Origin of the sequence: Halomonas cibimaris (assembly GCF_039537045.1) — a bacterium.
Classification (GTDB): Bacteria; Pseudomonadota; Gammaproteobacteria; order Pseudomonadales; family Halomonadaceae; genus Vreelandella; species Vreelandella cibimaris.
In genome coordinates this window covers 56,278-112,762 of sequence record NZ_BAAAZT010000075.1, presented here as the reverse complement: position 1 = coordinate 112,762, position 56,485 = coordinate 56,278, and the positions used below count along the sequence as shown (strand labels likewise).

The window sequence follows — 56,485 nt, the reverse complement described above, 5'->3', positions numbered from 1 at the left end:
CGCCGGCAGCAGCGCGTCTATGCGCTTGCCCAGCCCCGGGGCCGGCTCGCCGTCAAAGAAGTGTTCGGCGGCGGCGTTGAACAGCAAAATACGGCGGTGGCGATCGCACAGCAGCAGCGGCGTGTGCAGGGTTTGCAGCAGCGCTTCCAGCCGCTGGCGGGTGCCGGCGGCTTCCCGGGCGCCTTCGCTGCGGGCATCGGCCAGGCGCGTGCGGTCGGCCTGCCAGCTTTCCTGCACGCGGGCAAGATCCGGCCCCAGTCCGGCCAGCCAGCCTTCCGGCGGGCGCTTTTCGTGTGCATCCGGGCTGGCGACCAGCCGTGCCAGCTGCGCCTGAAGATGGCGCAGCGGCGTGAACAGCATACGTTCGAGCACCAGCCCGGCGAGCAGAAGGGTCGCCCCGCCGGAGAAACACCCCAGCCACAGCACGGCGCGTGCCCAGCCGTCGGCGCCCAGCCGGGTGTCCAGCCAGGCGGCAAACAGCGCGCCGCCGGCCAGGCTGCCGCCGCTGAGCACAAGCCACAGGCCCACCAGCCGCTGGCGGCGGGGCAGCCCGCGGCGCTCACGGCGTGTCATGATCGGTCTCCGCCAGCAGGGCGCTGACCTTGTCGACCAGCGCGCGGGTGGAAAACGGCTTGGTGATGTAGTCGTCGGCGCCCAGCGCCATGCCTTTTTCCCGCTCGACCTCGCGGCCGTGGGCGGTGAGCATGATGATCGGCAGCGCGCGGGTGGCGTCGTTGCCGCGCAGCCGCTCCAGCACGTCAAAGCCGCTGATGCCGGGCAGGCTGATGTCGAGCAGCACCAGGTCCGGCGGGGCGGTATCAACGTGTTCAAGGGCGCTTTCACCGTCGCCGGCGGTGGTGACCGTAAATCCGGCCTGCTGGATTAGAAATTCAAGCGAAAGCAGGATGTTGGGTTCGTCGTCTACCACCAGTACCTTAGCCTGTGCCATGGCGTTCTCCCGCGGCGTTGTTGTGGCGTTGTTGCAGCGCTATAGAGCGGCAGTGCCGTATTGGCAGTCTAGGCACCGGATGCGCCGACGGCCAAGGCGACCTTGGCCGAATGCCGGGGGTAGCTATACCGCCAACAAGGGCGAAGGCGGCGGGTGTGGGGCAAGGCTGAGCGGCGTTACAGCTCGGTTTTTTCGGGGTAGTCGCAAAGATCTTCGATAAGGCAGCTGCCGCAGCGGGGCTTGCGTGCGATACAGGTATAGCGGCCGTGCAAAATCAGCCAGTGGTGGGCGTCGCGCTTGAACGCGCGCGGCACGTGGCGCAAAAGCTTGTGCTCGACTTCTACCACGTTTTTGCCCGGGGCCAGCCCGGTGCGGTTGGCAACGCGAAAGATATGCGTATCCACGGCGATGGTGGGCATGCCAAACGCCGTGTTGAGGATGACGTTGGCGGTTTTGCGCCCGACCCCGGGCAGCGCTTCCAGGGCTTTGCGCGTGCGCGGGACCTCGCCTGCGTGCTTTTCCACCAGCAGGCGGCAGGTTTTCATCAGGTTTTCGGCCTTGGTGTTGTAAAGGCCGATGGTTTTGATGTGCGCTTTCAAGTCGTCAACGCCCAGATCGATGATTGCCTGGGGCGTGTTGGCCGCGGGAAACAGCCTGGCCGTGGCCTTGTTGACGCTCACGTCGGTGGCCTGGGCGGAGAGCAGCACCGCGGTGAGCAGTTCAAACGGCGTGGTCCAGTTGAGCTCGGTTTGCGGGTGCGGGTTTGCCGCTTGCAGCCGGGCAAAGATCTCGTAGCGCTTCTGCGCGTTCATGGCGTCTTCTCTGATTCGTCGGCGGCGTTGTCCAGTGCTTTTCGCGCGTCAGCCAGCAGGCGCTCGGCTTTGGGCAGCTGCGCTCGGGCGGTGGCTTCGGCATTTGCGTCTTGGCGGCGCACGGCGCTGTCGCGCTGCTGCTGCACGCGCCTGAGCGCCTGCTCGGCGGCGCGCACGGCAAGCTTTTTCTGGCGCAGCGCGGCCGCTTGGCCGTCGCTTGCTGAACCAGCTTGCGGGGTGCGGCGCTTTTGCAGGCGCCGCCGGCGCTTTTCCTGACGCTTTTCTCGGGCTTCGCGCTCAAGGCGTGCCTGGCGCGCGCGGTGGCGCATCCGCCCCAGCTCGGCGCGGCGCTCCAGAAAGGTGTGCTGCTCGGCTTCGCTTGTGGCCGCCTGCCAGCCGGGGTGGGCCACCATGTCGATGCAGTCTACCGGGCAGGGTGCTACGCACAGCTCGCAGCCGGTGCACTCGTCGGTAATCACCGTGTGCATGCGCTTGGCCGCGCCGAGAATGGCATCCACCGGGCAGGCCTGAATACATTTGGTGCAGCCAATGCATTCGTCCTCGCGGATGACGGCGGCCAGCGGCGGCTGGGCCGGTTCGGCAAGCGTCTGGGGCGGCTGGCCGGTCAGCTCGATAAGCCGTTCAAGGGTGGCCTCGCCGCCGGGCGGGCAGCGGTTGACCGGCTCGCCCTCGGCGATGGCGCGGGCGTAGGGCAAGCAGCCGTCAAAGCCGCACTTGCCGCACTGGGTCTGGGGCAGCAGGGCATCGACGGCTTCGATCAGCGAGGCGTTGCGACTCATGGGGCAGCCACTCAGGTCACGCGCTGGCCGGGCTCGGCGCCGTCGTCCGGCGAGAGCAGGTAGATGCCGGCGTCGTTGGCGGACGCCAGCACCATGCCTTCGGAGACGCCAAAGCGCATCTTGCGCGGTGCCAGGTTGGCTACCATGATCGTCAGCCGGCCCTCCAGCGCTTCCGGGGCGTAGGACGAGCGGATGCCGGAGAACACGTTGCGCGTCTCGCCGCCCAGATCCAGGGTCAGCTGCAGGAGCTTGTCGGCGCCTTTGACGTAGGAAGCGCGGGCAATGCGGGCAATGCGCAGATCGACCCTGGTGAAGTCGTCAAAGCTGATTTCCTCGGCGATGGGGTCGTCCACCAGCGGGCCTTTGGGGGCGTCCTTGAGCTTTTGCTCGGCGGCGATGTCTTCTTTTGACGCCTCGATCATCGCATCGATCCTGTCGCGTTCAACGCGGGTCATCAGCGGTTTGAACTTGTTGATGGCATGCTCGGTCAGCACTTCGTGGCGGCTTGCCCAGCTCAGGGTGTCGAGCTTGAGGAACGCCTGGGCCTGCTCGGCCATGGCCGGCACGACCGGGGCGAGATAGACCATCAGCTGGCGGAACAGATTGATGCCCACCGAGCAGATGTCGAGCACTTCCTGTTCGCGGCCGTCCTGCTTGGCCAGCACCCAGGGCTCGGCCTCGGCGATGTAGGTGTTGGCCTCGTCGGCCAGCTCCATCACCCGGCGCATGGCGCGGCCGAATTCGCGGGTTTCGTAGTGTTCGGCGATGTCGTCGCCGGCTTCGATAAAGCGCGCCACCATGGCGGGTTCGGCGCAGTGCGCGGAAAGCGTGCCGCCGCCGAGCTTTTTGACAAAGCCGGCGCAGCGGCTGGCGATGTTGACCACCTTGCCCACCAGATCCGAGTTCACTCGGGCGGCGAAGTCGTCCAGGTTGAGGTCGAGGTCATCAATGCGCGAAGTCAGCTTGGCGGCAAAATAGTAGCGCAGGTATTCCGGATTGAGGTGGTCGGCGTAGGTGGCCGCCTTGATAAAGGTACCCCGAGACTTGGACATCTTGGCGCCGTCCACGGTAACAAAGCCGTGGCAGTTCACTGCGGTGGGCGTGCGAAAGCCTGCGCCGTGAAGCATGGCCGGCCAGAACAGCGCGTGGAAATAGACAATGTCCTTGCCGATGAAGTGGTACACCTCGGCGTCGGAGTCCGGCTTCCAGTAGCTGTCGAAATCCAGCCCTTCGCGCTCGCAAAGGTTTTTGAAACTCGCCAGGTAGCCGATGGGCGCGTCCAGCCAGACGTAGAAATACTTGCCCGGGGCGTCGGGAATTTCGAAGCCGAAGTAGGGCGCATCCCGGGAGATGTCCCACTCGTTGAAGCCGTCCTCGAACCACTCCATGAGCTTGTTGCGAATCTGCGGCTGGACGCGATCGTCGTTGATCCAGCGCTGCATGAAATCGGCAAAGTCCGGCAGTTTGAAAAAGTAGTGGGTCGAGCCTCTGACCTCGGGCGTCGCGCCGGAGATCGCCGACACCGGGTCGATCAGCTCTGCCGGGGTGTAGGTCGCGCCGCAGGCTTCGCAGTTATCGCCGTACTGATCGTCGGCGTGGCACTTGGGGCAGGTGCCCTTGATAAAGCGGTCGGCGAGAAACAGGCCGCGCTCGGGGTCATACATCTGCTCGATATCGCGGGTGGCGATGTGGCCGGCGTCGCGCAGGCGCGTGTAGATCAGCTCGCTGAACGCGCGGTTTTCTGCCGAGTGGGTGGAGTAGTAGTTGTCAAACGCCACGCCGAACCGGGCAAAGTCTTGCTGGTGATCCCGAGAGACGCGCGCAATCAGCGCTTCCGGTGTAATGCCTTCCTGCTCGGCGCGCAGCATGATCGCGGTGCCGTGGGCGTCGTCGGCGCAGACGTAATGGCACTGCTGGCCGCGGCTTTTCTGAAAGCGTACCCAGATATCGGTCTGGATATACTCAAGCAGGTGGCCCAGGTGGATATCACCGTTGGCGTAGGGGAGCGCGCTGGTAACCAGAATCTGGCGCGTGGCGGTGTTAGGCATGGGAAATGAAGCTTCCGTTAACGTCAGGCTAGGGAAAGGAAAAAGCGCCGGCACTACGCCGCAGCGCGGCGGTGCCCGGGGCTGGCGCGCAGCCCGCCGGTGGCCGGATCAGTAAAGCGCCTGCTCTTCGAGTACAACTTCGCGCAGCAAGGCGAGAAACAACCGGTCGGCCTCGGAGTGCTCGGCGGGATCTTCCGGGATATGCACGCTGGTGGTGTCGGAGATTTCGTTGGCGACGCGCGCCATGCTCTCGGCGCCGCCGCCGTTGTCGAGCTCGCGGCGGGCAACGGCCAGCGACTGCTCAAGAATGTTGGGATCTTGTAACAGCTTGCGGATAAAGCCCTGCAGCTCGTTGATAATGCGTGTTTTCTGAATTTCTGAAGCGGACATGAGTCGTCTCCTCGATACACCGTGCCTTGATATGCCGTGTCTTGCACATGCCCCGCGGGCCGGGCCGCAGGGCGCTGTGACCATAGCATTTTTTGCCCTGCCACGCAGGGCGCAAGCGGCTAGCGCGTAAGCCGGCCGGCCTTGTGCTTGACCGGGTTGGCGTACTGCGCCAGCCAGTAGGGGCGCAGCTCTTCCGGCACCTCAGCGAGCCGCTTGGCGAAGCGCTCGCGGTCGGCTGTGGTAATGGCCGTGTGCGAGACCAGCTCCGGCGCCTCGCCCAGGGCTTCAAGGGCCAGGTAGTGGGTGGGAAAAAGCCGGTAGCCGCCGATGACCTGGCGGTCGATCTCGGCGGCGACTTCCTCAGCGCTGCCGGCGTCGGCCCCCAGCGGTGTGCCAAAGTTCAGCTGCACACGGCCCTTGTCGCCGGTGATGCCGGCTACGATGGAGGCGATATCTTCAAACTCGCTTTTAGCGTAGCCGCCCTGGGTGTCCAGATCAAAAAGCTCGCGCGCTTTTTGCACGTCGCAAGGGTCGAGTTCGTAGCTGATGGCGACCGGCACAATGCGCAGCTCAGCAATGGCCTCGCCGGTGCTGGCCTGTTTGTCGGCGCGCCGCCGGGCCATGGTCAGCATCTTGATGATGGCCGGGCCGGTGAGGTCAACGCCGTTTTTGGCGCGGCCTTCGCGCTGGGCCATCCAGATCGAGTGGTTGTCCGCGGTGATCGAGTGGCGAATGTAGTCCGAAAGGTTCTGGTAGGCGGCCAGCATGGCGCGCTTGCCTCGGGCGCTGCGCGGCACGATAAAGCTTTTGTTGAGCCGCATCAGGTCGGTGACGTAGGGCTTTTTCAGCAGGTTGTCGCCGATGGCGATGCGCACGGTGTTGCGCCCGGCCTGGTAGAGCGCGTAGTTGACAAACGCCGGGTCGAGCGAAATATCCCGATGGTTGCCGATGAACAGATACGCGGTGTGCGGGTCCAGCTGCTCAAGGCCGACGACGTTAAAGGCATCGGTGCTGCTTTGAATCATGCGGTTCATATAGCCGGCGATGCGCTGCTGAAAGGCGCGCACGTCGCGTACGCCCTGCACTTCGCGCCTTACCGCGCGGTTGGCCAGCAGGCGCGCCAGCGGCGGGGCGAGCTTGGCAAGCCTGGGCAGACGAAACTGCGTCAGCGCGTTGAGCAGCTCGTTGTCCCGGGCCAGGCGCTGGAGTACGGCCTCGACCTCGGCATCGGTATAGGGGCGAATATCCGCCCAGGGGTCGGAAGCGGCGTGAGAAGGTGCTGTGTGATGCGTCATGGGTTCCGTTCCGTCGGCGGTAGGGCAAAGGTAGTGCGGCAGCGGTAGACGAAAGCTTGTGTAGACGAAAGCCTGTGCGCCGGTGTCAGGCGGCGTCGCCGGTGCGCGCTTCGCCGCCCAGCCATTCGAGCAGGCGCGCGGTATCATCGGCAAGCGCCTGGGCCATGAGGATGAAGTCGGTTTCCAGCCGCGCCAGGGCGTCGTCGCCGTCGTCGGCGTGGTCGGCTTCTTCGATCAGCGCATCGCCAAAGCGCAGGGATTTCAGCGCCAGCTCATCGGTGAGCACGAAATTCAGCCGGCCGTCGATGCCCAGCGCCAGCTTGCTGGCTTGGCGGCCGCTTTCCAGAAGCTGCTGCATGTCGTCGCCGTCCAGGTCCACCTGACGGGCGCGCAGTACGCCGTCGTCGCCCTTGGCCTTGAGTTCGACCTGATCGCCCAGGCGCATATCGGCCGGACGGCTGCCGGGGTCGCCGAGCCATTCGGTCATGGCGCGAATGGGCAGGGTCTGCGCGCTCAGCGGGGTCACTTTCAAGCTGCCCAGCGTTTCGCGCAACAGATCCAGCACTTCTTCGGCCCGGGGCCGAGAGGCCGCGTTGATGCCTAAAAGCCCGCCGCGGCTGTCCCACCACAGGTCGATTTTCTGGCGTCGGATAAAGGCCTGGGGCAGCAGCGCTTCGGTGATTTCTTCTTTCAGCGCCGTCTTTTCCTGGCGTGTGACGCGGCGGCTTTCGGCCTGCTCGATGTCGGCTATGCGCTCCTCGACTTCTTCGCGCACCACGGCTGCCGGCAGCAGGCGCTCCTGGCGCAGCGCCGAGAGCAGCCGGTGGCCCTGAATGTCGTGGACGTACTGGCCGTTGCCGGCGCGGCCGGCCGGCGGTGTCCAGCCCAGCCGCCGGGCGTCGGCGCTGCCCAGCGCCACGGCGGCGTGGTCGCCAAGCACTTCGTCAAGCGCGGTGTGATCGATCTCGGGGGCGCCGTGCACGCGGTAGAGCAGCAGGTTTTTAAACCACATGTCGCCTGTCCTTGTGAGAACTGCGGGGGAGAAAAGGCGCACATTATGGCGAAAGCGCCTCCTTCCTGCCAGCCTGTCCCGGGTATTCGCACGATAATCCGGCGTGGTATCGCGGCCGGCGGCATGCGCCACGGCAGGCATCAAGGCGGCAGGCGCCATGAGCAAACTGCTGTCACGCACGGTCTTGCGGCTGCCCTTGGGCCGCCGGCAATGGTATGATGGGCAGATATTTGCGCGCCGTTGTCCGCTGTGCGTGCACGTCGTTAATTCGCCGTGCTGTACGCATAGCGCCAAGTAACGCAGTGCTCAACCACGCAGTGCAAAGGATCTGACTTTCATGGGTGACATCGCCAGAGACATTCTGCCCGTTAACATTGAAGACGAGCTTAAGCAGTCGTATCTCGACTATGCGATGAGCGTCATTATCGGTCGCGCGCTGCCCGACGTGCGCGACGGCCTAAAGCCCGTGCATCGGCGGGTGCTGTTCGCCATGCACGAGCTTGGCAACGACTGGAACAAGGCGTACAAGAAATCGGCGCGCGTGGTCGGCGATGTTATCGGTAAATATCACCCCCACGGCGACAGCGCGGTGTACGACACCATCGTGCGCATGGCCCAGGATTTTTCCATGCGCCACGTACTGGTGGACGGCCAGGGCAACTTCGGCTCCATTGACGGCGACAACGCCGCCGCCATGCGCTACACCGAGGTGCGCATGGCCAGGCTCTCCCACGAGCTGTTGGCCGATCTGGAAAAAGACACCGTCGACTGGGTCGACAACTACGACGGCACCGAGCGCATTCCTGACGTGCTGCCCACCCGGCTGCCCAATCTGCTGGTCAACGGCTCCTCGGGCATCGCGGTGGGCATGGCGACCAACATTCCGCCGCACAACATGAACGAAGTCATCGACGCTTGCCTGGCGCTGATCGACGACTATACGCTTTCCATCGACGACCTGATGGACTACGTGCCGGGGCCGGATTTCCCCACCGGCGGCATCATCAACGGCCGTGCGGGCATTCTTGACGCCTACCGCACCGGCCGCGGGCGGGTGTACGTGCGCGCGCGCCACACCATCGAGCACGACGACAAGACCGGCCGCGATCACATCATCGTCACCGAGCTTCCCTACCAGGTGAACAAGGCCCGGCTGATCGAGAAAATCGCCGAGCTGGTCAAGGAAAAGCGCATTGAGGGCATCGCTGAGCTTCGCGACGAGTCCGACAAGGACGGGCTGCGCGTGGTGATCGAGGCCAAGCGCGGCGAGTCCGGCGAGGTGCTGGTCAACAATCTTTTCGCCCAGACCCAGCTGCAAAACGTCTTTGGCATCAACATGGTGGCGCTGGAGAACGGCCAGCCCTATACGCTCAATCTCAAAGAGCTGCTGGAAGCCTTTGTTCGCCACCGCCGCGAAGTGGTCACCCGGCGCACGCTGTTTGAACTCAGAAAAGCCCGGGAGCGCGGCCATATCCTCGAAGGCCTGACCGTTGCTATCTCCAACATTGACGCGGTTATCGAGCTGATCAAGGCCTCGCCCAACGCCGCCGCCGCCCGAGAAAAGCTGATTGACGCCACCTGGCTGCCGGGTCAGGTCATCGATATGCTTGAACGCGCCGGGGCTACTTCGTGCAAGCCCGAGGATCTCGACGAAGGCTACGGCCTGAATCCGACGGCGAGCGCCTACCGGCTGTCACCGCCTCAGGCGCAGGCCATTCTGGAGCTGCGCCTGCACCGGCTGACCGGGCTGGAAACCGAAAAGCTGCTCGCCGAGTACGCCACCATTCTTGAGCGCATCGCCGAGCTTTCCGCGATTCTAGCCTCGCCGGACCGGCTGATGGAGGTGATCCGCGAAGAGCTGGTCGCCGTGCGCGACCAGTACGGCGACGCACGCCGCACCGATATTCAGGCCAGCCATCTGGATCTGTCCATCGAGGATTTGATCGCCGAGGAAGACATGGTGGTTACCGTGTCGCGCTCGGGCTACGCCAAGACCCAGCCGCTGTCGGACTATCAGGCCCAGCACCGCGGCGGGCGCGGCAAGTCCGCCACGGCGATGAAGGACGAAGACGTCATCGAGCACCTGCTGGTGGCCTCGACCCACGACACCGTGCTTTTGTTCTCCAACCGCGGCAAGGTCTACTGGCTCAAGGTCTACGAAATGCCCAACGCCAGCCGCGGCTCCCGGGGCAAGCCTTTGGTCAACCTGCTGCCGCTGGACGAGGGCGAGTCGATCAACGCCATCATGCCGGTGCGCGACTACGACGCCAGCCACTACATCTTTTTTGCCACCGCCAAAGGCACAGTCAAGCGCGTAAGCCTTGAGCAGTTCTCCCGGCCGCGCAGCGTAGGGCTGATCGCCATCGAGCTGGAAGACGACGACCGCCTGGTGGGGGCCAAGATTACCTCCGGCACCGACCACGCCATGCTGCTGTCGTCCAACGGCAAGGCGATTCGTTTCGAGGAGCGCGACGTTCGCGCCATGGGCCGTACCGCCCGGGGCGTGCGCGGCATGCGCCTGCAAGACGGCGCCGAGGTCATCAGCCTGATCATTCCCCAGCACCAGCAGATCGACGCCGAGGACGAGGGCGCCGACGCCGAGGCCGGCGAAGAGGCGCCGTCGCCGATCTACATCCTCACCGCCAGCGAGAACGGCTACGGCAAGCGCACCTCGCTTGGCGAATTCCCGCTGCGCGGGCGCGGCGGCCAGGGCGTGATCGCCATGCAGACAAGCGAACGCAACGGCGCGCTGGTGGCCGGCATGCAGGTCTACGACAGCGATGAAATGATGCTGATCACCGACCGCGGCACCCTGGTGCGCACCCGCGTTGACGAAGTTTCCACCACCTCGCGCAACACCCAGGGCGTGATGCTGATCCGCCTGGGCAAAGACGAGCACCTGGTCAAAACCGTGCGCGTGGACGAGCCGGGCGCACAGGACGATGAAAACGCAGACGACGAAGACGATAACGCGGCCGCCATTGACCCGGTGACAGAGAACGAGACAGGCCGCGCGATGCCCGACACAGCAGGCGAGGAGAGCAGCGATGAGCCGTAAGCATAACTTTTGCGCCGGCCCGGCGGCGCTGCCCACGAAGGTGCTGGAACGCGCCCGGGATGAAATGCTCGACTACCGCGGCTACGGCCTTTCCACCATGGAAATGAGCCATAGAAGCCCCGAGTTCACGGCCATTGCCGAACGCGCCGAGGCCGATCTGCGCACGCTGTTAAGCGTGCCGGATAACTACAAGGTGCTGTTTTTGCAGGGCGGGGCCACGCTGCAGTTCTCCATGCTGCCCATGAATCTTCTGGGCCGCGGCGGGCGTGCCAACTTTATTCAGACCGGCATCTGGAGCACCAAGGCGCTGACGGAGGCGCAGCGTTTGGGTGCGGACTGGCACGTCGCGGCCAACACCGAAGCCGAGGGCAACGTCGCCGTGCCGCGCCCGGATGCGCTGGATATGAGCGACGACGCCGCCTATCTGCACTACGCTGCCAACGAAACCATCGGCGGGCTGGCGTTTGACTACGTACCCCGGGGGCGCCGCCCGGACGGCGTCGAGGTGCCGGTGGTGTGCGATATGTCGTCGAGCATTCTTTCCGAGCCGCTGGACGTGTCGCAGTTCGGCGTGATTTACGCCGGCGCGCAGAAAAACATCGGCCCGGCGGGGCTGACGCTTGTTATCGTGCGCGACGACCTGCTGGAGCAGGCCCAGGCGATCATGCCCACCCCGATGCGCTACAGCGTCGTCGCCAAGGCCGGCTCCATGCTCAATACGCCGCCTACCTACGCCTGGTATCTGGCCGGGCTGGTTTTTGACTGGCTGAAAAACGACGTGGGCGGGCTGGCCGCCATGCACGCCATCAATCAGCGCAAGGCCGAAAAGCTCTACGCCGCCATTGATCAAAGCGCGTTCTACGCCAACCCCATCGCGCCGGCCAACCGCTCGCGGATGAACGTGCCTTTTACCCTGGCGGATGCGCGGCTGGACGGCGAATTTCTGCGCGAGGCCGACGCCGCCGGGCTGTTGAACCTGAAAGGCCATCGCAGCGTGGGCGGTATGCGGGCCAGCCTGTACAACGCGGTGCCTGAAGCTGCCGTGGACGCGCTGACCGCGTTCATGGCCGATTTTGAACAACGAAAAGGCTAACCACCATGTCATCTGATGCGTCAGCCAGGCTGGACGCGCTGCGAGAGCGCATCGACCAGCTCGACTGCGATATTCTCCACCTGATCAGCGAACGCGCTCAGTGCGCCCAGGAAGTGGCCGAGGTCAAGCTTGCAGAAGACCCCGCTACGCTATTTTATCGTCCCGAGCGTGAAGCCCAGGTGCTGCGCCGCATCATGGCGATGAACAAAGGGCCGCTGTCCGACGAGGAAATGGCGCGGCTTTTCCGCGAAGTCATGTCGGCCTGCCTGGCGCTGGAGCAGCCGGTCAAGGTGGCGTATCTGGGCCCCGAGGGCACCTTTACCCAGCAGGCCGCGCTCAAGCACTTCGGCGAAAGCGCGGTGAGCCTGCCCATGGCGGCGATCGACGAGGTGTTCCGCGAAGTCGAGGCCGGCGCGGTGCACTACGGCGTGGTGCCGGTGGAAAACTCCACCGAGGGCGTGGTCAACCATACCCTGGATACGTTTCTGGAGTCGTCGATCCATATCTGCGGCGAGGTGGTGCTGCGCATTCACCACCACCTGCTGGTGGGGGAAAACACCCGCCGCGACAAGATCTCGCGGATCTACTCCCATCCCCAGTCGTTTGCCCAGTGCCGCAAATGGCTGGATGCCCACTATCCCCACGCCGAGCGCGTGGCCGTGGCCTCCAACGCCGAGGCCTCAAGGCTGGTCAAGACCGAGTGGCACAGCGCCGCCATTGCCGGCGATATGGCGGGTAAACTCTACGGCCTTGAAGTCATCGCCGATAAGGTCGAAGATCGCCCGGACAACTCCACCCGCTTTTTGATCATCGGCAACCGCGACGCGCCGCTGTCCGGCAGCGACAAAACCTCGCTGGTGGTCGCCATGCGCAACCAGCCCGGCGCGCTGCACGATCTGCTGGAGCCGTTTCATCGCCACCAGATCGACATGACCCGGCTGGAAACCCGGCCCTCGCGCAGCGGCGTGTGGAACTACGTGTTTTTCATTGACTTCGTCGGCCACCACGAAGAGCCCCGCGTGGCGGCAATGCTTGACGAAGTGCGCCTGCGCGCCGCCGACCTCAAGGTGCTGGGCTCCTACCCTCAGGGCGTGCTGTGATTGCCATGCGTGCAGACACTGCCTGCCGGGCAGAGAGTGCGACGCTGCTGATTGTGGGGCTGGGGTTGATCGGCGGCTCGCTGGCCGCCGGGCTGCGTCAGCGCGGTTTTCGTGGCCGCATGATCGCCTGCGATCCGGACGCGCGAGAAATTCGGCGCGGCATCGATATGGGGCTGATCGACGACGGCGGCACTGACCTTGCCGCGCTGGCGCCGGCGGCCGACACGATCGTGCTGGCGGTGCCGGTGCTGGCCATCCCCGGCGTGCTGGGCGAGCTCCGCGCGCTCAACCCTGAGCTGAAAGGGCAGACGGTCACCGACGTAGGCAGCACCAAGGCCATTGTGCGGGACGCGGCGCGTCGGCTCTTCGGTCGCGTTCCGAAAACGCTGGTGCTTGGCCATCCCATTGCCGGCTCGGAAAAAAGCGGGGTGGCCGCGGCCGATCCCGACCTGTATGCCGGGCACAACGTGATCCTCACCCCCGAGGCCGATACCGACGCCGGCGCGCTCGCCCGGGTGCGCGCGCTGTGGCAGAGTTGCGGTGCCAACGTGCTGGAAATGGACGTGGAGCGCCACGACGCGGTGCTTGCGCAAACCAGCCATCTGCCGCACCTGCTGGCGTTTTCGCTGGTGGACACCCTTGCCCGTCAGGACGCCCGGCTGGATATCTTCCGCTACGCCGCCGGCGGCTTTCGCGACTTTACCCGCATCGCCGGCAGCGACCCGGTGATGTGGCGGGATATTTTCACCGCCAACCGCGACGCCGTGCTGGCCTCGCTGGACGATTTTGAAGCCGGGCTTTCCCGCCTGCGCGCCGCGGTGGAGACCGGCGACGGCGACGCCATGCTCGCCGCCTTTGGCCGTGCCAGCCACGCGCGGCATTATTTTGAATCGCTGCTGAACAAAACCAGCTACCAAACGGAATATGCCATGCAACCACACAGTCAGGTGACCTACCGGGTGCGTCCGGGCGGCGGCGCCCGGGGGCGCGTGCGCGTGCCCGGCGACAAGTCGATTTCCCACCGTTCGATCATGCTCGGCGCCCTTGCCGACGGCGTGACCACCGTGACCGGCTTTCTTGAAGGCGAAGACAGCCTGGCCACGCTGCAGGCGTTTCGCGAAATGGGGGTGGCCATTGAAGGCCCCCACCAGGGCCGGGTGGTCATTCACGGCGTGGGCCTTCACGGCCTCAAGGCGCCCTCCGGGCCTATCTACGTGGGCAACTCCGGTACTGCCATGCGCCTTTTTGCCGGGCTTTTGGCCGGCCAGTCGTTCTCAAGCGAGCTTGCCGGCGACGCCTCGCTGACCAAGCGCCCGATGAACCGCGTGGCCGAGCCGCTGCGCGCCATGGGGGCTGTCATCGACACCGCCGAAGACGGCCGCCCGCCGCTGAAAATTCACGGCGGCCAGGCGCTGACCGGCCTGTATTACGACATGCCCGTGGCCAGCGCTCAGGTCAAGTCCTGCCTGCTGCTCGCCGGCCTGTACGCCGAAGGCGAAACTTGGGTGCGCGAGCCGGCACCCACGCGGGATCACACCGAGCGCATGCTCGGCGGCTTTGGCTACCCGGTCGAGCGCGACGGCGACACCTGCCGGCTAACCGGCGGCAAGCGCCTGACCGCCGGCCCCATCGACGTGCCGGCGGATATTTCCTCGGCGGCGTTTTTCATGGTCGCCGCGGCGATTACCCCGGGATCGGACCTCACTCTGGAGCACGTGGGCATCAACCCCACCCGCACCGGGATCATCAATATCCTCAAGCTGATGGGCGCGAACCTTGAGCTGGTTGACGAGCGCGAAGTGGGCGGCGAGCCGGTGGCGGACATCCGCGTGCGCCATGCTCCGCTCAAGGCCGTCGACATCCCGGTGGAACAGGTGCCGCTGGCCATCGACGAGTTTCCCGCGCTGTTTATCGCCGCGGCCAACGCCGCCGGCACTACCCGACTGCGCGATGCTGCCGAGCTGCGGGTGAAAGAATCCGACCGGCTTGCCGCCATGGCCGACGGCCTGGCGACGCTGGGCGTGGCGCACACCCTGTTGGACGACGGCATCGATATTGTCGGCAACGGCGACGGCTCGGCTGCCAGCTACGGCGGCGGGCGTATCGACAGCCTGGGGGATCACCGCATCGCCATGGCATTCGCCGTCGCTGCGCTGCGTGCAAGCGACGATATCGTGATTGATAACTGCGCCAACGTCGCCACGTCTTTCCCTGACTTTATCGAGCTCGCCCGGCGTATCGGCATGGGGCTAGACGCGGAGGGTGGCCATGTGCGTTAACGACGCCCCCGTACCGGTTGTCACCGTGGACGGCCCCGGCGGTGCCGGCAAGGGCACGGTCAGCAGCCTGATCGCTGAGCGTTTGGGCTGGCACCTGCTGGACAGCGGCGCGCTGTACCGGCTGACCGCTTTTGCCGCCGGCAAGCACGGCGTGGCGCTGGACGACGAAGCCGGCCTGGCTGAAGTCGCCGAAAACCTTGACGTGGCCTTTCCGGTAGCCGACGGTGCCGTGCAGACGCTGCTCGAAGGCGAAGACGTGACCCGCGCGATTCGCACCGAGCAGGCCGGCGAGCGTGCTTCTCAGGTGGCCGCCGTGCCCGCGGTGCGCGAAGCGCTGCTCAAGCGCCAGCGCGATTTCTGCCAGCCCCCGGGGCTGGTGGCCGACGGGCGCGACATGGGCACGGTGGTTTTCCACGAGGCGGGATTGAAGATATTTTTGACCGCAAGCGCCGAAGAGCGCGCCCGGCGGCGCTACGCGCAGTTGCGCCAAGCCGGTGTGGATGCTAATCTTTCGAGTCTTTTGCAGGAGATTCAGGCACGCGATGCACGCGACACGCAGCGCAGCGTGGCACCGCTCAAGCCGGCAGACGATGCCGTAACCCTTGACACCACGCGCCTGAGTATACCGGAAGTGGTGGAACAGCTGACCGAACTGCTGGCCCGTCGAGGCATGGCGTAAGGCACCTGATTCTCCCTTGCGGCGCCTTTGCTGCGGCGTCACGGCGTGGCCGGGCAGATAGCTCACACACGATGAGCCCGACCAGGTCTAACCAGCGTTAACGCCCGCAAAGGCAGAGTGACATTAGGCCCGTACTCGCTGGTGGTACGGAGAAGGCACATCGTGCCTCAAACAACGTTGATCACGTAGGAACACCATGAGCGAAAGCTTTGCTGAACTGTTTGAACAGTCTCTTAACGACATCAACATGGAGCCCGGCGCCATCGTCGCGGCCCAGGTTGTCGACATTGACGGTGACTGGGTTACCGTTAACGCCGGTCTGAAGTCCGAAGGCCAGATTCCGGCGTCGCAATTCCTCGACGAAAACGGCGAGCTTGCCATTGCCGTCGGCGACGACGTACACGTTGCTCTTGAGGCCGTTGAAGACGGTTTCGGCGCTACCCGCCTGTCTCGTGAGAAGGCCAAGCGCGCCGAGGCGTGGAAAGTGCTGGAAGCGGCCTTCGAAAAAGACGAAATCGTCAAAGGCGTGATCAACGGCAAGGTCAAGGGCGGTTTCACCGTCGACGTCGACTCCATCCGCGCCTTTTTGCCCGGCTCGCTGGTGGACGTTCGTCCGGTGCGCGACACCACGCACCTGGAAAACAAAGAGCTGGACTTCAAGGTCATCAAGCTCGATCCCAAGCGTAACAACGTCGTGGTTTCGCGTCGCGCAGTGCTTGAAGCCGAAAACAGCGCCGAGCGCGAAGCGCTGCTCGCCACGCTGCAGGAAGGCCAGCAGATCAAGGGTATCGTCAAGAACCTGACCGACTACGGCGCCTTCGTCGACCTTGGCGGCGTGGACGGTTTGCTGCACATCACCGACATGGCCTGGAAGCGCATCAAGCATCCGTCCGAGATCGTCGCCGTGGGTGATGAAATCAACGTCAAGGTGCTCAAGTTTGACCGCGAGCGTAACCGCGTATCGCTGGGGCTCAAGCAGCTGGGCGAAGATCCGTGGGTCAACATCAAGGGCCGCTACCCGGAAGGCACCAAGGTGCACGCCACCGTCACCAACCTCACCGACTACGGCTGCTTTGCCGAGCTGGAAGAGGGCGTCGAAGGGCTGGTACACGTCTCCGAAATGGACTGGACCAACAAAAACATCCACCCCTCCAAGGTGGTGCAGGTGGGTGACGACGTTGACGTCATGGTGCTGGATATCGACGAAGAGCGCCGTCGTATTTCCCTGGGTATCAAGCAGTGCACTCCGAACCCGTGGGAAACCTTCAACGCCGAGTACAACAAGGGCGATCGCGTCTCCGGTACCATCAAGTCGATCACCGACTTTGGTATCTTCATCGGCCTGCCCGGCGGTATCGACGGGCTGGTACACCTGTCCGACATTTCCTGGACCGAGCCCGGCGAGGAAGCCGTGCGCCAGTTCAAGAAAGGTGACGAAGCCGAAGCCGTTATCCTCTCCATTGATCCCGAGCGCGAGCGCATTTCGCTGGGCATCAAGCAGATGGATACCGACCCGGTTGCCGAGTTCCTGTCTGTCAACGACAAGGGCACCATTGTGACCGGCCGCGTTGTTGAAGTTGATGCCAAGCAGGCGCAGGTTGAGCTGGCCACCGACGTGGTTGCCGTGCTCAAGGCTTCCGAAATCAGCGCCGATCGCGTGGAAGATGCGCGCAACGTGCTCAGCGAAGGCGACAGCGTCGAGGCGCGCATCGTAAGCGTTGACCGCAAGAGCCGCCAGATCAACCTCTCGGTCAAGGCCAAGGATCAAGACGACACGCGCCAGAACATGAAAAAGCTGCGCGAACAGGATCAGGATGCCGGCGGTGCCACGACCATCGGTGATTTGATCAAGCAGCAGATGGGACAGGACTAACCCGTCTGACGGTTTGCCGGCAGCGCATAGTGCCTGGCAACGCATGATCCAACGCCGCCCTGAAGGGCGGCGTTTTTTTATCGCAGTTTTTATTGCAGCCCGCTTGCTGCGGGCAGGGCGTCCAGAGAGAACTGACGCAGGCGCGGCTTGGCCTGATCGGCATCGGCGGCTATCACGATGTCCCAGCCGTGCTGCTCGCTCCAGTCGCCGAGTACGTAGCGTTTTGCCGGCCGGTCTTCCACCGTCAGGTCGTGAACCTTGGGGCGATGGGTGTGGCCGTGGATCATTGTGGCCACGCCGTGCTCTGCCATCAGGTCCACGACGTCGGACGGTGTGACATCCATGATGGCTTCCGCTTTGGTGGCGTTGGCCTCACCGGACTGCTCTCGCAGCCGCTGGGCCAGTGCCACGCGCTCGCCAAAAGGCATGGCCAGCATTTGCGCCTGCCAGACAGGGTCGCGCGCCTGGCGACGAAACGCCATGTAGGCGTCGTCCCGGGTGCACAGGCTGTCGCCGTGCAGCAGTACCACCGGGACGCCGTGCAGCTTGCCGGCCTGAACCTCAGGCAGCAGCGCCGCCCGGCAGCAGCGGGCAAAACGCTCGCCGATGAGAAAATCACGGTTGCCGTGCATGAAGTAGACAGCCGTGCCGCTACTGGCCAGACGGCGCAGCGCGTCGATTACCCGGTGGGCGATGTCGGCAAGCGGGTGCGGCTGGTCGAGAAGGTCATCGCCCGGCCAGGCATCGAAAAGATCGCCGAGAATATACAGGGCCTGCGCGCCCTGAGCGGTCGTTTCCAGATAGCGGATAAAGCCTTGCACCGTACCCGGCGTGTGCTCGCTCAGATGCAGATCGGCAACCAGCAGCGTGCGCATGGGGCTCTCCGGATTAGCCGTCATCCTGGGGCGTGTCTCGGGCCGCGTCTGTTACATAGGCGCGTTCAATGATCACGTCTTCAGCGGGGACGTCAGCGTGCATGCCGCGGCGCGTGGTGGCCACCGCCTTGATCGTATTGACCACGTCCATGCCGTCGACGACTTCACCAAAGACGGCATAGCCCCAGCCTTGAAGGTTTTTGCCGGTGTGGTTGAGAAAATCGTTGTCGCCTACGTTGATGAAAAACTGCGCGGTGGCGGAGTGCGGATCCTGGGTGCGCGCCATGGCCAGCGCGCCCTTGACGTTTTTCAGGCCGTTGTCGGCTTCGTTGTTGATGGGCGCGCGGGTGGGCTTTTGATTGAAGTTTTGGTCAAAGCCGCCGCCCTGGACCATGAAGCCGTCGATAACCCGGTGAAACAGCGTGCCGTCGTAAAAGCCGTCGCGCACGTAGCGTTCAAAGTTGGCCGCGGTTTTCGGCGCCTTGTCGTGATGGAGTTCAACGGTGATATCACCGTAGTTGGTCTGCAGTACGATCATGGATACATTCCTGTTCATTAAAAGCGTCGCCGCGTTTAAACCGGGCATTAGCCTTGGCCCTAAGCATCGGCGTCACGTTATAATACCGGTTTTGCCCGGTACCGCGAAGGCCGGCACGCCATCGACTACGAGGTTTCCAACGCCACCATGACCACTGAGACCCCTAAAGCGCCCAACTTTATCCGCAACCAGGTCCTTGAGGAGATTGCGGGCGGCCAGGTCGAACGCATCGTGACGCGCTTTCCCCCGGAGCCGAACGGCTTTTTGCATATCGGCCATGCCAAATCGATCTGTTTGAACTTCGGCCTGGCCGAGGAAACCGGCGGGCAGTGCCACCTGCGCTTTGATGACACCAACCCGGCCAAGGAAGAGCAGGCCTATATCGATGCCATCAAGGAAGACGTGCACTGGCTGGGCTTTGAATGGGCAGGCCCGGTGCGTTTTGCGTCAGACTACTTCGACCAGCTCTACGCCTGGGCGCAGCATCTGGTGCGCGAGGGCAAGGCCTATGTCGATGATCTCTCGCCGGATGAAATTCGCGACTACCGCGGCACGCTCACCGAGCCGGGCACGCCCAGCCCGTACCGCGAGCGCGGCGTGGAGGAAAACCTCGATCTGCTGGAGCGCATGCGCCAGGGCGAGTTTGCCGAAGGCGGCCGTGTGCTGCGCGCCAAGATCGACATGGCCTCGTCCAATATCAACCTGCGCGATCCGATCCTTTACCGCATTCGCCACGCCACCCACCACCAGACCGGCGACAAATGGCACATCTACCCGTCCTATGATTTCACCCACGGCCAGTCCGATGCCGTTGAAGGCGTGACCCATTCGCTGTGTACCCTGGAGTTCGAGGATCACCGGCCGCTGTACAACTGGTTTTTAGACAACCTGCCGGTGCCGGCCCGGCCGCGCCAGACCGAGTTTGCCCGGCTGAACCTCAACTACACGCTGACCTCCAAGCGCAAGCTCAAACTGCTGGTGGACGAAGGCTTCGTTGACGGCTGGGACGACCCGCGCATGCCGACGATCTCGGGCATGCGCCGCCGGGGCTATACGCCGGCTTCCATTCGCAAGTTCTGCGACATGGTCGGCGTCAGCCGCTCGGACAGCGGGCTGGTGGATATCGCCATGCTCACCCACGCCATCCGTTCCGACCTGGAAGACAACGCCCCCCGCGCCATGTGCGTGCTGCGCCCGCTGAAGGTGGTGCTGACCAACGTCGCGGAAGACTTCGAGGAAACCTACAGCGTCGCCGGCCACCCCGCGCGGGACGATATGGCCGTGCGCCGAGTGCCGCTGACCCGCGAGCTCTACATCGACCACCACGACTTCATGGAAGAGCCGCCGAAAAAGTTCTTCCGCCTGGCGCCGGGCAAGGAAGTGCGCCTGCGCAACAGCTACGTCATCCGCTGCGACGAGGTCATCAAGGACGCCGCCGGCGAAATCGCGGAGCTGCGCTGCTCGGTCGACTTCGATACGCTGGGCAAAAATCCGGAAGGGCGCAAGGTCAAGGGCGTGCTGCACTGGGTCAGCGCGGTGCACGGCATTCCCATGGAGGTGCGCCTGTACGACAATCTCTTCACCGTGGAGCAGCCCGACCGGGACAAGGACGCCGACTTCCTTGAACATCTAAACCCTGAGTCGCTGGTGACCTGCCGCGCCATCGGTGAGCCAAGCCTGGCCGAGGCAACGCCCGAATCGCGTTTTCAGTTCGAGCGCGTGGGCTATTTCTGCGCCGACCGGCACGCCTCAACGCCTGAGCATCTGGTGTTCAACCGCACCGTGGGGCTCAAGGACACCTGGGCGAAAATCAAAAAGAAAGGCTAAGCCCGATTGAGGCAAGGAGATCCCCATGCAGGTGTATAACACCCTGACCCGACGCAAAGAGCCGCTGGCGCCTCTTGAGCCGGGCAAAATCGGCATGTACGTATGCGGCATGACGGTCTACGACTACTGCCATCTAGGCCATGCCCGGGTCATGGTGGCGTTTGACCTGATCAGCCGCTACCTGCGCGCGCGCGGTTTTGACGTGACCTATGTGCGCAACATTACCGATATCGACGACAAGATCCTCCAGCGCGCCGCCGATAACGGCGAACGCATCGAGGCGCTGACCGAGCGCATGATCGCGGCCATGCACGAAGACGAAGCCCGGCTTGGCGTGCTGCCGCCGGACGCCGAGCCCCGGGCCACCGGCCACGTTGACGAGATCATCGCCATGATCGAGACGCTGATCGAGAAAGGCTATGCCTACCCGGCGGCCAACGGCGACGTGTACTACCGGGTGCGCCGCTTTGCCGAATACGGCAGGCTCAACAACCGCAACCTCGACGATATGCGTGCCGGTGCCCGGGTGGACGTGGACGATAGCAAGGAAGACCCGCTGGATTTCGTGCTGTGGAAAGCGGCCAAGCCCGGCGAGGCGCACTGGCCGTCGCCCTGGGGCAAGGGCCGGCCGGGCTGGCATATCGAGTGCTCGGCCATGTCCACCTGCAGTCTGGGCAACACCTTTGACATTCACGGCGGCGGGCCGGACTTGACCTTCCCCCACCACGAAAACGAGATTGCCCAGTCCGAAGCCGCCACCGGCCAGACCTACGTCAACACCTGGATGCACGCCGGCGCCGTACGCGTAGACCAGGAGAAAATGTCCAAGTCGCTGGGCAATTTCTTTACCATTCGCGATGTGCTCACCGAGCACGATCCGGAAGTAGTGCGCTATCTGCTGGTGGCCAGCCACTACCGCAGCGCGATCAACTATTCCGTGGATTCGCTGACCGAGGCGCGCAAATCGCTGACGCGGCTGTACACGGCGCTGGACAGCATTGAGCCGGCGCCCTTCAACGATAGCCTGATCGAGCCGCAAAGCGCCTACGCCAGGCGTTTTATTCAGGCCATGGACGACGACTTCAATACGCCGGAAGCGCTGGCGGTGCTGTTTGAGCTGACGCGCGATCTCAACCGCGCCCGGGCCGAAGGCGACGCCAGTGCGCCGCGGCTGGCCGGCGAGCTGCGCGCTCTTGGCGGCGTGCTGGGGCTTTTGTCCCAGCCGCCCGGCGCTTTTCTTCACGGCGGCGATGCGGGCGTGGATGCCGCACATATAGAGTCGCAGATTGCCCGGCGCGCCGAGGCCAAGGCGGCCAAGAATTTTGCCCTGGCAGATGCCATCCGCGACGAGCTGGCCGGCGAAGGGGTTATTCTCAAGGATTCCCGCGAAGGCACGCGCTGGGTCATCCAGTCGGCCGACGGCTGATCTGTTACCGGCCGGCGTGTGTCGCTATAGTGGCGTCAGGCAGGCAGGGAAACAGCCCCTGCGACCGATGCGATGCCACGCTCAAAGGACGATGACTATGCGCTGCTCTTTTCTCAAGAAATACGCCGGCCTTGCGGCTTTAATACTGGCCGCGCCGGTGATCGCTTCGCCGGCGCTCGCCGCTTCGACGTCGGACGACAGGGCCGTGGTGATCGGCTCCAAGATCGATACCGAAGGGGCCGTGCTCGGCGAGCTGATTGTGCAGACGCTTGAGCGTATCGACGTGCCGGTGGAAAACCGCCTGCAGCTGGGCGTGACCAGCGTGGTACGCCAGGCCCTTTTGACCGGAGAAATCGATCTGTATCCGGAATATACCGGCAACGGCGCGTTTTTCTTCGATATGACCGCAAGCCCGGTATGGCAAAAGCCGCAGCAGGCTTGGCAAACCGTGCGCGACAAGGATGCCGACAACGGGCTGGTGTGGCTGTCGCCGGCGAGCGCCAACAATACCTGGGCGATGAGCGTGCGCCAGGACCTGGCCGAGGAGCACGACCTGGTGACGTTGGACGACCTGGCGGACTATCTGGCCGACGGCGGTAGGTTCAAATTTGCCGCCAGCGCCGAATTTGTTGCGTCAGAACAGGCCCTGCCGGCGTTTCAGCAGGCCTACGGCTTTACCCTCAGCGAAGACCAGCTGCTGGTGCTGTCCGGGGGCAATACCGCGGCCACCATGCGCGCCGCCGCTCGCCAGACCAGCGGCGTCAACGCCGCGATGACCTACGGCACCGACGGCGGCCTGGCCGCGCTGGGGCTTACGGTGCTGGAAGATACCCGCAACGTTCAGCCGGTGTATCAGCCGGCGCCGGTGGCGCGCGAGTGGGTGCTTGATGCCTATCCTGACGTGGTGCCCGCACTGGAAACCGTGTTCGATACCCTCGACGTCACCACGCTGCAGCGTTTAAACGCCGAGGTGGCGGTGAACGGTCGTGCGGCCGGCAGGGTGGCAAGCGACTATCTCGACGATCTGGGTCGCTGATTCGTGTCGCTGATTGAGGCGTTACCGGTACGACGCATGCAGCCGTGCCCTAATCGCGTGCTGCTTAGCCTGGCGGTGGCGATGCTTGCTGCGCTCTGGGGGCTGGATGCGGTCAGCGTGGCGCCCAATCGCATTGTGGCCGGCACCGGCTACCCGCTATGGCAAGCGTTCGGCTGGCCGGGTGCCGGGCTTGCCACGCTGCTGCCGGTGGTAATGGCAGTGCTTGCCACCTATCCCGTGCGCCATCGCGATGCAGCGCTGCTTGCTGTAAGCGTTTTGCTGCTGGCGCTGATGCCGTTCGGCCTGATGCTGGCTGCACACGGGTGGATCAAGCCCGGCATGCCCCAGGCCAGATTGAGCCTGGGGCCGGCCTGCTGGACAGTGCTGTTTTTGCTCTCGCTGTGTCTGGTGGAGCTGCGCCTGAAGATGCGTCTTGCTCGCAGCGCGATGGCGCTATGGCTGGCGGGCGTAGCCGGTGTCTGGTGGCTGTGTGCCGCGCTGTGGCTTGAACCGCTGGCGCTGGTCCAGGAGTTTCAGGCGCGCAGCGCGCTGTTTTACCGGGCGCTGGGCGAACATCTGGCGCTGGTGGGCGTAGCGGTTGGCACCAGCATCGTACTGGGCATCGCCACCGCACTTTTGATACGGCGCTTTAGTGTCTGTCAGCCGGCGGCTTTTGCACTGCTCAACTTTTTGCAGACCGTACCCAGCCTGGCGCTTTTTGGCCTGCTGCTGGCACCGCTTGCCTGGCTGGGGGCCAACGTGGAGTGGCTTGCCGCGCTGGGTGTCAGCGGCATCGGATGGACGCCGGCGCTGCTGGCCCTGACGATCTATAGCCTGTTGCCGGTGGTGCGTAATACCTGCATCGCGCTGGAGGCGGTCAATCCGGCCGTGCTTGACGCCGCCAGCGGCATGGGCATGCGCCCGGCGCAGCGTTTCTGGCAGGTGCGTTTGCCGCTGGCGCTTCCCGTGCTGCTGGAAGGGGTGCGGATTACCACGGTGCAAGCCATCGGACTCACCGCGGTGGCAGCACTGATCGGCGCCGGCGGGCTGGGCGATTTTATTTTTCAAGGGCTGGGCCAGGCAGCCATGGATATGGTGCTGCTGGGGGCGCTGCCCATCATTGCCATGGCGCTGATTGCCGATGCGCTGCTGGGGGCGCTGGCCGATATCTTTCGCCGTGAGGCAATACGCCAGGGAGACGCGCTGTGATCGAGCTATACAACGTCAGCAAGCGCTTTGGCGATACGCTGGCGGTGGACGACATCAGCTTTACCGTGCCCGAAGGCAAATTCTGTGCGCTGGTGGGCACATCGGGATGCGGCAAGTCGACCACGCTGCGCATGATCAATCGGCTCACTGCGCACACCGGCGGAGAGATCGTGCTCGACGGCCAGGCAATCAATGCCTACGATCCGGTGCAGCTGCGCCGCCGGATCGGCTACGCTATTCAGGACACCGGGCTTTTTCCCCACTGGAACGTAGCGCGCAACATCGCCACCGTGCCGCGCCTGCTCAAATGGCCCGCCGGCCGAGTGCGCCAGCGCGTGGATGAGCTGATGCAGATGCTGGGCCTGCCGGCCGCTGAGTTTGCGTCCAAGTATCCCCATCAGCTTTCCGGCGGTCAGGCACAGCGTGTGGGAGTGGCCCGGGCGCTGGCGGCGGACCCCTATATGCTGCTGATGGACGAGCCGTTCGGCGCGCTGGATCCGATCACCCGCGAAACGCTGCAGACCATGCTCTCCGGGCTGCAGGCGCGTTTGCATAAAACCGTGGTGCTGGTCACCCATGATATGGATGAGGCCCTGCGTCTGGCCGACCATCTGGTGGTGATGCGCGAGGGCAAGATCGTTCAGCAGGGCAGTCCGCTGGCCTTGTTGCAAAAGCCGGAAAGCGAGTTTGTCAACGCTTTGCTGGGCGGCCTTGAACGGGGGTTGAAGCAGGCGTCGCTGACCCGCGTGCGTGATCACATGACACCTCTAGGCGCTATGCTGCCTGCCCATTCGCGCATCCCCGATCGCTATACCCTGCGCCAGGCGCTGTCGGTGATGCTGCGCGACCACTGCGAACGCGTCACCGTGGTCGATCAGCACGACGTGCCGGTAGGCGAGCTGTCGCTGCGCAAGCTGGTGAAAAAGGCGCGGCCGGAGAAAGATGATGCCTCTGGGTCCTGATGCCCTGCCGGCGCAAGATAAACGCCGCTTCGCGCGCGGGTTCATGCCTGCAGTCTGGCTTGGGCTGCTGGTGCTGGCCGGCTGGGCCATGCCGCTGGCGGAGTCGCTATGGCAGTGGGTAGCGCCGGATGCCCGTCAGCTGGTGTATCAGCGCGCGACGTTTTTTACCCTGCTGGGTCGCCACACGCTCACCGTGGGCCTGGCCGCGGCCATTACCGTTAGCACCGGTATAGCCGCCGGCATTGCGGTAACGCGCGCACCCGGGCGGGATTTCATGCCGCTGGTGGCCCAGCTGGCCTCGTTGGGGCAGACGTTTCCGCCGGTTGCGGTGCTGGCACTGGCGGTACCGGCGCTGGGGTTTGGCCTGCTCCCCATCGTGGTGGCGCTGTCGCTGTACGGGCTTCTGCCCGTGGTGCGCAATACCATCGCCGGGCTGCAGGGGGTGGATGCCGCAGCAATTACCGCAGCGCGTGCAATGGGAATGACCGCCGGCCAGCGGCTTTGGCGGGTTGAGCTGCCCTTGGCGGCGCCGATTATTCTTGCCGGCGTACGCACCTCAATCACGGTTAATATCGCCACCGCGGCGCTGGGTGCTACCGTCGGTGCAAGCAATCTGGGTGATCCGATTATTGCCGGCATCGTCAACGGCAATACCGCCTATGTGCTGCAAGGCGCGCTCATGATCGCGCTGCTGGCCCTTGGCGTGGATAGCCTGCTTAGCGTATGGCAGCGCCACATGTGGCGCACCTGACGCCGCGGATATCTGAGCCGCTTTGTTGGCGCCATTTTTATACCGTTATCTTTATGTTGCGTAAAAAAATAACATATCGACTCAACGTCAATCAGTAGAACGCCGCAGCGCCTGCCAGGCGGCATAGGTGCTGAGGAAAACGCGCCCGGTAAGCTGCTGGGGAAAGCTGCTCTTGTTCAGACGATCCATCACCGGGCCTTTGACCTCGGCCAGGTGCAGCGTCACGCCGGAATCCTTGAGCCGGGCGTTGATTGCTTCCAGGCTTTCCAGCGCCGAGGCATCGATCAGATTAACCGCCGAGCAGACGATCACCACGTCTTCCAGCGCCGGGCGGCTGGCCACCAGGTTATACAGCGTGTCTTCCAGGTAGCGGGCGTTGGCAAAGTAGAGGCTTTCGTCGATGCGCAGCAGGGCAACATGGGAGGCGGTTTCCACTTCGTGACGGGCCACGTTGCGAAAATGCTCGGTTGCCGGTACGCGACCGATCAAAGCGCTGTGCGGGCGGCTGGTACGGTAGAGAAAAAGCGCAATGGAAACGACCAGGCCGCCGATGATGCCCGCCTCAATGCCTTCTCCCAGGGTCAAGACAATGGTCACGGCCTGGGCGGTGAAGTCGCTGCGGGAATAGCGCCAGGTGGCGCGCAGGGTGGCAATATCCACTAGAGTCAGAATGGATACCGTGATAAACGCCGCCAGTGTGGCAATGGGCAGGTAGTAAAGCCAGTCGGTCAGGGTAAACGTCACCACGCCGATGCCCAGCGCGGCAAACGCGCCCGCTGCGGGCGTTTTGGCGCCGGCGTGGTAGTTGGCCACGGTGCGCGATAGACCGCCGGTAACGGGCATGGCGCCGGAAACCCCGGCGGCAAGATTGGCCATTCCCAGCCCGATCAGCTCTTGGCTGGGTGAAATGCGCTGGCGCCGCTTGGCCGCCAGCATCTGCCCCATGGAGACCGATTCAACAAAGCCCACTAGGCTGATAAGCAGCGCCGGCACGAACAAGGTTTGCCACAGCGAAGCATCGGGCCAGGGCAGGCCGACAGGGGGCAGGCCGGCGGGGACGGTGCCCACCACGGCGACGCCATGCGTTTGCAGCTGCCATAGCCAAGTGGCAAGCGTTGTGGCCACGACGGCAAGAATCGGCCCGGTGCGGGCGAGCAGATCGGCGGCGGCTGCGGGAAGCCCCAAGCGTTTCAGGCTGGTTTTGCCGTAGCGTCTCACCCAGACCAGAAAGCTTAGCACGCTTGCGCTCATGGCAAGCGTGAGCGGGTCAATGTCCGGCAGGTTTTGCCAGAGTGTGCTCAACCGCTCCCAGAGGGTAAAGCCGTTGCTGGCTATGCCCAAAAGTCCGCCCAGCTGGCTGGCAGCAATCAGTATGCCCGAGGCGGTTAAAAATCCGGAGATGACCGGATGGCTCAAAAAGTTGCTGAAAAAGCCCATGCGCAGCGCGCCCATCACAACCAGCACCGCGCCGGAAAGCAAAGACAGTACCAGCGCCGCTTCCAGATAGGCGGCGCTGCCCGGAGTCGCGACCTGGCTTAGCGCCGCTCCGGTCATCAGCGCAATAATGGCGACCGGGCCCACGGCCAGCGTGCGGCTGGTGCCGAAAAACGTATACACCAGCTGAGGCAGAATGCTGGCGTATAGCCCTACCACCGCTGGCAGCCCGGCCAGCAGCGCATAGGCCAGCGACTGCGGTATGACCATGACGGTAACAATGGCGCCGGCCAGCAGGTCAGCGCCGAACAGCCGCGCCTGATAGTGCGGCAGCCAGGCAAGCGCGGGAAAATAGCGTTTCATCATGGAATATACACGGCGAGAAATATCATGACGTTCAGCGTAAACGATATTGGCGTAAAGGTTGAGGGTTGATTAGCATTGGGTTTTGCCCTTGTTTCGCGTCAGGAGAGCGTATGAAACCCGAAACCATTGCGTTGCATCACGGCTATTCGCCGGATAGCCAGAAAGCGGTCGCCGTGCCCATCCATCAGACCACGTCCTACAGCTTTGACAGTGCCCGGCACGCGGCAGACCTTTTTGATCTAAAGGAAAAGGGCAACATCTACTCACGCATCATGAACCCGACCTGCGATGTGCTGGAACAGCGCGTTGCCGCCCTTGAGGGAGGCATTGCCGGGCTGGCGCTGGCGTCAGGCATGAGTGCGATTACCTGCGCGATTCAGACCATTGCCGAAGCCGGCGACAATATTGTGTCGATCAGCGAACTGTACGGCGGCACCTATAACCTTTTTGCGCATACCCTGCCGCGTCAGGGTATTAACGTCCGCTTCGCCGACAAGGGAGATCCCGACGCCATCGCAGCGTGCATTGACGGCCGTACCAAGGCGGTCTTCTGTGAGAGCGTGGGCAATCCGTCCGGCGGCATCGTTGATGTAGCCGGGCTTGCCGAGGTGGCCCACCGCCACGGCGTACCATTGATCGTTGACAACACCACGGCCACGCCGTTTTTGTGGCGCCCCATCGAACACGGCGCGGATATCGTGATTCATTCAGCCACCAAATACATCGGCGGCCACGGTACAACGCTTGGCGGAGTGCTTGTGGATTCCGGCCGCTTTCCCTGGGCGACCCATGCCAGCCGTTTTCCGCTGCTCACCGAGCCTGACGCCTCTTATCACGGTATCAGCTATACCCGAGACGTAGGCGAAGCGGCTTTTATTACCCGAGCGCGGGTTGTGCCGCTGCGCAACATGGGGGCTGCACTGTCCGCTCAGGCGGCGTGGAATCTGCTGCAGGGATTGGAAACGCTGGCGCTGCGTATCGAGCGCATCTGCGCTAACACTCTGGCCGTGGCGCGCCATCTGCAAGCCCATCCTCAGGTGGCCTGGGTGCAATACGCCGGCCTTGAAAGCCACCCCGATCACGCCCTGGCAAAGCGCTATATGAACGGCCAAGCCTCGGGAATTTTAAGCTTCGGCGTCAAAGGCGGCCAAGCGGCTGCCGAACGCTTTTACGACGCCCTAAAGCTGATCCTGCGGCTGGTCAACATTGGCGATGCCAAGAGCTGCTCGTCGATTCCCGCGGCCACGACGCATCGCCAGCTCAACGGCGAAGAGCTGAAAAACGCCGGCGTTACCCCGGAAATGGTGCGCCTTTCCATTGGCATCGAGCACCTGGATGACCTGCTGGCGGATCTCGATCAGGCGCTTGCATAGGCCGGGACACACAGCGCCGGCCCGTCGGCTTCTGCGTCCTTCGTCCAAAGTGCTACGTCGTATATAACGCTAGATGTTTATGCTGTTCAACGGAGGCTACGCCTCCGTTCTGCCACGGTAACGGCGAAAAAAGCCGTCTGTTGCTCTCGCTCATATCAGCATAGAGAAAAATAATCATGCGTTTTGCGTCTGTTATAGCGGCTTTGCTGCTGCTGGCTTTTTCCATTGCCGGCGTTAATGTGGATGGCTTTTGGCAATATGCGGGACTGTTTAGTGCAGCGCTCGGGGGAGCAGCACTGGCGTTCAGCGGTATGCTGGCCGTGTATTACGGTGACCGAAACGCGCTTGCCAAAGAAAGATCGTGGCTTTGGCCGGTGCGCGACTATCGCTCTTTGCGCAGTATGGCCTATCGGCTAATGGCGCGGGCCAGCCGTACCGCCATCGCCTCGACCGAGGTGTCTTACTACGCCGATCTGATGGATCAGCGGCTGGATAGCCAAAAAGCCATGACAGAGGAGGCCTCGGCGAGCATGGCCGCGATCAATGCAGCGATTACGCAGGTATCAAGCAGTGCCGCGCAGGTGGCTTCGCTGGCGCAGCGCGCGCGGACGGCCAGCCACGATAATCGCCGGGAACTGGACGGCATCATTCAGGAAATGACCGATGTATCAGCGCGTTCGGGAGACGCGATCGACATGCTGGGTACGCTGAACGAGCGCATTGAACGGGTCGGAAACGTCACTTCGATGATTGAAGGCATTGCAGAGCAAACGCATCTGCTTTCGCTCAATGCCTCCATCGAAGCGGCACGAGCGGGCGAGCACGGGCGAGGGTTTGCCGTTGTGGCCGGCGAGGTGCGTAATCTGGCGCTGAAAACGTCCAACGCCACCAAAGACGTGGAAGGGCTTGTCAAGGATATCCGCCAGAGCGGTCACAGCGTAGTGGAGACAATCAGCCAGCTGATGAATCGGGTCACACAGGGCACATCCGATGTTCAAAACGTCGGCACAAGCCTTGGCCACATGAGCGACGACGTTGAAAACGTGCACCAGGAAATCACAAGCGTGGCCGATGCCATGGAAAGCACCCGCCAACACAGCCAAACCGTAGCCGATAGCCTACGCCGGCTGGAAGAGGACGTAGACAAGGGCAACAGCAACATGCACGACCTTGCCGAGCAGGCGCGTGCGCTGATGGACGATGCCGAGGGCGTGGACGAAGAGCTGGCGCAGCAGCGGCTAAGCGGCCGTCACCAGGCGATTTTCCATCAGACCAGAAAAGTCGCCGACCAGATCGGTACGCTTTTTGAACAAGCGCTGCGCCGCGGTGAGCTCACCCGGGAAGGACTTTTTGAGGCCCGCTACGAAAAAATAGCCAACACCCGGCCACCGCTATATAAAACGGCGTTTGATGACGTGGCCGATCGTTATCTGCCGTCTTTGCAAGAGCCCATGCTGGAGGCGCTAGGGCTAAGCTACGCCATCGCCTGCGATCGTCGGGGGTATGTGCCAACGCATAACAGCGCGGTAAGCCGCAAGCCCACCGGCGACTACGAGCACGACCTGGCATACTGTCGCAGCAAGCGCATTTTTGATGACCCCACAGGTCGTCGCTGCGGCGCTCATGAAAAGCCGCTGCTGCTGCAAACCTATAAGCGTGATACCGGCGAAATCATGCATGATCTGTCTGTGCCCGTATACGTCAACGGCGAACACTGGGGCGGGCTGCGCATTGGCTACAAGCCGGAAGGCGCCTCGTCCGACGTTTCGCAGAAAGCGAGGACGCCGGATGTATCCCCGTCTGCGAAAGCATCGGCGGCAAGCGGGCGGCTAACGCGCGCTTGACTGCTGCCAGGCAGACCAGGAATAGAGCGCAAGCCCTGTCCAGATCAGCGCGAAGGTGCCCAGCTGGACAGGGCTTAACGGCTCGTTGAAAACCAGCAGCGCGATCAGAAACTGCATGCTGGGGTTTATGTACATCAAAAAACCCAGCGTTGCCAGCCGCAGCCGCCGTGCCGCCCCGGCAAAGGCCAAAAGCGGCAGCGCGGTGATGACCCCGGCCGCCATCAGCAGCGTTGTCGTCCGGGGGAACTGGGTAAAGTGCGAAAGCCCCTGAATTTCCAGCCAGGCAAACACCAGCAGTGCCGCCGGCAGCAGCAGCAGCGTCTCCACAAACAGCCCCGAAAGGCCATCAAGCGCTACCTGTTTGCGAAATAGCCCGTAGGTGCCGAAAGAAAAAGCCAGCACCAGGCTAAGCCAAGGCAGCTCGTTGAGCAGCACAAACTGCATGGCGATCCCCACGGTGGCCAGGCCCAGTGCGGCCAGCTGGGCTTTCACCATGGTTTCGCGCAGCACCACAATGCCCAGTCCGACGTTGACCAGCGGCGTGAGAAAATACCCCAGGCTTGCCTGCAGCACGTGCTGGGTTTCAACCGCATAGATATAAATGCCCCAGTTCAACCCGATGAGCACCGCGCAGGCCAGCACCCGCCCCAGGCGCCCGGGCCTGCGCAGCGCTGCCCTCACCGGTGCCCAGCGCCGCAGCAGCGTAATCAGTGCGGCAAGAAACAGACACGACCAGATAATGCGGTGCAGCACCACTTCAAACGCCGGGACGCCTTCAAAAAGGGCAAAAAAAAGCGGAAAACATCCCCACATGAGATAGGCAACAAGACCGAAGCCGACCCCTTTGGCGGCGTCGGGATCGCGAACGGAATGGCTGGACATGGCGGCCTCGCTGGGGGGAAGGTGTTTGCACAATAGCAAGCGTGCAAATGTCGAAAAAATACGGCGTAGCGCGTTAATGTAGCATACGTGTCTGATATAGGGAGAAACGCCATGGGCCAGCTAACCGTAAGCCTGATACAGAGCGACCTGCGCTGGGAAGACCCGGCCGCCAACCGCCGCCGGCTGGAGCGGCAGCTGGGTGATCTGGGCGGCGACGATACCGACGTGATCGTACTGCCGGAAATGTTTGCCACCGGCTTTACCATGAACGCCCGAAAAATGGCCGAGCCCATGGGGCAAAGCCCAAGCGTGGCCTGGCTTTGCCAGCAGGCCAAGGCGCGCGGCTGCGTGATGACTGGCAGCATTGCCGTGGAAGAGAACGGTCAGCACTATAACCGCCTGATCTGGGCCCGGCCCGACGGGGAGCTGACCGTTTACGACAAGCGCCATCTGTTTCGCATGGCCGGCGAGCACGAACGCTATGCCCCCGGCACAGCGCGGCCGGTGGTCGAATACAAGGGCGTGCGCCTTTTGCTCAGCGTCTGCTACGATCTGCGCTTTCCCGTCTGGCTGCGCCAGCAGCCCGCGGCGGGCGAGGCGTTCGAGTACGATGCGCTTTTGTGCGTGGCCAACTGGCCTGCGCCGCGCCGCCACGCCTGGCGCACGCTGCTTCAGGCACGGGCCATCGAAAACCTCAGCTACGTTATCGGCGTCAACCGGGTAGGGGAAAGCGGCAACGGCCTTGCCTACAGCGGTGATTCGATGCTGGTAAACTTCAAAGGCGAGGCGCTGCTGGATCCGCCGGTCGATACCGCCGGTATCTACACCGGTACGCTGGATGGCGATGCGCTGAGCGCCTTTCGCGACAAGTTTCCCGCCTGGCAGGACGCCGACCACTTCCAGCTGCTGCCCGACACGGCGTCCGGTGACGCGACGCCCTGATCCGTCAACGTATCAATGAGTACCCGTTTTCATGAATAAGCCCGCTACCATGCGCCTTGACCGTTTTCTGAGTGAAACCACGCCCCTGACCCGCAGCCTGGCCAAGAAGGCGCTGAAAGCCGGCGAAGTCACGCTGAACGGCAAGCCGGTCAAGCAGCCGGCGCAGCAGATCAGCCCCGACGAAGACGCCGTGACCTGGCAGGACGAGCCGCTTGAGCTGGTCGGCAAACGCTACCTGATGCTGCACAAGCCGTTGGGAGTGGAATGCACGGCGCGGCGCGGGCTCTATCCGCGGGCTATCGATCTTTTGGACGTGCCCAGGGTAGAGCGGCTGCAGCCGGTGGGCCGGCTGGACGTGGACACCACCGGGCTTTTGCTGATGACCGACGACGGCCAGTGGCTGCATCGTATTACCTCGCCCAAGCACCGCTGCGACAAGGTTTATCGGGCCACCCTTGCCGAGCCCTGGGAGGGCGATACTGCCGCCTGGGCCATCGAGCGCATGGCCGAAGGCCTGCTGCTTGAGGACGATGACCGCCCCACGCGCCCGGCCACGCTGACCATGCTGGGCCCCGTTGAGGCCGAGCTTGCCATCAGCGAAGGGCGCTACCATCAGGTCAAGCGCATGTTCGGTGCACTGGGCAACCGGGTTACGGCCCTGCATCGCCGAGCCATCGGCCCGCTTGAGCTGGCTGCGGGTCTCGCCCCCGGCGAATGGCGGGCGCTGACCGACGACGAGATCGCACGGTTTTAAGCGGCTAAAGGCCCGCGGCTTTAGCCGCCGGCGGCGCGCTGCTGGCCCTTGAGCACCTTGGCGTAGCCTTCCAAAAGACGCTTGTGGCCTACAGTGGGTGCGTCCGGATCCATGGCGTCGAGTCCGGGAAAGACGGTCTCGCCGCAGGTTAGCGCCCGGGCCTCGGCAAAGGCGTTGCCGTGGTAGAAGGCAAGTGCTCGGGCGTAGTCGTCCAGCGCTTCTCCGGCGACCGTCAGCTCCAGCACGCTTGCCAGAGCGCTAAAGCGGCGCTCGTCCTCTGCGACCAGGTTGCCCGAGGCGCGCACCATGGAAAGCTGCTCCAGCGCCGCGTCCTGTTCCCCCAGCGCCAGCAGCAGCCACAGCTTGAGCTCGCCCACGCGCAGCCGTTCCCAGGCGGTGTCAGGATCGGGGACAATGCCGGCCCATTCCAGCACGCTCATCTGGTCGTTGACGTTGTTGTCTTCCAGGCACGCCAGCAGCGCCTGCCAAGCGGCTTCGCCGGCCTGGGCCAGGGTAAACAGCGTGGCGCGGTGGGGTACGGCCTGGTTGTTGTTGTGCCACTTCAGCTCGTCGGGCAGGTAGATGTCGGAAAACCCGGGTACCAGAATGCGGCTGGCGTAGGCGCCAAGTTCGGTGTGCTCGGCGATGTAGACCTCGTGGCCTTCGTCGTGCAAAAGCGCAATGAGGCTTTCGCGCTGCTCGGCGTTGCTGCGGGTGTCGTCCCAGTCGCTGAAGGCAACGTCCGGGGTTTCGCCCAGAAGCGCCCAGCTGACGTAGCCGCTGGCGTCGATGAAGTGCAGCTCCAGGTTGTGCGGGTCGGTGACCAGGTCCATGTCGGCGGTCGGCGGGGGGAAGCCGCCCAGCTCGTCCAGCGCGCGGCCCTGCACCAGCTCGGTGAGCGCGCGTTCCAGCGCCACCTCAAAGCGCGGGTGGGCGCCAAAGCAGGCGTAAAGCCCGCCGTCATCGGGATTCAATAGCACCACGCTGATGACCGGGTACGTGCCGCCCAGCGAGGCGTCCAGCGCGCGCAGCTGAAAGCCGCTGTCTTCAAGGGCGGCGATGCCCTGCTGGATATGCGGATAGCGGCCCAGCACGTCGGCGGGAATCTCGGGCAGGGTGATCGCATCGCGGATGATGCGCTCTTTGATTGCGCGCTCGAAAATTTCCGACAGCCCCTGCACCTGGCCTTCGTCTCGGGTGTTGCCCGCGGACATGCCGTTGGAGACAAACATGTTGCCGATCAGATTAACCGGCACGTTGACCGTTTTGCCGTCGCGCTGGCGCACGTAGGGCAGGGTGCAAATGCCGCGGCCGCTGTCGCCGCCGTTCATGTCGCTCAGCTCGGCAAGCGTCAGGTCGTCGCCGTAGCGCTGATAAAACACCGCGTCAAGCACGTCGGCCAGCGGCGTTTCCGGGGCAAACCACTGCTCTTCGGCCTGGTGAATAAACGGAAAATGCTGTTGCGCCGGGGTCAGGTAAAAATCCGCCCATAGATAGCGCGTGGCCAGGCGTTCGAGCATCTCGCCGTAGGCGCTTGCCAGTGCTGCCTTGCGGGTCGCGCCCTTGCCGTTGGCAAACACCTGGGGGCAGTCGCGATCACGAATATGCACCGACCAGATATAGGGCGCCGGGTTAAGCCAGCGCGCCTCGACAATAGTAAAGCCGAGCCCTTCGATGTGGCCTTTGAGCGTATCCAGCGAAGTTTCAAGCGCGGCATCCTTGCCGGGAATAAACGTATGGGTCATGGGGCGTCCGGGAGTGTGAACAAAATGGCCCCGATAGCGAGGCGTCAAAAACAGGGCGCGAACTGTATCATTCCCCCCGGTATGTCGCTATACGCAAGCCGGTTTGGCCGCCTCCACCAGCCGGCGGGTGTAGGCGTGCTGCGGGGCGTTGAACAGCGCCTCGCACTCGCCCTGTTCGACTACTTCGCCGTCCTTGAGCACGATGACTCGGTGCGCCACGGCGCGGACCACGGCCAGATCGTGGCTGATAAACAGATACCCCAGCCCGCGCTCGGCCTGCAGCCGGCGTAAAAGCTCGATGAGCTGCTTTTGCACCTGGCGGTCCAGCGCTGAGGTGGGCTCGTCCAGCACCAAAAGCTCAGGCTCCAGAATAATCGCCCGGGCCACGGCGATGCGCTGGCGCTGGCCGCCGGAAAACTCGTGGGGGTAGCGCGCCGCCACGCTTTGGGGCAGGCCCACGTCTTCAAGGGTTTGATAGACCCGCTCGCGCACCTGCTGCTCGTCAAGCCCCGGGAAGTGAAAGCGCAGGCCTTCGCTGACGATATCGAACACCGGCATCCGCGGCGACAGCGCCCCGTAGGGGTCCTGAAATACCATCTGCAGGCGGTGACGCCGGCGGCGCAGGGCAGCCCCCTTGAGCCGATCCAGCCGGTCCTCCCCGAGCGCTACCTCACCCCGGCTTGCCACCAGCCGCATAATCGCCGAGGCCAGCGTGGTCTTGCCCGAGCCGGACTCGCCGACAATGCCCAGGGTTTCCCCCGGCCGCAGGCTTAAATCCAGCGGCTGAACGGCGTTAAACGCCGGCGGGGCGGCACCCAACAGCCCGCGTTTGGGGCGGGGGAAGCTTACGGCGAGCTGTTTAGCGGTGAGCAGCGGTGCCACGTTCGTTACCGGTGCGGGGCGGCCGTCGGGCTCGGCGGCTAACAGCGCTTGGGTGTAGGCGGTTTGCGGTGCGTGAAACACGTCGCCTACCGCGCCGGTTTCCTCCACGCGGCCGGCGCGCATCACGCATACGCGGTCAGCGTGGCGGCGCACCAGATTCAGGTCGTGGGTAATGAACAAAAGCCCCATGCCGTATTCGTCGCGCAGCTCGCGCAATAGCGCCAAAATCTCCTGCTGCACGCTGACGTCCAGCGCGGTGGTGGGCTCGTCGGCGATCAGCACTCGGGGGTTGTTGGCAATGGCCATGGCGATCATTACCCGCTGGCGTTGGCCGCCGGAGAGCTGGTGCGGCCAGGCGTTGAGCAGCTCGTCTGCCCGGGGCAGCTTAACCCGCTCTAAAAGCTCTCGGGAGCGGGCTTTCGCCACCGCGCCGCTAAGCCCCTGATGCAGGCGCAGGGTTTCGGCGATCTGCTTGCCGATTTTATGCAGCGGGTTGAGCGAGGTCATGGGCTCCTGAAACACAAAGCCCACCTGGCCGCCGCGCACGGCGTTCCACTGGCGCGGTGAAAGCGTGGCCAGGTCCACGCCTTCAAGACGGCGCGCTCCGCTTACCCGGGTGTTGGGCGGCAGCAGGTTCAAAAGCCCCAGCGCGGTGACCGACTTGCCCGAGCCGGACTCGCCCACCAGCGCCAGGGTTTCCCCGGCGTTTACTTCAAGTGAGAGGTCTTCCACCACGGGTACGCCGTCAAAGGCGATAGACAATCCCTCAACGGACACAAGCGCCGGCGTTACAGGTGGCGTCATATCAGCGTCCTCCGGCGTGGCGCGGGTCGAAGGCATCGCGCAGCCCTTCGCCGATGAATACCAAAAGCGAAAGCATAACCCCCAGCGTCAAAAAGGCGGTGATGCCCAGCCAGGGCGCGTGCAGGTTGTTCTTGCCCTGGGCGGCCAGCTCCCCGAGCGACGGCGAGCCCGGCGGCAGGCCAAAGCCGAGAAAGTCCAGCGCGGTCAGCGTGCTGATCGCGCCGGTAAACAGAAACGGAATGAATGTCAGCGTTGCCACCATGGCGTTGGGCAGCACGTGACGCCACATGATCAGCCGGGACGGCAGCCCCATGGCCCTGGCCGCGCGCACGTACTCCAGGTTGCGCGCGCGCAGGAACTCGGCGCGGACGATATCGACAAGCCCCAGCCAGGAGAACAGCAGCATCACCCCCAGCAGCCACCAGAAGCCGGGCTGAACAAAGCTTGCCAGAATGATCAGCAGAAACAGCACCGGCAGCCCTGACCAGATCTCGGTCAGGCGCTGGCCGATCAGATCCACCTTGCCGCCAAAGTAGCCCTGCACGCCGCCAATCACCACGCCCAGCACCAGCGAGCCCGCGGTGAGCACCAGGGCAAACACCACCGACAGGCGAAAGCCGTAGATCACCCGGGCCAGCACGTCCCGGCCCTGGTCGTCGGTGCCCAGCCAGTGGCGCGCGCTGGGCGGTGCGGGCGAGGGGCGGGTCATCTGCATGTCCAGCGTCTGGTAGGAAAAGCGCACCGGCGGCCACAGCGCCCAGCCGCGTTCGCTGATCTGCTCCTGCATGAAAGGGTCCAGGTAGTCCGCCCGGGTGGGTAGAAAGCCGCCGAACTCGGTTTCCGGGTAGTCGTACAAAAGCGGCGCGTACCACTCGCCGTCAAACTGCATGACGAGGGGCTTGTCGTTGGCGATCAGCTCGGCACCCAAGCTCAGCACAAACAGCGCCACGAACAGCCACAGCGAGACCCGCGCCCGGCGGTTGCTCTTGAACGCCGCAAGCCGCCGGCGGGTAATGGGGGATAGACGCGGTGACAGGCGCATGGCTTAAGCCTCCCGAGTGGCAAAGTCGATGCGCGGGTCCACCCACACATAGGTCAAGTCCGACACCAGCTTGAGCACCAGCCCCACCAGCGTATACAAGAAAAGCGTGCCGAAGATCACCGGGTAGTCCCGCTGCATCACCGCCTCAAAGCCCAGAAGCCCCAGCCCGTCCAGCGAGAAAATCACCTCGATCAGAAGCGCGCCGGTAAAGAAGATGCCCACCAGCGCGGCGGGCAGTCCGGCGATGATGATCAGCATGGCGTTGCGAAACACGTGGCCGTAGAGAACCCGCCGCTCGTCGGCACCCTTGGCCCGGGCGGTGAGCACGTACTGCTTGTGAATTTCGTCGAGAAAGCTGTTTTTGGTCAGCATGGTCAGGGTGGCAAAGCTGCCGATGGAGGCGGCGAGCACCGGCAGCGTCATGTGCCAGGCGTAATCCTTGACCTTGCCCCAGGCCGACAGCTCGGCAAAGCCCGGCGAGGTCAGCCCGCGCAGGGGGAACCAGTCGAAATACGCGCCGCTGGCAAACAGCACGATCAGCAGGATGGCGAACAGAAAGCCGGGCACGGCGTAGCCGACGATGACAAACCCCGAGGAGTAGACGTCAAAGCGTGAGCCGTGGCGCAGCGCCTTGCGAATGCCCAGCGGGATCGACACCAGATACACCAGCAGCGTGCTCCACAGCCCCAGCGAAATCGATACCGGCAGCCGTTCGATCATCAGGTCGATCACCGGCCGGTCGCGAAAGAAGCTGGTGCCGAAATCGAAGGTGGCGTAGTCGGCGAGCATGCCCAGAAAGCGCTCGTGGGCGGGCTTGTCGAAGCCGAACTGTTCTTCCAGCTGCTGGATGAAGCGCTCGTCGATGCCCCGCGCACCCCGGGAATCGTCGCTGACGGTAATGTCGCCGCCGCCGGTATCCAGCCGGGTGCTGGCCATGGCATCGGCGTTCTCGAAGCGCGCCAGCATCTGATCGATGGGGCCGCCGGGCGCGGCCTGCACGATAATAAAGTTGAGCAGCAAAATGCCCACCAGAGTGGGAATCATCAACAGCAGTCGGCGCAGGGTGTAGCGGGCCACGGGCAGCTCCTTGTGTGGTTAACGCCGCTCTTCCAGCTGCTCGGCGCGTTCGGGGTCGACCCACCAGGCGTCCAGATCCATGCCGTACGCGGGAAACGGCTCGGGGTAGCCGAACTTGTCCCACACGGCGATGCGGGTTTCTCCGGAATGATAGTGCGGAATCACGTAAAAGCCCCAGCGCAGCACCCGGTCCAGCGCGTGAGTGACGGTATTGAGCGCTTCGCGGCTGTCGGCGCTAATCAGCTCTTCCACCAGCGCATCCACCGCCTCGTTTTCAAGGCCCATCACGTTGCGGCTCTGGGGGCGGTTGGCCACGTCGCTGGTCCAGAAATCCCGCTGCTCGTTGCCGGGGTTGTTGGACTGAGGAAACTGGCTGATGACCATGTCAAAGTCAAAACTTCGCAGCCGGTTCAGGTACTGGCTGATATCCACGATGCGAATCGAGGTCTGCACGCCCAGGCGCGCCATGTTGCGCAGCATCGGCTGAACCACCCGCTCAAGGCCGGAGTCGTAGAGCAGCACTTCCAGGCGCAGCGGGGCACCGTCTGCGTCGATCAGCGTGCCGTCCTTGACCGTATAGCCGGCGTCATACAGCAGCTCAAGGGCCTTTTTCAGCCGCGGGCGCAGGGCCTCGGGCTGGTCAATGGGCAGCGGCCGGGTAAACAGCGCGTCGGAGCCGTGGGAGGCGATCAGCTCGTCGCGAAAGGGTGCAAGCAGCGCCAGCTCGTCATCCGAGGGCAGCCCCTCGGCCTGCATGGGCGAGTTCTGGAAAAAGCTCCGGGTGCGCCGATAGCTATCGTAAAAAATATTGGTGTTGAGCCAGGGAAAGTCAAAGGTCAGGCTCAGCGCCTCGCGCACGCGGGGGTCGTCAAATTTATCTTTGCGCAGGTTGAAGACGAAGGCCTGCATTCGCGACGGGTTGACGTCGGGCACGGTGATGCGCTTGACCAGTCCCTTTTCATAGGCGGGAAAGTCGTAGCCGATGGCCCAGGTGGCGGCGCGGGCATCAGTGCGGTAGTCGGTGAGGCCGGCCTTGAACGCCTCCCAGGCGATGTCGCGGTCGCGGTAGTAGTCGAACACCAGCCGGCCGATGTTGTGCCGGCCGACGTTGACCGGCAGGTCTTTTCCCCAGTAGTCCGGGTCCCGGGCGTAGACGATGCGCCGGCCGGGGTCGACCTCATCAATACGGTAGGGGCCGGAGCCCGGGTGGGCGGCCAGAGTAGGCTTGGTGAAATCGCGCGCGTCCCAGTAGTGTTTGGGCAGAATCGGCATCTGGGCGACGATCAGCGGCAGCTCCCGGGATTCGGGGTCGTTGAGGGTAAAGCGCACTCGGTGGGGCGACATCGCCACGGCCTCATCCACGCCGGCGTAGTAGCTGCGGTAGAAAGGGTTGGCCTCCTCACGGAGAATATTCAGGCTGAAGACCACGTCCTCGGCGGTGAGCGGCTCGCCGTCCTGAAAGCGCGCCGCTGGGCGCAGGTCAAACTCGATCCAGCGGCGGTCCGGGGCGATGCGCACGTCTTCGGCCACCAGGCCGTAGAGGCTGAACGGCTCGCCGGGGTTGGCTTCCATCAGGGTGTCGTAGATCAGGTTTACGTTGCTGGCCGGCGTGCCGCGAATGATAAAGGGGTTGGTGGAATCGAAGCTTCCGCCTACGGCGGTACGCACCATGGTGCCGCCCCGGGGGGCGTCCGGGTTGACGTGGGGGAAGTGGTCGAAGTCGTCGCCAAGGGCCGGCTCGCCGTACAGCGAAAGCGCCGGCTGGAAGGAGGGCGGCGCGCCGCTGTCATCGGCGGCGCTTGCCGGCATGGCGCTCAGGGCGATGCCTAGGGCCGCCCCGAACGCGAGCCGGGCGGCAGCGAATGCTTTTCGGTTCCCGCTACGTAGCCTGTGACGCATGGCAGCTTGCCTCCTGTGCAGCGGCGCGCGGGCGCTGGGGTCAGCCGTCTGTCAGCGTGAGCAGCTGCCCGGGCTGCAGGGTACGGGGCTGTTCAATGGCGTTCCAGCGCATCAGGTCCCGGGTGCTGACATCGTAGCGCATGGCAATCGCGGTTAAACTGTCGCCGCTTTCAACTCGGTGGGTCGCCTGCGCCGGTGAATCATCGGCGCCCGCAAGAGCTGTCAGCGTGCGCCGGTTGGCCTCCCGCGGTACCAGCAGCACCGAGCCGTCGCGGGGGCTTAGGGTGTTTTGCAGCGCCCCAGGGTTGAGCTTGGCCAGGCGCTGCGAGCTGATGTCCAGCCGGCGGGAAAGACGGGTCAGCGTTATGGGCCGGTCCAGCGCTATCTCGGCAAAAGCCGGGGCGGCGCCGATGTCGGGCAAGCGGACGCTGTAGCGCTCGGGATGGCCGATAATTTCCGCGATGGCGTACAGCTTGGGCAGGTACTGCATGGTTTCGCCCGGCAGATCGAGCGACCAGTAGTCGCTGCCCCGCCCTTGACGCTGGGCACGGCGGCGGGCTTTGTTCACCGTGCCGGCGCCGGCGTTGTAGGCTGCCAGGGAAAGCGCGATATCGCCGCCGTACCAGCGCTCGGCCTGGGATTCAATATAGCCCAGGGCGGCCTGGGTGGAGGCGGTGACGTCAAGCCGGCCGTCGTAGCGGCCGTTGCGCAAAAGCCCGAGCGCATCGCCGGTGCGCGGCATGAACTGCCAAAGGCCGGCGGCGCCGCGGTGGCTGCGTGCCGCCGGGTCAAACGAGCTTTCGATAAACGGCAGCAAAGCGATTTCGCCCGGCAGGTCGCGTGCGTTTACCTGCTGGATAATCCAGGCAAGCCAGGGCTTGGCCTCCCGGGTGATGCTGGCAATGTTTTGCGGGCTTTGGCGGTAGCGAGCGATCCACTTGTCAACGCGCGCCCGGGCATCGGGCGGCAGGGCGTTGATATCCCAGGCAAAGCTTTTGCGCAGCTGCGACCAGGCGTTTTGCGGCGTGGCGTCCAGAGCGTCCCAAAATGAAGAAGGCGCCGAGTCGATTGCGGGCGCGGCGTCTATATGCTGGCTTTCGGCCATCGCCGGCTGGCCGGCGGCGAGCATCAGCACACCGGCAATAAATGCGCCGGCGGTGGCCCGTAAAAAGCGCGGGCATAGGGCGTGGTAGGTCATGGGCGAGTCACAATAAAAGCGTTGATCAACAGTGTCTGCTCCCCGCCGCACCGGCCAGCCGGCGGCGGCTAGAAACGATTTTTCCATTCCCTGAGCGTGGTGAGGGTGGCAAGATCGCTATTGTTGGCCCCCTGGGTCCCGGCGGCGTGGCGCACGCTTGCGGTATGGACACGCAGATAGGGGTTGATATTGAGTTCACGGCCGATGGTGCTGGGAAGCGTGGGGCGTTCGGCTTCGCGGGCACGCCGGCTTTCCTGCAGCGCGTAGGCGACGTCTTCGTTGTCCGGGTCGGCCTGGCGGGCAAAGGTCAAATTGGCCTGGGTATACTCGTGGGCGGCAAAGACCAGAGTTTCTTCCGGCAGCGCAGCGAAGCGCTTCAGTGACTGATGCAGCTGCTCCGGTGAGCCCTCGAACAGCCGGCCACAGCCGGCGCAAAAAAGCGTGTCGCCGCAAAACAGCAGCGATGGAATACCCGGGGTAAAAAAGCTGATGTGATCCAGCGTGTGCCCCGGGGTCGCCATGACTTCGAAAAGACGCCCCATAACGCGCACTTCGTCGCCTTCGCCTACCGCTCGGGTAATGCCGGCAATGGCTGGGTTGTCCGGCCCGATAACCTGGGGCGAATAGCGGCTGGTCAGCTCGTCAAGCCCGCCGGTATGGTCGTGATGATGGTGGGTGATCAGGATGGTTTCCAACTCCAGCGCTTCACGTTCGAGCACTTCCATGATCGGAGCGGCGTCACCCGGGTCCACCACGCAAACCTTTTGGCTCGCATCTTGTCGCAACAGCCAAATATAATTATCGCTAAAGGCGGGTATCGGTGTCACGCTCAGCATGGGGCGAGATCCTTTGGTCAAAAACGACGCTACTCTGGAGGGGAGTGCTGTGTATGTCAACTTCGCAGGGGCAAGCCGAATGGCGCGAGCGGCTGGCCTGTAGCCGGCGTTACTGGGCCTCGGGGCGCGGTCAAGCGCTGATGCAGGCGCAGGCGGCCTGTCTGGGGCCGGTGCTCCAGTCACGCCCTGACCAGCACGGCCTTGAGCTTTCCATGGGCCCATCGCTTTTATCGCATATTCCCAGCGCAGGCCCGGCCCATGTCGTACAGTGGGCGCCGGCCCGCGCCTGCGCCCGGGCCAGGGCGACGCTGGTTTGTCTGCCCGAAGCGCTGGCGCTGCCCGATGAGTGTCTGGATCTCACCTTGCTGCATCATCTTTTGGAACACGGCCCGGATGCCCATCGGGTGCTGGCCGAGGCGGCGCGGGTTACCCGCGACAGCGGCACGCTGATTGTTTTCGGATTTCAGCCGTTGGGGCTTGCAACGCTTGCCTATCGGCTGGGGCGCCGGCGGCGCATGTATCCGGGCAACGGGCGCTGGTATACGCCGGGCCGGCTGCGCGACTGGCTGGCGTTTGTCGATTTTGAAATCGAGCGGGTAGACTATTGCGGTTTTGGCTTTGGCAAACGCAGCCCCGGCGGCTGCTGGGAAACGCTGGGGCGGCGGCATAACCTGGCGCTGGGAATCAGCTATATGATTCGCGCCCGTCGCCGGCGCTATCAGGCGCCCGTCCAGCGGCTGAAGTTCGGGCTGCGTCCGCCCACCGCGCCGCAGCCTGCCGGGGTGGCACGCGGTCACGCAGCGCCAGTACGAGAAAAGTGCTACGAGGAACATAAACGTTGAGCGAACAAGCAAGTACGCATTTGCCGCGCGTAACGGTGTATACCGACGGCGCCTGCCGGGGCAATCCCGGCGTGGGCGGCTGGGGGCTGGTCTTGCAAAGCGGTGAACATGAAACCACACGCTACGGCTTTGAAGCCCACACCACCAACAATCGCATGGAGCTGATGGCCGCAATCACGGCCCTGCGCACGCTGAATACGCCCTGCGAGGTCGCTATCTGGACCGATTCGCAATACGTCCGCCAGGGGATTACCCAGTGGATTCACAGCTGGTTGAAGCGCGGCTGGCAAACGGCGGCCAAAAAGCCGGTGAAAAACGCCGAACTGTGGCAGGCGCTGCACGCCGAGACCCAGCGCCACCGGGTAGAGTGGCACTGGGTCAAGGGCCACAGCGGCCATCCCGGCAACGAGCGTGCCGATGCGCTGGCCAATCAGGCCATTGATGAGCATACGTAAGCGCTAGCAGCCAAGCCAGGAGAGACAAGATGCGCCAGATCATACTGGATACCGAAACCACCGGCATCGACCCCAAACAGGGGCACAAGCTGGTGGAAATCGGCGCGGTGGAAATGGTCAATCGGCGACTAACCGGACGCACCTACCATCAGTATATTAATCCCGAGCGTCATATTGATGCCGAAGTGGTAGCGGTACACGGTATTGATAACGAAAAAGTGGCCAACGAGCCGACTTTTGCCCAGATAGCCGATGCGTTCTGGGCGTTTATCGAAGGCGCCGAGCTGGTGATTCACAACGCGCCCTTTGACGTGGGCTTTATCGACCACGAGCTTGCACAGATCAATCCGCACCGGCAAACGCCGCTGGGGCCGGTTGCCGATCACTGTGCGATTCTCGACACCCTGACCATGGCGCGGAAGATGCACCCGGGCCAGCGCAACACGCTGGACGCGCTGTGCAAGCGCTACGATATCGTCAACGCCCACCGCGTTTTGCACGGAGCGCTGCTGGACTCGGAAATTCTAGCCGATGTGTATCTGGCGATGACCGGCGGCCAGACCGCACTGGTGCTGGATGCCGAGGCCGGGCAAGACCAGAGCGAGCGCGACCGGCCAGCCAGTGCGCAGCAAAGCGGCCTGGCGATAAGGCGTCTTTCTCTGGCGCCGAATGCGCTGCGCGTTACCCCCCCGACGGCGGAAGAGGAAAACGCGCACCGGGCCAAGTGCGAGGCTCACGGCCTTCGCTGGGCAAACGGCGGGGGTGACGATGCTCAGGCGTGAAATTCCTGCCGATGCCGGGGCGGGCCGTGTGGTGGTGATCGCCGGCAATCGGGTGGCGCCGGCGCCGGGGAGCGGCCATCACGGCGAAGTGCCTTTGCAGCCCTGGCAGCGCTGGGATGAGACCATGCAGCCGCTTTGCTACTGGGACGACGAGCCGGTAGCGCTGGCCTTTGCTTCCGAGCCCAAGGATGGCTGGCTCAACGGGCGGGAATGGCTGGCGGTGCTTTCCAGCCGGTGGTTCAGCCTTCTCTCCACGGCGCTGCAGGTGGGCGCCTGGCTGCAGAATCATCGCTTTTGCGGGCGCTGCGGGGCTCAGACTTCAAGGCTTTCTGCGGAGTTTGCCATGCACTGTGATGCCTGCGGCCATCGCAACTATCCGCGCATTTCACCGTGTATCATCACCCTGGTGACTTCCGGGGAAAACATGCTGCTGGGGCGCAGCCCGCGCTTTCGCCCGGGGCAGTATTCCACGCTTGCCGGGTTTATCGAGCCCGGCGAGTCGGCCGAAGAAGCCGTATACCGTGAAGTGTACGAAGAAGTCGGCGTGCATATTCACCGCCTTCGCTACTACCGCAGCCAGGCATGGCCGTTTCCGCATTCGCTGATGATGGGGTTTTTCGCTGAAGCCACAACGCGGCGCATTCGCATTGATGAAGATGAAATCAGCGATGCGGCCTGGTTCAGTCCGCGCCGGCTGCCCGGCCTGCCGGCGCCTTATTCCATTGCGCGTGAGCTGATCGAGGCGCATCTTGCTCAGTGCCGGCAGTAGCGGCGGGGCTTTTGGGGCTACTTGCCGGGAAACAGCCGGCTTAGTCTGGTTGCCAGCATCACGTTGCCGGTGGCTTTAAGCTGGCCGCTCATGAATGCGCTCATGCCGCTGATTTCGCCGCGCATCAGCCGTTTGAGGGTGTCACTCGACAGGCTCAGGCTGACCGAAGGATCATCGTGCTCGCCGGCTTCAACGGCGAGTGTACCGTCGTCTATGCGCAGGTAGTAATCCCCCAGGTCGGTGAAGTGAAACTGGAAGACTTCGTGCATGGCCCGGGCGGCTTCGGGGTCAAAGCGGGCGTGCATTTTTTCAAGCGGTGTGGGGGAGGGCATGAATCGGATCTCTTTTGGCCGGCGTTTAACGTAAGCCGTTCACCGACGGGGCATTGCCGTCGGCTTGGGGCTGATGCCGAAGCCTAACACGTCGCCGCAGGCGCGCGAAAAAGGCGTGCTAGTCGGGTTTTGTGTCTGTTTCATTTTTTGCCCTTTTGCCCTTTTGCCCTTTTGCCCTTTTGCCCTTTTGCCCTTTTGCTCTTTTGCCCTTTTGCCCATCCCCACTATTTATTACCCGTGCCATGCGCCGCCATAACAAGGAGATCGCCAGTGAACGAGTGGATCCTCAATATCGTTACGTTTCTTATCCAGGCCGCCATCGTTATCGGCTTTGCCACGCTTGCCTTGCTGGTAATCAGGCGAGGCAAAAACCACACCGACGACGCGCTGACGCTGCATACCGAGGTGCTTAATGACCAGCGTGATAAACGCCATCGCTTTTTGGACCAGGCCGGCCGTGGGGATAAAAAACGCCGCGGCCGGTGGCGGGCGCGGTTTTCTCTGCGGGGCAAAAAAGCCCAGGCCGGTCAGCAGGAAAAGGCGCGGCCGCCGGTAGAAGGCGATGACAGCGAACAGGGGGCGGGCCCGCGAGTATGGGTGCTGGATTTTCACGGTGATATCCAGGCGTCTGCAACCGAGCATTTTGCCGAGGAAGTCTCCGCGGTTATCCGCGTGGCGAAAAGCGACGACGAGGTCGTGGTGCGCCTGGAGTCCGGTGGCGGGCTGGTGCACGCCCACGGCCTGGCCGCAGCGCAGATGGAACGGCTGGCGGCAGCCGGGCTTGCCACTACGGTGTGTATCGACAAGGTAGCCGCCAGCGGCGGCTATCTGATGGCCTGCAGCGCCGGCCATGTCAAGGCAGCCCCTTTTGCCGTGATCGGCTCTATCGGCGTAATGGCCCAGATTCCCAACGTGCATCGCCTGCTCAAGCGTTACGACGTTGATATTGAACTGCTCACCGCCGGCAAGCACAAGCGCACCTTGACGGTACTGGGTGAAAATACCGAAGAAGGGCGCGCGAAGTTTGTCGAGGACTTGGAAAATACCCACCGTCTTTTCAAGGACTACGTGGCAAAGCGCCGTGCCGGGATCGACATCGAAGCGCTTGCTACCGGAGAAATCTGGTACGGCAGCGAAGCGCAGCAGCGCGGCCTGGTGGACAGCGTGCAAACCAGCGAGGCCTATCTGGTCGAGCGTATGGCGCATGCCCGTGTGGTGTGCGTCTGGCTTGAAGCGCCGCGGCGCCTGAGCGATCGGCTGGGCATTGCGTTGGCCCGGGGTGCAGAAGGCGCCGTTGTCAGGGCCGTGAGCGCACTCGGCGCTACGCGCTGGCACAAGCACTAAAGCCGGCCTGTGCTAGCCGCTGCTATGGGCCAGCGCCTGTATGACGGCTTTGACGGTATCGCTTGCCAGGGAATAGTAGATCGTCTGCGAATCTCGTCGCGTTGTCACCAGCGCTTGCTGGCGCAGAATGGCCAGATGCTGAGACAGCGCCGACTGGCTCAGTACCAGCCGCCGGTTCAGCTGGGTGACCGACATCTCGCCTTCGGCCAGCAGGCACAGAATGCGCAGCCGTTTGGCATTGGCCATGGCCTTGAGAAGGCTGGCGCCGGTATCAATCGCGTCGCTGTTATTGTTGAGCAGATGCATGGCGGCGTGAGAAAAGCTAGGCATGGGAGACTCCTGGCATATAGCTCCTGACATTCATGAAGACGCGGCGTGCGTTACGTTGTTGTCGATTATTTACGTTTTTGTACATTAGCGTAGTTCGTACATTAGCGCAGTTGATTCGTTCGTCATTCAACGCTGTATCAATGGTAGTTCAACGACTGTCGCCGACAGCAGTTGCGCTGTGCTGGATATGCTATTCGGCCCGGCGCTGTTTTTCCGCCGGGCGTGGCGTATAATACGGCCGCCGTGTGCAGAAGGGTTCCCTCACCCCTTCGTTTTTCATGTCATAAAAAGGAAATCTGTCGATGTTTGTCCTGACTGACCTGCAGTATCGTCGCTGCCTGCTGGTGATGGTGACGTTTCATATTGCCATCATCGCCGCCAGTAACTATCTGGTGCAGCTGCCGTTTATGCTGTTTGGCCTGCATACGACCTGGGGGGCGTTCAGCTTCCCGTTTATTTTTCTGGCAACGGATTTAACGGTGCGGCTGTTCGGCAAGCAGCCGGCCAAAACCATTGTGCAGCGCGTCATGCTGCCGGCGCTGGCGGTCTCCTATGTGGTATCGGTGGTGTTTCCCCAGGGGGAATATGCCGGCCTTGCTGCGCTGGGAGAATGGAACATCTTCGTGGCCCGCATTGCCCTTGCCAGCTTTATGGCCTATGTAGTGGGCCAAACCCTTGACGTTCACGTCTTCAACCGCCTGCGTCGAATGGCGTGGTGGGTCGCGCCGGTATGTTCCACGGTGGTCGGCAACTTTGCCGATACCCTGGCGTTTTTCTTTACCGCGTTTTATCAAAGCCCGGACGCTTTCATGGCGGCCAACTGGCTGGAAATTGCGCTGGTGGACTATGCCATCAAGCTGGGGATCAGCATGGTGCTGTTTCTGCCGCTCTACGGCGTTTTGCTGGCCTGGCTGACGCGCAAGATGAGAACCTGGACGGGGACGGCCGACGCTATCCCCAGCGTGGCCTAGGGATGCCGGGCCGCACGCCGGCAAAGCCGCCGCGCTTGAATTTCATGATGATAAGGAGCTTCTATGCCGCCTGTATCCGAGCCTTCCGTGCCTGAGTCTTCTGCGGTGCAGCTGTACTGCCTTGACAGCGGGGAGCCGGGCAGCGGTGAGCTGCCGCTGATCATTTTGCATGGCCTGCTGGGCAGCGCGGATAACTGGCGCTCGCACATGCGCGCCTGGCAGGATCAGCGCCGAGTGGTGGCGGTGGATCTGCGCAATCACGGGCGCTCGCCCCACGCCGACGGCATGAGCTATCTTTCCATGAGCGACGACGTGGTCGCGCTGATGGACCGGCTCAGTATCGAGCGGGCCCACGTGCTGGGCCACTCCATGGGCGGCAAAGTGGCCATGAGCCTGGCGCGCAGAAACCCCGGCCGGGTCGCGACGCTGACCGTTGCCGATATTGCCCCGGTGGCCTATCAGCACGGCCACGACCGCATTTTTGCCGCCATGCGCGAGCTTCAGCAGGGCCACCCCAAAGACCGCCGCGAAGCCGATGCGCTGCTGGCACGCCACATCGAATCGCGCCCTGTGCGCCTTTTTTTGGCGACCAACCTTCAGCGTGACGGCGATGAGCTGGCGCTGCGCGTGGACCTTGACCGCATCATGGACGGCTATGCCGATATTATCGCCCCGCCGGCAGGCCAGGCGCCCTTTGATGGCCCGTCCATGGTGCTGCGCGGGGAGCAGTCCGACTACGTGGAAGACGCCATGCTGCCAACGCTGCGCGGCGTGCTGCCCGGAGCGCGGCTCATTACGCTTAAAGAGGCCGGCCACTGGCTGCACGCCGACCAGCCGGATGCCTTTCGCCAGGCGGTAGAAAGGTTTCTGGGCGCACATCCGCATGGCGCCTGATGGCTATCATCTACAGCGCATCAATCTATAGCGCATGGGGATCGGCTGCCAGCGTTGACGTGGGCAGGCGAGCGTCGGTGATACCGCGATCCTGTAAAAACGCTTCCAGGCGCCGATAGCGCCGGCTGTCCACCGCGGCCGGACGCAGCGCCATGCGGCGTACCAGCGCCGGCCAAGCGGCTTCGTTGGCGCTGTTGTCCAATACCGGATAGGCCTCAATCAGGGTCTGCCAGGCGCGCTTGGGGTTTTGCGCAATCCAGCGGGTAGCGCGGCCCAGCGCCGCGGTCAGATGTTGCCAGGTGAGCTTGCGCTCGTTGAGCGTATCGCCGTTGATCATCAGAATCAGGCCGTCGTGCACCGGCAGCCCCAGCTCGGTGTAGGGAATCACGCGAGTCGCGATGCCGTCGGTTGCCAGCCGAGTGGGCAGCGCGTGGTCAAAGCCGTCCACCATGATGTCGATATTGCCCTGGCGCAGTTCGCGTTCGCCGCTGTAGTGCACGTTGCGCGGAGCGGTATAGCCGTCCGTCTGGCGCACGCTATCCGGCACCAGCAGCGGTACGATGAGTTCAGCCCCTTCTTGCGTGGCGTAGCCGTAGGTGCGCGTGGCCAGCGCGTCGAGCTCCTTGGAAGCGGCGTCACCGGCCACGATCACCGCGTTAAGCGGCGTTTCCATCAGCGTCGCGATGCGCACCAGGCGGCTGCCGTCGTGGTTACGCAAATGCAGCAGAGGCTGACGCGCCAGCGCAGCGTCGACTTCACCGGCGGCCAGCAGCTTGGCGGGCAGGGACGGATCGGCCGGTGGTCTTAGCGTAACGTCAAGTCCTTCTTTCTGATAAAACCCTTGCACCTTGGCGAGCAGCAGCGGTGCGTGCTGCGGGCTTAAAAACCAGTCGAGCATGATCGTCAGCGTTTTTACCGGCGGCGGTGTCAACGGCTCCGGGGGCGCGACGGCAACGCTGGGCGCGGGCATGACGATCTTGGCCGGTGGCCACAGCCCCTCGGGTAGTGCAACGTCGCTATCGAGTGTCAGCGGCGTATCGGCAGGCGCCTCTGCGCCGCTGGGCTGGGCGCTGACGGCGGCGCTGGCAAGCCAGAGCATCGCCAGCAGGCATAGCGCTGCGACGGGACGGCCGCGTAGCTGAGGGGCGGTTATCGATATCATGCCGGGAAGTGTAGCCGCATGATAAACGGCTTGGCTAGCTTTACCTTTCCTGGCGCCGCTTGAGCTGTGACACGCCGCGGTAAAGCATTGGCCGGCATGGCATAATGCAGAGCTGGCGAGTTCGAGACGGGGAGAGATGGACACTATATATACGTTTTTTTTACTGGGCGGTGGCTTGATGACGCTGAGCATCCTGGCCAGTCGTTTGTCGTCGCTTTTTGGTCTACCGCTTTTGCTGATTTTTCTTGGCCTTGGCATGTTGGCCGGCGAGGAGGGCATCCTCGGCATTGAGTTTGACGACTACTCACTGGCCTTCATCATTGGCCATCTGGCACTGGCCATGATCTTGCTTGACGGTGGGCTGCGTACGCGGCTGAAGACGTTTCGCGTCGGATTCAAGCCGGCGCTGCTGCTGGCGACTTTTGGCGTGCTCCTGACCAGTGCACTGGTTGGCGCCATCGCCATGCTGGTTTTTGATCTGTCCCTGGTTCAGGGGCTCTTGGTGGGTGCTATTGTCGGCTCTACCGATGCCGCTGCGGTGTTTTCCATGCTCAAAGGGCAGGGCGTCAACCTTAATGAGCGGGTGGGCGCCACCCTGGAGATTGAATCGGGCACCAACGATCCCATGGCGATTTTTCTGACGCTGATGCTGATCGAGGTGCTGATCGGAGATATCGGCGGCGTCACAGAAACGGTGGTGTTTTTTGCAGCGCAGTTTGGCATCGGCCTGGCGGTAGGCGTGGGCGGCGGCTGGATCAGCGCTCGGCTGCTGCGCTGGCTGGATCTGGCGCCCGGGCTTTATTCCATGCTGGCGCTGGGGCTGGGGTTCAGCGTTTTCGGGCTGACCAGCGTGCTGGGCGGCAGCGGTTTTCTTGCGATCTATCTGGCCGGGCTGATGATCGGTAACCAGCCCGGACGTCATATCAGCTGCATTCTGCCCGTCCACGACGGCCTTGCCTGGCTCAGCCAGATCGGGTTGTTTCTGGTGCTGGGACTGCTGGTGACGCCCAGTCAGCTATGGGATGTAGCACTGCCCGCTTTTCTGGTCGCGCTTTCGCTGATTTTTATTGCCCGGCCGCTGGCGGTTTTTTTGGCAATCAGGCCGTTTTTCCATTTTCGCGCTCGGGAGGTTGCGTTTATTGCCTGGGTCGGGCTGCGCGGGGCCGTTCCCATTGTGCTGGCGATTTTTCCGCTGATGGCGGGGGTGGCCAACGCAGCGCTGTACTTCAACGTGGCGTTTGTTGTGGTGCTGATGTCGCTGTTGATACAGGGGGGGTCACTGGCCTGGGTGGCACGCTGGATGAAAGTCGAAATACCTGACGGCGCTGCGCCCAACCGCCGAGGGTCGCTTGGCATTTTGCCGGAAAATGATTTCGAGATGTTTGTCTACGAGGTGGAAAACCTTGATCTTGACGATGTGCCTATTCGACTGCTGCGGTTTCCTTCCGGTGCGCTGATTTCAGCGCTTTTTCGCCGCCACGCCATGCTGCACCCGAAGGGCAATACGCGGCTGAAAATGGGCGATATCCTTTGTGTTATCGGTCGTGAAGCCGATATTGCAGCCCTCAATCGGCTGTTCAACGGCGATGCACGATTCAAGCAGGAACGTGCTTTCTTTGGCGCTTTTACGCTGGATGCCAGCGCAAAGATGAAAGATATTGCCCAGGCTTACGGCCTTACGCTGGGCTCAGGTACCCCGGAGATGACCCTGGCTGATTTCATGGCGTTGCGGGTAGGCGGCCATCCGGTGGTGGGCGACGACGTGGATTGGCACGGTATCCAGTGGGTTGTCAGCGAAATGGATGGCAACACCGTTACCCGAGTAGGCATCCGGCTTTACGAAAGGCGTTGACTTTCAAAGCAAGGCTGGTAGAGTACGCACCCGTCGGAGGGATGGCAGAGCGGTTGAATGCACCGGTCTTGAAAACCGGCAAGGGTTAATAGCCCTTCCAGGGTTCGAATCCCTGTCCCTCCGCCAGAATGCTTACGAATCAAGCGCCTACGGGCGCTTTTTTCGTTTGTCGCCTGCCGTATGTAGCGGCCGATTTGCCGCGTCAACATGTGACCTAACCCGGTATGAGATATGCACCCGTGGAGCGCCGGATTTCGCGCTGATGGGTAGGCTGATGGGTAGACAGTACGGAAAGGGGCTGCTGACGTTGAAAAGCTCTTGCGGCCGTGCGCTCCGGTACTTGCGTACGGAACCTTTGAGCGGCATGCTTGTCGACTGTTGCGAACACGACTAACGGAGCATGTTCACATGGCTTATAACGAATCACGCCTTTCCAGAACGCAAACAGCCCAGGGGGTAAGCGATCTGGCTGCCAGTAAGGTGCTGCGCAACACCTATGCGCTTCTGGCCATGACGCTGCTGTTTTCTGCGGCCACCGCGGGTGCCGCTATGGCCATGGGCATCGAGCGAATCAATATTTTCGTGTTTTTTATCGGTGCCTATGGGCTGATGTTTCTCGTTCACAAGACGGCAGACTCGGCAATGGGGCTGTTGGCGACCTTTGCCTTTACCGGTTTTATGGGCTTCACTCTGGGGCCGATTCTGTCTGCCTATCTGACCCTGCCCAACGGCGCTGAATTGATCATGACGGCGCTGGCCATGACCGGTTTAACATTTTTTGGCCTTTCTGCAGTGGCGCTGGTAACCAAAAAGGACTTCAGTTTTTTAAGCAATTTCTTGATGGCCGGCGGTATCGTACTGATACTGGCGATGGCAGCGGCACTGCTCTTTCAGATTGAAGCGCTGTCATTGATGGTATCTGCTGGCTTTGTGCTGTTTTCTTCAGCCGCCATACTCTATCAAACCAGCGAAATGGTGCATCGTGCAGGCGAAACCAACTACATTCTGGCGACCATCACGCTGTACGTATCCATCTACAACCTTTTTGTCAGCCTGCTTTCTCTGTTGGGCGTAATGAACAGCGACTAAGAGAATTGATAGCCGATGAACCAGGCCTTGTGCGTCCGCTACACCGATGCCGAGGCCTTTGTTTTCCCTGATCGGGTTAACTCTGAGGGCGTTACATGAACTACGCACTGCTGGTAATGGGCGCGCCGTATAGTAGCCAGGCGCCGCATTCGGCATTACGTTTTGCCCGGACCCTTCTGGCGCAGGGCCACACGCTGGAAAGCGTGTTTTTTTATCGTGACGGCGTGCATAATGCGTCTTCACTGATGACGCCTCCGCAAGACGAGGCGAACCTTCTGGAGCTGTGGCGTTCACTGCATCAAGCGTGCGGGGTAAAGCTTGATGTTTGCATTGCAGCTGCCCTGCGGCGCGGGTTGCTTGATAAAGCTGAGGCGGCCCGCCACGGCCAGAGTCACCATAACGTGTCGCCCCCCTTTGAGCTAACCGGGCTGGGCCAGCTGCTTGAATTGCAGCAGCGCTGTGATCGCGTCATTACTTTTGCCGCGTAGCCGCACCTGCCAAGGTTGGGCTTTTCTGTAAAAGGGTGATACGCCATGAATAATACGCTACTTGTCGTGATACGCAGCGCGCCACATCAGGGCGTCAGGCTGCGTGAAAGCTTGGATGCACTGCTGGTAGCCGCCGCGTTTGGTAAGCCGGTAGTACCGCTGTTCATGGGGCAGGGCATATTGGCGCTGCTGCCGGAACAATCGCAGGGTGCTCCCGGGCAGAAGGCTACGCTACCGATCATCCATATGCTGGAAATGTACGATGTCGAAACGCTGTACTTGCCCATAGACGATGCGGCAGTGCGAGGGCTTGACGATAGTCAGCTAACTGGCAACACGAAACAGCTCGATCCGAACGAAGTTCAGGCCCTGTTCCAGGGTGCGGAACACATCCTTGTTTTTTAATTGATGCCATGCAAGAGATGCTGGTGTGGCAGGAGGTAACAATGATTCTGCACGTGCTGAACTGCCCGCCGAGTAGTGGACAAGCCGCGGCTCAGGCACTTTCTGCCATGGCGCCGGGAGACGTGCTGCTGCTGATCGAAGATGGCGTGTACGCTGTGCTTGACGCCGAGTGGGAAGGTCACCGGCTTGGTCCAGAAAAACTCTATGCGTTGGAAGATGATGTACATGCCCGAGGGTTGATGAGTATCGCCAACGCTCAGAAGGTTGCGCTGGTTGGCATGGAGACCTTCGTAGCGTTGACCGCGCAGACCCGGCAAACCATCAGCTGGTATTAACGTATGTGTAACGAAAAAATATACCGTTATCTTTCAATAAATGAAAAAAAAATACCTCTAGATAGTGAAGAATACCTCGTCAATATGGAAGACTGGTCAGAAACTGTAGCAAATGCGCTGGCAGAAGAAGACGGCATCACACTAACGGATGCGCACTGGGAACTTATTTGGGTCTTGCGGCGCTTCTATGCACGTTTTGAAATGGCGCCGGCCATGCGTGCCTGGATTAAAGCTATAAAACAAGAGCTGGGCGAAGAAAAGGGCCGTTCAATTTATTTATTGTCGCTTTTTCCTGAAAGTCCGGCAAAACGTGCCGCCCGTATCGCGGGTCTGCCCAAACCTACCAACTGTCTTTAAAGCATCCTTCTAATACGCGGTTGCCGCTGCAAATGGCAGACCCAAAAGCGCCTTAAGATGCGCCTGTGATGCACTTGCCAACGACTCAAGATGATAGCCGCCTTCAAGCACTGATACCAAACGGCCATCCGCGTACAGTGCGGCAATCTCCATCGCGACCCGGGTAATCCAATAAAAATCTCCATCTTCCAGATTGATATCCGACATCGGATCATCTCGATGAGCGTCAAAGCCGGCTGATAGTAATACCAAATCAGGCTTGAAGGCATGCAATGCCGGTAACCACTGATCTTCTATCAATTGGCGGAAGTCTTCTCCGGTTGTACCCGCTTTCAGCGGCGTATTCACTACGTTATGGCATTCGTTTTCCATGTAACGCCAAGGATAGAAGGGGGTTTGGAAACTGGAACAGATCAATATATTCGGGTCATGTTGAAAGATATCAATGGTACCGTTGCACTGGTGCACATCGAAGTCGAGTATGGCAATGCGCTGAGCCGCGTATCGATCGCGCGCATAGGCGGCGGCAACGGCGATGTTGTTATAGAAGCAAAACCCCATGGTCCCCGCGGCCTCTGCGTGATGTCCCGGCGGGCGAACGGCACAGAAGACATTATCCGCCTGGTGGCGAAAAACCTGGTCGACCCCCCGCAAAGCAGCGCCGGCAGCGACTGCGGCGGCTTTCAGGCTATCGGGGTTCATCAGCGTATCGTCGTTTAGCATCACGATGTCTTGATGGGGAACCACATCCTTGAGCGCCTGCAAATGGCCGTGGGGATGTACCCGCGCCAGGTCTTCGCGGCTGGCTTCTTTGGCGTCGGACTGCATGGTCTGCTGCAGCAGGCCGGCAAGCGCAAGCCCCGCATTGATGGCTTCCAGCCGCTTGGGAGATTCGGGATGTTCCGGGCCCATATGATGCAGGGCACAGTGGGGATGTGTGATATAGGCGGTGATCATCGGGGCGCTCCGTTGAGGTTAGTGCGTAGCT

Annotated in this window: 52 protein-coding genes and 1 tRNA gene (1 of these 53 cut by a window edge); 30 read left to right on the top strand and 23 right to left on the bottom strand. The window is 62.9% G+C overall.

The window, feature by feature from the left end; all coding sequences use genetic code 11:
* From ABD654_RS10220 to ABD654_RS10185, 8 genes are all read right to left on the bottom strand, one after another.
* Positions 1-573, bottom strand: partial view of a 3'-5' exonuclease gene (locus tag ABD654_RS10220; RefSeq protein WP_344704783.1) — the 5' portion only. Its footprint begins 1,521 nt before the window's first position; only the first 573 of its 2,094 coding nucleotides appear in the window; the start codon lies at positions 571-573; its stop codon lies off the left edge, out of view.
* Positions 560-949 carry a response regulator transcription factor gene (locus ABD654_RS10215; protein ID WP_344704782.1) on the bottom strand — a complete coding sequence of 130 codons (390 nt, stop codon included), beginning with the start codon at positions 947-949 and terminating at the stop codon, positions 560-562. The genes ABD654_RS10220 and ABD654_RS10215 overlap by 14 nt, the downstream gene beginning before the upstream one ends.
* Positions 950-1,125: 176 nt before the next feature.
* Positions 1,126-1,761, bottom strand: coding sequence for an endonuclease III (gene nth / locus ABD654_RS10210; protein ID WP_344704781.1), 636 nt, complete (start codon positions 1,759-1,761; stop codon positions 1,126-1,128).
* On the bottom strand, positions 1,758-2,561 hold the full coding sequence (locus ABD654_RS10205) for an RnfABCDGE type electron transport complex subunit B (protein ID WP_344704780.1): 804 nt from the start codon (positions 2,559-2,561) through the stop codon (positions 1,758-1,760). The genes nth and ABD654_RS10205 overlap by 4 nt, the downstream gene beginning before the upstream one ends.
* Positions 2,562-2,572: 11 nt before the next feature.
* A complete protein-coding gene (gene metG / locus ABD654_RS10200) occupies positions 2,573-4,609 on the bottom strand; it encodes a methionine--tRNA ligase (protein ID WP_344704779.1) in 2,037 nt (678 codons plus the stop codon).
* 108 nt (positions 4,610-4,717) lie between these two features.
* Positions 4,718-4,999 (bottom strand): hypothetical protein, encoded by a 282-nt coding sequence (locus ABD654_RS10195; protein WP_344704778.1) that lies wholly within the window; start codon positions 4,997-4,999, stop codon positions 4,718-4,720.
* Positions 5,000-5,118: 119 nt separating this feature from the next.
* Entirely contained in the window at positions 5,119-6,294 is a 1,176-nt protein-coding gene (locus ABD654_RS10190; protein WP_344704777.1) for a 1-acyl-sn-glycerol-3-phosphate acyltransferase, read from the bottom strand.
* 85 nt (positions 6,295-6,379) lie between these two features.
* The gene (locus ABD654_RS10185) at positions 6,380-7,306 is read right to left on the bottom strand and encodes a recombination-associated protein RdgC (protein WP_344704776.1); all 927 of its coding nucleotides are present in this window, start codon (positions 7,304-7,306) and stop codon (positions 6,380-6,382) included.
* Between the two features lie 337 nt (positions 7,307-7,643).
* Between ABD654_RS10185 and gyrA the strand changes: the two genes are divergently transcribed.
* From gyrA to rpsA, 6 genes are all read left to right on the top strand, one after another.
* Complete coding sequence (gene gyrA / locus ABD654_RS10180) at positions 7,644-10,364, top strand: DNA gyrase subunit A (protein ID WP_344704775.1); 2,721 nt, start codon at positions 7,644-7,646, stop codon at positions 10,362-10,364.
* Positions 10,354-11,457, top strand: coding sequence for a 3-phosphoserine/phosphohydroxythreonine transaminase (gene serC / locus ABD654_RS10175; RefSeq protein WP_344704774.1), 1,104 nt, complete (start codon positions 10,354-10,356; stop codon positions 11,455-11,457). The genes gyrA and serC overlap by 11 nt, the downstream gene beginning before the upstream one ends.
* Positions 11,458-11,462: 5 nt before the next feature.
* Positions 11,463-12,557, top strand: coding sequence for a prephenate dehydratase (pheA, locus tag ABD654_RS10170; RefSeq protein ID WP_344704773.1), 1,095 nt, complete (start codon positions 11,463-11,465; stop codon positions 12,555-12,557).
* 5 nt (positions 12,558-12,562) lie between these two features.
* Positions 12,563-14,836, top strand: coding sequence for a bifunctional prephenate dehydrogenase/3-phosphoshikimate 1-carboxyvinyltransferase (locus ABD654_RS10165; protein WP_344704772.1), 2,274 nt, complete (start codon positions 12,563-12,565; stop codon positions 14,834-14,836).
* Positions 14,826-15,515 (top strand): (d)CMP kinase, encoded by a 690-nt coding sequence (gene cmk / locus ABD654_RS10160; RefSeq protein ID WP_344704771.1) that lies wholly within the window; start codon positions 14,826-14,828, stop codon positions 15,513-15,515. The genes ABD654_RS10165 and cmk overlap by 11 nt, the downstream gene beginning before the upstream one ends.
* Positions 15,516-15,711: 196 nt before the next feature.
* Positions 15,712-17,388, top strand: a complete 1,677-nt coding sequence (gene rpsA / locus ABD654_RS10155) for a 30S ribosomal protein S1 (protein ID WP_344704770.1) — start codon at positions 15,712-15,714, stop codon at positions 17,386-17,388.
* Positions 17,389-17,477: 89 nt separating this feature from the next.
* Here the strand turns inward: rpsA and ABD654_RS10150 are convergent, their stop codons facing one another.
* Together ABD654_RS10150 and ABD654_RS10145 are read right to left on the bottom strand one after the other, a co-directional pair.
* Positions 17,478-18,263, bottom strand: a complete 786-nt coding sequence (locus tag ABD654_RS10150; protein ID WP_344704769.1) for a UDP-2,3-diacylglucosamine diphosphatase — start codon at positions 18,261-18,263, stop codon at positions 17,478-17,480.
* Between the two features lie 13 nt (positions 18,264-18,276).
* A complete protein-coding gene (locus ABD654_RS10145) occupies positions 18,277-18,801 on the bottom strand; it encodes a peptidylprolyl isomerase (RefSeq protein WP_344704768.1) in 525 nt (174 codons plus the stop codon).
* Positions 18,802-18,948: 147 nt separating this feature from the next.
* Here ABD654_RS10145 and ABD654_RS10140 point away from each other — a divergent pair, with 147 nt between their 5' ends.
* The 6 genes from ABD654_RS10140 to ABD654_RS10115 all read left to right on the top strand — a co-directional run bounded on the left by ABD654_RS10140 (position 18,949) and on the right by ABD654_RS10115 (position 26,012).
* Positions 18,949-20,628 (top strand): glutamine--tRNA ligase/YqeY domain fusion protein, encoded by a 1,680-nt coding sequence (locus ABD654_RS10140; RefSeq protein WP_344704767.1) that lies wholly within the window; start codon positions 18,949-18,951, stop codon positions 20,626-20,628.
* Positions 20,629-20,653: 25 nt separating this feature from the next.
* Entirely contained in the window at positions 20,654-22,054 is a 1,401-nt protein-coding gene (cysS, locus tag ABD654_RS10135; protein WP_344704766.1) for a cysteine--tRNA ligase, read from the top strand.
* Positions 22,055-22,151: 97 nt separating this feature from the next.
* On the top strand, positions 22,152-23,090 hold the full coding sequence (gene osmF / locus ABD654_RS10130) for a glycine betaine ABC transporter substrate-binding protein OsmF (protein WP_344704765.1): 939 nt from the start codon (positions 22,152-22,154) through the stop codon (positions 23,088-23,090).
* Between the two features lie 36 nt (positions 23,091-23,126).
* Complete coding sequence (locus tag ABD654_RS10125; protein WP_344704764.1) at positions 23,127-24,299, top strand: ABC transporter permease; 1,173 nt, start codon at positions 23,127-23,129, stop codon at positions 24,297-24,299.
* On the top strand, positions 24,296-25,261 hold the full coding sequence (locus ABD654_RS10120; protein WP_344704763.1) for an ABC transporter ATP-binding protein: 966 nt from the start codon (positions 24,296-24,298) through the stop codon (positions 25,259-25,261). The genes ABD654_RS10125 and ABD654_RS10120 overlap by 4 nt, the downstream gene beginning before the upstream one ends.
* Before the next feature lie 43 nt (positions 25,262-25,304).
* Entirely contained in the window at positions 25,305-26,012 is a 708-nt protein-coding gene (locus ABD654_RS10115) for an ABC transporter permease (RefSeq protein WP_344704762.1), read from the top strand.
* Between the two features lie 87 nt (positions 26,013-26,099).
* Here the strand turns inward: ABD654_RS10115 and ABD654_RS10110 are convergent, their stop codons facing one another.
* Positions 26,100-27,812, bottom strand: coding sequence for a SulP family inorganic anion transporter (locus tag ABD654_RS10110; RefSeq protein ID WP_344704761.1), 1,713 nt, complete (start codon positions 27,810-27,812; stop codon positions 26,100-26,102).
* 110 nt (positions 27,813-27,922) lie between these two features.
* Between ABD654_RS10110 and ABD654_RS10105 the strand changes: the two genes are divergently transcribed.
* Both ABD654_RS10105 and ABD654_RS10100 read left to right on the top strand, forming a co-directional pair.
* Positions 27,923-29,185, top strand: a complete 1,263-nt coding sequence (locus ABD654_RS10105) for an O-acetylhomoserine aminocarboxypropyltransferase/cysteine synthase family protein (protein WP_344704760.1) — start codon at positions 27,923-27,925, stop codon at positions 29,183-29,185.
* A 176-nt stretch (positions 29,186-29,361) separates the two neighbouring features.
* The gene (locus tag ABD654_RS10100; protein ID WP_344704759.1) at positions 29,362-31,029 is read left to right on the top strand and encodes a methyl-accepting chemotaxis protein; all 1,668 of its coding nucleotides are present in this window, start codon (positions 29,362-29,364) and stop codon (positions 31,027-31,029) included.
* On the opposite strand, the gene rarD is transcribed toward ABD654_RS10100, so the two are convergent.
* Positions 31,015-31,911 (bottom strand): EamA family transporter RarD, encoded by an 897-nt coding sequence (gene rarD / locus ABD654_RS10095; protein WP_344704758.1) that lies wholly within the window; start codon positions 31,909-31,911, stop codon positions 31,015-31,017. The genes ABD654_RS10100 and rarD overlap by 15 nt on opposite strands.
* Before the next feature lie 111 nt (positions 31,912-32,022).
* Between rarD and ABD654_RS10090 the strand changes: the two genes are divergently transcribed.
* Together ABD654_RS10090 and ABD654_RS10085 are read left to right on the top strand one after the other, a co-directional pair.
* Positions 32,023-32,853: an amidohydrolase gene (locus ABD654_RS10090; RefSeq protein WP_344704757.1), complete on the top strand. Its 831-nt coding sequence runs from the start codon at positions 32,023-32,025 to the stop codon at positions 32,851-32,853.
* 49 nt (positions 32,854-32,902) lie between these two features.
* Positions 32,903-33,607 (top strand): pseudouridine synthase, encoded by a 705-nt coding sequence (locus tag ABD654_RS10085; RefSeq protein ID WP_344704805.1) that lies wholly within the window; start codon positions 32,903-32,905, stop codon positions 33,605-33,607.
* Positions 33,608-33,627: 20 nt separating this feature from the next.
* Here the strand turns inward: ABD654_RS10085 and ycaO are convergent, their stop codons facing one another.
* The 7 genes from ycaO to gloB all read right to left on the bottom strand — a co-directional run bounded on the left by ycaO (position 33,628) and on the right by gloB (position 43,090).
* A complete protein-coding gene (ycaO, locus tag ABD654_RS10080; protein WP_344704756.1) occupies positions 33,628-35,352 on the bottom strand; it encodes a 30S ribosomal protein S12 methylthiotransferase accessory factor YcaO in 1,725 nt (574 codons plus the stop codon).
* 87 nt (positions 35,353-35,439) lie between these two features.
* On the bottom strand, positions 35,440-37,038 hold the full coding sequence (locus ABD654_RS10075; protein ID WP_344704755.1) for an ABC transporter ATP-binding protein: 1,599 nt from the start codon (positions 37,036-37,038) through the stop codon (positions 35,440-35,442).
* Position 37,039: 1 nt separating this feature from the next.
* Positions 37,040-38,080, bottom strand: a complete 1,041-nt coding sequence (locus ABD654_RS10070) for an ABC transporter permease (RefSeq protein ID WP_344704754.1) — start codon at positions 38,078-38,080, stop codon at positions 37,040-37,042.
* 3 nt (positions 38,081-38,083) lie between these two features.
* Positions 38,084-39,157: a microcin C ABC transporter permease YejB gene (locus ABD654_RS10065; RefSeq protein ID WP_344704753.1), complete on the bottom strand. Its 1,074-nt coding sequence runs from the start codon at positions 39,155-39,157 to the stop codon at positions 38,084-38,086.
* Between the two features lie 18 nt (positions 39,158-39,175).
* Entirely contained in the window at positions 39,176-40,966 is a 1,791-nt protein-coding gene (locus tag ABD654_RS10060) for an extracellular solute-binding protein (protein WP_344704752.1), read from the bottom strand.
* 130 nt (positions 40,967-41,096) lie between these two features.
* Complete coding sequence (locus ABD654_RS10055; protein WP_344704751.1) at positions 41,097-42,254, bottom strand: transglycosylase SLT domain-containing protein; 1,158 nt, start codon at positions 42,252-42,254, stop codon at positions 41,097-41,099.
* 68 nt (positions 42,255-42,322) lie between these two features.
* Positions 42,323-43,090, bottom strand: a complete 768-nt coding sequence (gene gloB / locus ABD654_RS10050; protein WP_344704750.1) for a hydroxyacylglutathione hydrolase — start codon at positions 43,088-43,090, stop codon at positions 42,323-42,325.
* Between the two features lie 53 nt (positions 43,091-43,143).
* On the opposite strand from gloB, the gene ABD654_RS10045 reads away from it, so the two are divergent.
* Genes ABD654_RS10045 through nudC form a run of 4 tightly spaced genes read left to right on the top strand, consistent with a single transcriptional unit; the run spans position 43,144 to position 45,938 of the window.
* Positions 43,144-43,932 carry a methyltransferase domain-containing protein gene (locus ABD654_RS10045; RefSeq protein ID WP_344704749.1) on the top strand — a complete coding sequence of 263 codons (789 nt, stop codon included), beginning with the start codon at positions 43,144-43,146 and terminating at the stop codon, positions 43,930-43,932.
* A complete protein-coding gene (gene rnhA, locus ABD654_RS10040; RefSeq protein WP_344704748.1) occupies positions 43,929-44,387 on the top strand; it encodes a ribonuclease HI in 459 nt (152 codons plus the stop codon). Before ABD654_RS10045 ends, rnhA begins: the two co-directional genes overlap by 4 nt.
* Before the next feature lie 29 nt (positions 44,388-44,416).
* Entirely contained in the window at positions 44,417-45,169 is a 753-nt protein-coding gene (dnaQ, locus tag ABD654_RS10035; protein WP_344704747.1) for a DNA polymerase III subunit epsilon, read from the top strand.
* A complete protein-coding gene (gene nudC, locus ABD654_RS10030; RefSeq protein WP_344704746.1) occupies positions 45,156-45,938 on the top strand; it encodes an NAD(+) diphosphatase in 783 nt (260 codons plus the stop codon). Before dnaQ ends, nudC begins: the two co-directional genes overlap by 14 nt.
* Before the next feature lie 17 nt (positions 45,939-45,955).
* Here the strand turns inward: nudC and ABD654_RS10025 are convergent, their stop codons facing one another.
* The gene (locus ABD654_RS10025; protein WP_344704745.1) at positions 45,956-46,270 is read right to left on the bottom strand and encodes an SCP2 sterol-binding domain-containing protein; all 315 of its coding nucleotides are present in this window, start codon (positions 46,268-46,270) and stop codon (positions 45,956-45,958) included.
* Positions 46,271-46,540: 270 nt separating this feature from the next.
* Here ABD654_RS10025 and sohB point away from each other — a divergent pair, with 270 nt between their 5' ends.
* Entirely contained in the window at positions 46,541-47,614 is a 1,074-nt protein-coding gene (gene sohB / locus ABD654_RS10020) for a protease SohB (protein WP_344704744.1), read from the top strand.
* 12 nt (positions 47,615-47,626) lie between these two features.
* Here the strand turns inward: sohB and ABD654_RS10015 are convergent, their stop codons facing one another.
* On the bottom strand, positions 47,627-47,944 hold the full coding sequence (locus tag ABD654_RS10015) for an ArsR/SmtB family transcription factor (RefSeq protein ID WP_344704743.1): 318 nt from the start codon (positions 47,942-47,944) through the stop codon (positions 47,627-47,629).
* A gap of 302 nt (positions 47,945-48,246) precedes the next feature.
* Here ABD654_RS10015 and ABD654_RS10010 point away from each other — a divergent pair, with 302 nt between their 5' ends.
* Positions 48,247-48,915 (top strand): 7-cyano-7-deazaguanine/7-aminomethyl-7-deazaguanine transporter, encoded by a 669-nt coding sequence (locus ABD654_RS10010; RefSeq protein ID WP_344704742.1) that lies wholly within the window; start codon positions 48,247-48,249, stop codon positions 48,913-48,915.
* Between the two features lie 63 nt (positions 48,916-48,978).
* Positions 48,979-49,809: an alpha/beta fold hydrolase gene (locus tag ABD654_RS10005; RefSeq protein ID WP_344704741.1), complete on the top strand. Its 831-nt coding sequence runs from the start codon at positions 48,979-48,981 to the stop codon at positions 49,807-49,809.
* Between the two features lie 25 nt (positions 49,810-49,834).
* Here the strand turns inward: ABD654_RS10005 and ABD654_RS10000 are convergent, their stop codons facing one another.
* Positions 49,835-50,971: an ABC transporter substrate-binding protein gene (locus ABD654_RS10000; protein WP_344704740.1), complete on the bottom strand. Its 1,137-nt coding sequence runs from the start codon at positions 50,969-50,971 to the stop codon at positions 49,835-49,837.
* 136 nt (positions 50,972-51,107) lie between these two features.
* Between ABD654_RS10000 and ABD654_RS09995 the strand changes: the two genes are divergently transcribed.
* The 7 genes from ABD654_RS09995 (at position 51,108) to ABD654_RS09965 (ending at position 55,497) form a co-directional block, all read left to right on the top strand.
* Complete coding sequence (locus ABD654_RS09995; protein ID WP_344704739.1) at positions 51,108-52,823, top strand: potassium/proton antiporter; 1,716 nt, start codon at positions 51,108-51,110, stop codon at positions 52,821-52,823.
* Between the two features lie 35 nt (positions 52,824-52,858).
* Positions 52,859-52,949 (top strand) — tRNA-Ser (locus ABD654_RS09990).
* Positions 52,950-53,231: 282 nt separating this feature from the next.
* Positions 53,232-53,912, top strand: a complete 681-nt coding sequence (locus tag ABD654_RS09985; RefSeq protein WP_344704738.1) for a Bax inhibitor-1/YccA family protein — start codon at positions 53,232-53,234, stop codon at positions 53,910-53,912.
* A gap of 95 nt (positions 53,913-54,007) precedes the next feature.
* Positions 54,008-54,400: a sulfurtransferase complex subunit TusD gene (gene tusD / locus ABD654_RS09980; RefSeq protein ID WP_344704737.1), complete on the top strand. Its 393-nt coding sequence runs from the start codon at positions 54,008-54,010 to the stop codon at positions 54,398-54,400.
* A gap of 45 nt (positions 54,401-54,445) precedes the next feature.
* Positions 54,446-54,805: a DsrE family protein gene (locus ABD654_RS09975; RefSeq protein ID WP_344704736.1), complete on the top strand. Its 360-nt coding sequence runs from the start codon at positions 54,446-54,448 to the stop codon at positions 54,803-54,805.
* 41 nt (positions 54,806-54,846) lie between these two features.
* A complete protein-coding gene (gene tusB, locus ABD654_RS09970) occupies positions 54,847-55,140 on the top strand; it encodes a sulfurtransferase complex subunit TusB (protein WP_344704735.1) in 294 nt (97 codons plus the stop codon).
* A gap of 3 nt (positions 55,141-55,143) precedes the next feature.
* Positions 55,144-55,497: a TusE/DsrC/DsvC family sulfur relay protein gene (locus tag ABD654_RS09965; RefSeq protein WP_344704734.1), complete on the top strand. Its 354-nt coding sequence runs from the start codon at positions 55,144-55,146 to the stop codon at positions 55,495-55,497.
* 9 nt (positions 55,498-55,506) lie between these two features.
* On the opposite strand, the gene ABD654_RS09960 is transcribed toward ABD654_RS09965, so the two are convergent.
* Positions 55,507-56,454: a histone deacetylase family protein gene (locus tag ABD654_RS09960; RefSeq protein WP_344704733.1), complete on the bottom strand. Its 948-nt coding sequence runs from the start codon at positions 56,452-56,454 to the stop codon at positions 55,507-55,509.
* Positions 56,455-56,485: the final 31 nt, after the last annotated feature.

Excerpts from the sequence above, each read along its gene's own strand:
- ABD654_RS10215 (WP_344704782.1), bottom strand. The coding sequence starts at position 949 with ATGGCACAGGCTAAGGTACTGGTGGTAGACGACGAACCCAACATCCTG.
- nth (WP_344704781.1), bottom strand. The coding sequence starts at position 1,761 with ATGAACGCGCAGAAGCGCTACGAGATCTTTGCCCGGCTGCAAGCGGCA.
- ABD654_RS10205 (WP_344704780.1), bottom strand. The coding sequence starts at position 2,561 with ATGAGTCGCAACGCCTCGCTGATCGAAGCCGTCGATGCCCTGCTGCCC.
- metG (WP_344704779.1), bottom strand. The coding sequence starts at position 4,609 with ATGCCTAACACCGCCACGCGCCAGATTCTGGTTACCAGCGCGCTCCCC.
- ABD654_RS10195 (WP_344704778.1), bottom strand. The coding sequence starts at position 4,999 with ATGTCCGCTTCAGAAATTCAGAAAACACGCATTATCAACGAGCTGCAG.
- ABD654_RS10190 (WP_344704777.1), bottom strand. The coding sequence starts at position 6,294 with ATGACGCATCACACAGCACCTTCTCACGCCGCTTCCGACCCCTGGGCG.
- ABD654_RS10185 (WP_344704776.1), bottom strand. The coding sequence starts at position 7,306 with ATGTGGTTTAAAAACCTGCTGCTCTACCGCGTGCACGGCGCCCCCGAG.
- gyrA (WP_344704775.1), top strand. The coding sequence starts at position 7,644 with ATGGGTGACATCGCCAGAGACATTCTGCCCGTTAACATTGAAGACGAG.
- serC (WP_344704774.1), top strand. The coding sequence starts at position 10,354 with ATGAGCCGTAAGCATAACTTTTGCGCCGGCCCGGCGGCGCTGCCCACG.
- pheA (WP_344704773.1), top strand. The coding sequence starts at position 11,463 with ATGTCATCTGATGCGTCAGCCAGGCTGGACGCGCTGCGAGAGCGCATC.
- ABD654_RS10165 (WP_344704772.1), top strand. The coding sequence starts at position 12,563 with ATGCGTGCAGACACTGCCTGCCGGGCAGAGAGTGCGACGCTGCTGATT.
- cmk (WP_344704771.1), top strand. The coding sequence starts at position 14,826 with ATGTGCGTTAACGACGCCCCCGTACCGGTTGTCACCGTGGACGGCCCC.
- rpsA (WP_344704770.1), top strand. The coding sequence starts at position 15,712 with ATGAGCGAAAGCTTTGCTGAACTGTTTGAACAGTCTCTTAACGACATC.
- ABD654_RS10150 (WP_344704769.1), bottom strand. The coding sequence starts at position 18,263 with ATGCGCACGCTGCTGGTTGCCGATCTGCATCTGAGCGAGCACACGCCG.
- ABD654_RS10145 (WP_344704768.1), bottom strand. The coding sequence starts at position 18,801 with ATGATCGTACTGCAGACCAACTACGGTGATATCACCGTTGAACTCCAT.
- ABD654_RS10140 (WP_344704767.1), top strand. The coding sequence starts at position 18,949 with ATGACCACTGAGACCCCTAAAGCGCCCAACTTTATCCGCAACCAGGTC.
- cysS (WP_344704766.1), top strand. The coding sequence starts at position 20,654 with ATGCAGGTGTATAACACCCTGACCCGACGCAAAGAGCCGCTGGCGCCT.
- osmF (WP_344704765.1), top strand. The coding sequence starts at position 22,152 with ATGCGCTGCTCTTTTCTCAAGAAATACGCCGGCCTTGCGGCTTTAATA.
- ABD654_RS10125 (WP_344704764.1), top strand. The coding sequence starts at position 23,127 with ATGCAGCCGTGCCCTAATCGCGTGCTGCTTAGCCTGGCGGTGGCGATG.
- ABD654_RS10115 (WP_344704762.1), top strand. The coding sequence starts at position 25,305 with ATGCCTGCAGTCTGGCTTGGGCTGCTGGTGCTGGCCGGCTGGGCCATG.
- ABD654_RS10110 (WP_344704761.1), bottom strand. The coding sequence starts at position 27,812 with ATGATGAAACGCTATTTTCCCGCGCTTGCCTGGCTGCCGCACTATCAG.
- ABD654_RS10105 (WP_344704760.1), top strand. The coding sequence starts at position 27,923 with ATGAAACCCGAAACCATTGCGTTGCATCACGGCTATTCGCCGGATAGC.
- ABD654_RS10100 (WP_344704759.1), top strand. The coding sequence starts at position 29,362 with ATGCGTTTTGCGTCTGTTATAGCGGCTTTGCTGCTGCTGGCTTTTTCC.
- rarD (WP_344704758.1), bottom strand. The coding sequence starts at position 31,911 with ATGTCCAGCCATTCCGTTCGCGATCCCGACGCCGCCAAAGGGGTCGGC.
- ABD654_RS10090 (WP_344704757.1), top strand. The coding sequence starts at position 32,023 with ATGGGCCAGCTAACCGTAAGCCTGATACAGAGCGACCTGCGCTGGGAA.
- ABD654_RS10085 (WP_344704805.1), top strand. The coding sequence starts at position 32,903 with ATGCGCCTTGACCGTTTTCTGAGTGAAACCACGCCCCTGACCCGCAGC.
- ycaO (WP_344704756.1), bottom strand. The coding sequence starts at position 35,352 with ATGACCCATACGTTTATTCCCGGCAAGGATGCCGCGCTTGAAACTTCG.
- ABD654_RS10075 (WP_344704755.1), bottom strand. The coding sequence starts at position 37,038 with ATGACGCCACCTGTAACGCCGGCGCTTGTGTCCGTTGAGGGATTGTCT.
- ABD654_RS10070 (WP_344704754.1), bottom strand. The coding sequence starts at position 38,080 with ATGCGCCTGTCACCGCGTCTATCCCCCATTACCCGCCGGCGGCTTGCG.
- ABD654_RS10060 (WP_344704752.1), bottom strand. The coding sequence starts at position 40,966 with ATGCCGGCAAGCGCCGCCGATGACAGCGGCGCGCCGCCCTCCTTCCAG.
- ABD654_RS10055 (WP_344704751.1), bottom strand. The coding sequence starts at position 42,254 with ATGACCTACCACGCCCTATGCCCGCGCTTTTTACGGGCCACCGCCGGC.
- gloB (WP_344704750.1), bottom strand. The coding sequence starts at position 43,090 with ATGCTGAGCGTGACACCGATACCCGCCTTTAGCGATAATTATATTTGG.
- ABD654_RS10045 (WP_344704749.1), top strand. The coding sequence starts at position 43,144 with ATGTCAACTTCGCAGGGGCAAGCCGAATGGCGCGAGCGGCTGGCCTGT.
- dnaQ (WP_344704747.1), top strand. The coding sequence starts at position 44,417 with ATGCGCCAGATCATACTGGATACCGAAACCACCGGCATCGACCCCAAA.
- nudC (WP_344704746.1), top strand. The coding sequence starts at position 45,156 with ATGCTCAGGCGTGAAATTCCTGCCGATGCCGGGGCGGGCCGTGTGGTG.
- ABD654_RS10025 (WP_344704745.1), bottom strand. The coding sequence starts at position 46,270 with ATGCCCTCCCCCACACCGCTTGAAAAAATGCACGCCCGCTTTGACCCC.
- ABD654_RS10015 (WP_344704743.1), bottom strand. The coding sequence starts at position 47,944 with ATGCCTAGCTTTTCTCACGCCGCCATGCATCTGCTCAACAATAACAGC.
- ABD654_RS10010 (WP_344704742.1), top strand. The coding sequence starts at position 48,247 with ATGTTTGTCCTGACTGACCTGCAGTATCGTCGCTGCCTGCTGGTGATG.
- ABD654_RS10005 (WP_344704741.1), top strand. The coding sequence starts at position 48,979 with ATGCCGCCTGTATCCGAGCCTTCCGTGCCTGAGTCTTCTGCGGTGCAG.
- ABD654_RS10000 (WP_344704740.1), bottom strand. The coding sequence starts at position 50,971 with ATGATATCGATAACCGCCCCTCAGCTACGCGGCCGTCCCGTCGCAGCG.
- ABD654_RS09995 (WP_344704739.1), top strand. The coding sequence starts at position 51,108 with ATGGACACTATATATACGTTTTTTTTACTGGGCGGTGGCTTGATGACG.
- ABD654_RS09985 (WP_344704738.1), top strand. The coding sequence starts at position 53,232 with ATGGCTTATAACGAATCACGCCTTTCCAGAACGCAAACAGCCCAGGGG.
- tusD (WP_344704737.1), top strand. The coding sequence starts at position 54,008 with ATGAACTACGCACTGCTGGTAATGGGCGCGCCGTATAGTAGCCAGGCG.
- ABD654_RS09975 (WP_344704736.1), top strand. The coding sequence starts at position 54,446 with ATGAATAATACGCTACTTGTCGTGATACGCAGCGCGCCACATCAGGGC.
- tusB (WP_344704735.1), top strand. The coding sequence starts at position 54,847 with ATGATTCTGCACGTGCTGAACTGCCCGCCGAGTAGTGGACAAGCCGCG.
- ABD654_RS09965 (WP_344704734.1), top strand. The coding sequence starts at position 55,144 with ATGTGTAACGAAAAAATATACCGTTATCTTTCAATAAATGAAAAAAAA.
- ABD654_RS09960 (WP_344704733.1), bottom strand. The coding sequence starts at position 56,454 with ATGATCACCGCCTATATCACACATCCCCACTGTGCCCTGCATCATATG.